This is a genomic window from Amycolatopsis jejuensis (assembly GCF_000717335.1).
Lineage (GTDB): Bacteria > Actinomycetota > Actinomycetes > Mycobacteriales > Pseudonocardiaceae > Amycolatopsis > Amycolatopsis jejuensis.
Genome location: NZ_JNYZ01000028.1, coordinates 57,503 through 112,671 on the forward strand (window position 1 = coordinate 57,503; position 55,169 = coordinate 112,671).

The 55,169-nt window shown below is 69.3% G+C and carries 49 protein-coding genes (1 of these 49 cut by a window edge); 19 read left to right on the forward strand and 30 right to left on the reverse strand.

The window, feature by feature from the left end:
• From OO71_RS33535 to OO71_RS33555, 5 genes are all read left to right on the forward strand, one after another.
• Positions 1–726 carry the 3' portion of an NDMA-dependent alcohol dehydrogenase gene (locus OO71_RS33535; RefSeq protein WP_033293994.1) on the forward strand. It extends 387 nt beyond the left edge of the window, so only the last 726 of its 1,113 coding nucleotides appear in the window; its start codon lies off the left edge, out of view; its stop codon occupies positions 724–726.
• A 52-nt stretch (positions 727–778) separates the two neighbouring features.
• Positions 779–2,140, forward strand: coding sequence for a phenylacetate--CoA ligase family protein (locus OO71_RS33540; protein ID WP_033293995.1), 1,362 nt, complete (start codon positions 779–781; stop codon positions 2,138–2,140).
• A 141-nt stretch (positions 2,141–2,281) separates the two neighbouring features.
• Entirely contained in the window at positions 2,282–2,641 is a 360-nt protein-coding gene (locus tag OO71_RS33545; RefSeq protein WP_033293996.1) for a YidH family protein, read from the forward strand.
• Entirely contained in the window at positions 2,638–2,928 is a 291-nt protein-coding gene (locus OO71_RS33550; protein ID WP_033293997.1) for a DUF202 domain-containing protein, read from the forward strand. Before OO71_RS33545 ends, OO71_RS33550 begins: the two co-directional genes overlap by 4 nt.
• Before the next feature lie 30 nt (positions 2,929–2,958).
• Positions 2,959–3,606: a DJ-1/PfpI family protein gene (locus OO71_RS33555; protein ID WP_033293998.1), complete on the forward strand. Its 648-nt coding sequence runs from the start codon at positions 2,959–2,961 to the stop codon at positions 3,604–3,606.
• Positions 3,607–3,610: 4 nt separating this feature from the next.
• Here the strand turns inward: OO71_RS33555 and OO71_RS33560 are convergent, their stop codons facing one another.
• A complete protein-coding gene (locus tag OO71_RS33560; protein ID WP_033293999.1) occupies positions 3,611–4,057 on the reverse strand; it encodes a MarR family winged helix-turn-helix transcriptional regulator in 447 nt (148 codons plus the stop codon).
• Between the two features lie 85 nt (positions 4,058–4,142).
• Between OO71_RS33560 and OO71_RS33565 the strand changes: the two genes are divergently transcribed.
• Both OO71_RS33565 and OO71_RS33570 read left to right on the forward strand, forming a co-directional pair.
• Entirely contained in the window at positions 4,143–5,396 is a 1,254-nt protein-coding gene (locus tag OO71_RS33565; RefSeq protein WP_033294000.1) for an alpha/beta hydrolase, read from the forward strand.
• Positions 5,380–6,120 carry an SDR family NAD(P)-dependent oxidoreductase gene (locus tag OO71_RS33570; protein WP_033294001.1) on the forward strand — a complete coding sequence of 247 codons (741 nt, stop codon included), beginning with the start codon at positions 5,380–5,382 and terminating at the stop codon, positions 6,118–6,120. The genes OO71_RS33565 and OO71_RS33570 overlap by 17 nt, the downstream gene beginning before the upstream one ends.
• A gap of 9 nt (positions 6,121–6,129) precedes the next feature.
• Here OO71_RS33570 and OO71_RS33575 read toward each other — a convergent pair whose 3' ends face one another.
• The 3 genes from OO71_RS33575 to OO71_RS33585 all read right to left on the reverse strand — a co-directional run bounded on the left by OO71_RS33575 (position 6,130) and on the right by OO71_RS33585 (position 8,879).
• Complete coding sequence (locus OO71_RS33575; RefSeq protein WP_033294002.1) at positions 6,130–6,759, reverse strand: hypothetical protein; 630 nt, start codon at positions 6,757–6,759, stop codon at positions 6,130–6,132.
• Between the two features lie 136 nt (positions 6,760–6,895).
• Entirely contained in the window at positions 6,896–8,182 is a 1,287-nt protein-coding gene (locus OO71_RS33580) for an MFS transporter (RefSeq protein WP_033294003.1), read from the reverse strand.
• A gap of 55 nt (positions 8,183–8,237) precedes the next feature.
• Positions 8,238–8,879: a GNAT family N-acetyltransferase gene (locus OO71_RS33585; RefSeq protein ID WP_033294004.1), complete on the reverse strand. Its 642-nt coding sequence runs from the start codon at positions 8,877–8,879 to the stop codon at positions 8,238–8,240.
• Between the two features lie 246 nt (positions 8,880–9,125).
• Here OO71_RS33585 and OO71_RS33590 point away from each other — a divergent pair, with 246 nt between their 5' ends.
• Positions 9,126–10,076 (forward strand): alpha/beta hydrolase, encoded by a 951-nt coding sequence (locus OO71_RS33590; RefSeq protein ID WP_033294005.1) that lies wholly within the window; start codon positions 9,126–9,128, stop codon positions 10,074–10,076.
• 61 nt (positions 10,077–10,137) lie between these two features.
• On the opposite strand, the gene OO71_RS33595 is transcribed toward OO71_RS33590, so the two are convergent.
• Positions 10,138–12,711: a glycoside hydrolase family 2 protein gene (locus OO71_RS33595; RefSeq protein WP_051792547.1), complete on the reverse strand. Its 2,574-nt coding sequence runs from the start codon at positions 12,709–12,711 to the stop codon at positions 10,138–10,140.
• 72 nt (positions 12,712–12,783) lie between these two features.
• Here OO71_RS33595 and OO71_RS33600 point away from each other — a divergent pair, with 72 nt between their 5' ends.
• On the forward strand, positions 12,784–13,398 hold the full coding sequence (locus OO71_RS33600; protein ID WP_051792548.1) for a TetR/AcrR family transcriptional regulator: 615 nt from the start codon (positions 12,784–12,786) through the stop codon (positions 13,396–13,398).
• A gap of 89 nt (positions 13,399–13,487) precedes the next feature.
• Here OO71_RS33600 and OO71_RS47825 read toward each other — a convergent pair whose 3' ends face one another.
• From OO71_RS47825 to OO71_RS33635, 7 genes are all read right to left on the reverse strand, one after another.
• The gene (locus OO71_RS47825) at positions 13,488–14,156 is read right to left on the reverse strand and encodes a cysteine hydrolase family protein (RefSeq protein ID WP_051792549.1); all 669 of its coding nucleotides are present in this window, start codon (positions 14,154–14,156) and stop codon (positions 13,488–13,490) included.
• On the reverse strand, positions 14,144–15,577 hold the full coding sequence (locus OO71_RS33610) for an MFS transporter (protein WP_033294006.1): 1,434 nt from the start codon (positions 15,575–15,577) through the stop codon (positions 14,144–14,146). Before OO71_RS33610 ends, OO71_RS47825 begins: the two co-directional genes overlap by 13 nt.
• 110 nt (positions 15,578–15,687) lie before the next feature.
• Entirely contained in the window at positions 15,688–17,082 is a 1,395-nt protein-coding gene (locus OO71_RS33615; RefSeq protein WP_033294007.1) for a hypothetical protein, read from the reverse strand.
• Positions 17,079–17,894 carry an alpha/beta fold hydrolase gene (locus tag OO71_RS33620; protein WP_033294008.1) on the reverse strand — a complete coding sequence of 272 codons (816 nt, stop codon included), beginning with the start codon at positions 17,892–17,894 and terminating at the stop codon, positions 17,079–17,081. Before OO71_RS33620 ends, OO71_RS33615 begins: the two co-directional genes overlap by 4 nt.
• 22 nt (positions 17,895–17,916) lie before the next feature.
• Positions 17,917–18,261 carry a GYD domain-containing protein gene (locus OO71_RS33625; RefSeq protein ID WP_033294009.1) on the reverse strand — a complete coding sequence of 115 codons (345 nt, stop codon included), beginning with the start codon at positions 18,259–18,261 and terminating at the stop codon, positions 17,917–17,919.
• A gap of 31 nt (positions 18,262–18,292) precedes the next feature.
• Positions 18,293–19,978 carry an amidohydrolase gene (locus tag OO71_RS33630; RefSeq protein ID WP_033294010.1) on the reverse strand — a complete coding sequence of 562 codons (1,686 nt, stop codon included), beginning with the start codon at positions 19,976–19,978 and terminating at the stop codon, positions 18,293–18,295.
• Positions 19,975–21,402 carry a carboxylesterase/lipase family protein gene (locus tag OO71_RS33635; protein ID WP_051792550.1) on the reverse strand — a complete coding sequence of 476 codons (1,428 nt, stop codon included), beginning with the start codon at positions 21,400–21,402 and terminating at the stop codon, positions 19,975–19,977. Before OO71_RS33635 ends, OO71_RS33630 begins: the two co-directional genes overlap by 4 nt.
• Before the next feature lie 148 nt (positions 21,403–21,550).
• Between OO71_RS33635 and OO71_RS33640 the strand changes: the two genes are divergently transcribed.
• On the forward strand, positions 21,551–22,177 hold the full coding sequence (locus tag OO71_RS33640) for a TetR/AcrR family transcriptional regulator (protein ID WP_084145459.1): 627 nt from the start codon (positions 21,551–21,553) through the stop codon (positions 22,175–22,177).
• Between the two features lie 5 nt (positions 22,178–22,182).
• Here OO71_RS33640 and OO71_RS33645 read toward each other — a convergent pair whose 3' ends face one another.
• The 4 genes from OO71_RS33645 to OO71_RS33660 form a co-directional block, all read right to left on the reverse strand.
• A complete protein-coding gene (locus OO71_RS33645) occupies positions 22,183–23,589 on the reverse strand; it encodes an MFS transporter (RefSeq protein ID WP_084145460.1) in 1,407 nt (468 codons plus the stop codon).
• 41 nt (positions 23,590–23,630) lie between these two features.
• Positions 23,631–24,782, reverse strand: coding sequence for an amidohydrolase (locus OO71_RS33650; protein WP_084145461.1), 1,152 nt, complete (start codon positions 24,780–24,782; stop codon positions 23,631–23,633).
• A gap of 489 nt (positions 24,783–25,271) precedes the next feature.
• Positions 25,272–25,934: a DUF1028 domain-containing protein gene (locus OO71_RS33655; protein WP_051792552.1), complete on the reverse strand. Its 663-nt coding sequence runs from the start codon at positions 25,932–25,934 to the stop codon at positions 25,272–25,274.
• The gene (locus OO71_RS33660) at positions 25,931–26,455 is read right to left on the reverse strand and encodes a nuclear transport factor 2 family protein (RefSeq protein ID WP_033294012.1); all 525 of its coding nucleotides are present in this window, start codon (positions 26,453–26,455) and stop codon (positions 25,931–25,933) included. Before OO71_RS33660 ends, OO71_RS33655 begins: the two co-directional genes overlap by 4 nt.
• 171 nt (positions 26,456–26,626) lie before the next feature.
• On the opposite strand from OO71_RS33660, the gene OO71_RS33665 reads away from it, so the two are divergent.
• On the forward strand, positions 26,627–27,958 hold the full coding sequence (locus OO71_RS33665; RefSeq protein WP_051792553.1) for a M20/M25/M40 family metallo-hydrolase: 1,332 nt from the start codon (positions 26,627–26,629) through the stop codon (positions 27,956–27,958).
• Positions 27,959–28,047: 89 nt separating this feature from the next.
• On the opposite strand, the gene OO71_RS33670 is transcribed toward OO71_RS33665, so the two are convergent.
• A complete protein-coding gene (locus OO71_RS33670) occupies positions 28,048–28,965 on the reverse strand; it encodes an LLM class flavin-dependent oxidoreductase (protein WP_033294013.1) in 918 nt (305 codons plus the stop codon).
• Positions 28,966–29,077: 112 nt separating this feature from the next.
• On the opposite strand from OO71_RS33670, the gene OO71_RS33675 reads away from it, so the two are divergent.
• Entirely contained in the window at positions 29,078–30,346 is a 1,269-nt protein-coding gene (locus OO71_RS33675; protein WP_033294014.1) for a YlbE family protein, read from the forward strand.
• Positions 30,339–31,802, forward strand: a complete 1,464-nt coding sequence (locus OO71_RS33680) for an aminotransferase-like domain-containing protein (RefSeq protein WP_162186148.1) — start codon at positions 30,339–30,341, stop codon at positions 31,800–31,802. The genes OO71_RS33675 and OO71_RS33680 overlap by 8 nt, the downstream gene beginning before the upstream one ends.
• 359 nt (positions 31,803–32,161) lie before the next feature.
• On the opposite strand, the gene OO71_RS33685 is transcribed toward OO71_RS33680, so the two are convergent.
• The 5 genes from OO71_RS33685 to OO71_RS33705 form a co-directional block, all read right to left on the reverse strand.
• The gene (locus tag OO71_RS33685; protein ID WP_051792554.1) at positions 32,162–33,688 is read right to left on the reverse strand and encodes an ATP-binding cassette domain-containing protein; all 1,527 of its coding nucleotides are present in this window, start codon (positions 33,686–33,688) and stop codon (positions 32,162–32,164) included.
• Positions 33,685–34,662 carry an ABC transporter permease gene (locus tag OO71_RS33690; RefSeq protein WP_033294016.1) on the reverse strand — a complete coding sequence of 326 codons (978 nt, stop codon included), beginning with the start codon at positions 34,660–34,662 and terminating at the stop codon, positions 33,685–33,687. The genes OO71_RS33685 and OO71_RS33690 overlap by 4 nt, the downstream gene beginning before the upstream one ends.
• Positions 34,663–34,698: 36 nt before the next feature.
• Positions 34,699–35,814, reverse strand: coding sequence for a sugar ABC transporter substrate-binding protein (locus OO71_RS33695; RefSeq protein WP_033294017.1), 1,116 nt, complete (start codon positions 35,812–35,814; stop codon positions 34,699–34,701).
• A 100-nt stretch (positions 35,815–35,914) separates the two neighbouring features.
• Positions 35,915–36,805: a PDR/VanB family oxidoreductase gene (locus OO71_RS33700; protein WP_033294018.1), complete on the reverse strand. Its 891-nt coding sequence runs from the start codon at positions 36,803–36,805 to the stop codon at positions 35,915–35,917.
• A 16-nt stretch (positions 36,806–36,821) separates the two neighbouring features.
• Positions 36,822–37,457: an MSMEG_1061 family FMN-dependent PPOX-type flavoprotein gene (locus OO71_RS33705; protein ID WP_033294019.1), complete on the reverse strand. Its 636-nt coding sequence runs from the start codon at positions 37,455–37,457 to the stop codon at positions 36,822–36,824.
• Positions 37,458–37,524: 67 nt separating this feature from the next.
• Here OO71_RS33705 and OO71_RS33710 point away from each other — a divergent pair, with 67 nt between their 5' ends.
• The 4 genes from OO71_RS33710 to OO71_RS33725 all read left to right on the forward strand — a co-directional run bounded on the left by OO71_RS33710 (position 37,525) and on the right by OO71_RS33725 (position 43,250).
• The gene (locus OO71_RS33710; RefSeq protein ID WP_063740148.1) at positions 37,525–38,208 is read left to right on the forward strand and encodes a TetR/AcrR family transcriptional regulator; all 684 of its coding nucleotides are present in this window, start codon (positions 37,525–37,527) and stop codon (positions 38,206–38,208) included.
• A 93-nt stretch (positions 38,209–38,301) separates the two neighbouring features.
• Positions 38,302–39,054 carry an SDR family oxidoreductase gene (locus tag OO71_RS33715; protein ID WP_156096687.1) on the forward strand — a complete coding sequence of 251 codons (753 nt, stop codon included), beginning with the start codon at positions 38,302–38,304 and terminating at the stop codon, positions 39,052–39,054.
• Complete coding sequence (locus OO71_RS33720) at positions 39,051–39,824, forward strand: SDR family oxidoreductase (RefSeq protein WP_033294021.1); 774 nt, start codon at positions 39,051–39,053, stop codon at positions 39,822–39,824. The genes OO71_RS33715 and OO71_RS33720 overlap by 4 nt, the downstream gene beginning before the upstream one ends.
• A gap of 1,089 nt (positions 39,825–40,913) precedes the next feature.
• Positions 40,914–43,250, forward strand: coding sequence for a GDSL-type esterase/lipase family protein (locus OO71_RS33725; protein WP_084145464.1), 2,337 nt, complete (start codon positions 40,914–40,916; stop codon positions 43,248–43,250).
• Positions 43,251–43,790: 540 nt separating this feature from the next.
• Here the strand turns inward: OO71_RS33725 and OO71_RS33730 are convergent.
• The 8 genes from OO71_RS33730 to OO71_RS33765 all read right to left on the reverse strand — a co-directional run bounded on the left by OO71_RS33730 (position 43,791) and on the right by OO71_RS33765 (position 51,470).
• The gene (locus OO71_RS33730) at positions 43,791–44,885 is read right to left on the reverse strand and encodes an acyl-CoA dehydrogenase family protein (protein WP_033294022.1); all 1,095 of its coding nucleotides are present in this window, start codon (positions 44,883–44,885) and stop codon (positions 43,791–43,793) included.
• The gene (locus OO71_RS33735) at positions 44,882–46,060 is read right to left on the reverse strand and encodes an acyl-CoA dehydrogenase family protein (RefSeq protein ID WP_033294023.1); all 1,179 of its coding nucleotides are present in this window, start codon (positions 46,058–46,060) and stop codon (positions 44,882–44,884) included. The genes OO71_RS33730 and OO71_RS33735 overlap by 4 nt, the downstream gene beginning before the upstream one ends.
• Complete coding sequence (locus OO71_RS33740) at positions 46,057–47,280, reverse strand: acyl-CoA dehydrogenase family protein (protein WP_033294024.1); 1,224 nt, start codon at positions 47,278–47,280, stop codon at positions 46,057–46,059. Before OO71_RS33740 ends, OO71_RS33735 begins: the two co-directional genes overlap by 4 nt.
• The gene (locus OO71_RS33745) at positions 47,280–48,305 is read right to left on the reverse strand and encodes a phosphotransferase family protein (protein ID WP_033294025.1); all 1,026 of its coding nucleotides are present in this window, start codon (positions 48,303–48,305) and stop codon (positions 47,280–47,282) included. Before OO71_RS33745 ends, OO71_RS33740 begins: the two co-directional genes overlap by 1 nt.
• Positions 48,306–48,362: 57 nt before the next feature.
• Positions 48,363–48,815 (reverse strand): MaoC family dehydratase, encoded by a 453-nt coding sequence (locus OO71_RS33750; RefSeq protein WP_033294026.1) that lies wholly within the window; start codon positions 48,813–48,815, stop codon positions 48,363–48,365.
• 5 nt (positions 48,816–48,820) lie between these two features.
• Positions 48,821–49,576, reverse strand: a complete 756-nt coding sequence (fabG, locus tag OO71_RS33755; RefSeq protein ID WP_033294027.1) for a 3-oxoacyl-ACP reductase FabG — start codon at positions 49,574–49,576, stop codon at positions 48,821–48,823.
• A gap of 130 nt (positions 49,577–49,706) precedes the next feature.
• Entirely contained in the window at positions 49,707–50,351 is a 645-nt protein-coding gene (locus OO71_RS33760; protein ID WP_033294028.1) for a DUF998 domain-containing protein, read from the reverse strand.
• A 39-nt stretch (positions 50,352–50,390) separates the two neighbouring features.
• Positions 50,391–51,470: a J domain-containing protein gene (locus tag OO71_RS33765; protein ID WP_033294029.1), complete on the reverse strand. Its 1,080-nt coding sequence runs from the start codon at positions 51,468–51,470 to the stop codon at positions 50,391–50,393.
• Between the two features lie 306 nt (positions 51,471–51,776).
• Here OO71_RS33765 and OO71_RS33770 point away from each other — a divergent pair, with 306 nt between their 5' ends.
• A complete protein-coding gene (locus OO71_RS33770) occupies positions 51,777–53,201 on the forward strand; it encodes an APC family permease (protein WP_033294030.1) in 1,425 nt (474 codons plus the stop codon).
• 31 nt (positions 53,202–53,232) lie between these two features.
• Positions 53,233–54,120, forward strand: a complete 888-nt coding sequence (locus OO71_RS33775; protein ID WP_033294056.1) for an ROK family protein — start codon at positions 53,233–53,235, stop codon at positions 54,118–54,120.
• The last annotated feature ends 1,049 nt before the right edge of the window (positions 54,121–55,169 follow it).

The following is a 55,169-nucleotide window of genomic DNA, read 5'->3' on the forward strand; positions in this document are numbered from 1 at the left end:
TTCGGCAGCCTGTGCCTGCTCGGCAGTTTCGCCGAGCGCACCACGGTTTCGCAGCACTCGGTGGTCAAGGTCGACGACTGGCTGCCGCTCGAAACCGCCGTGCTCGTCGGCTGCGGCGTGCCCGCGGGCTGGGGCGGGCCGGTGTACAACAACGGGCTCCGGGCCGGGGACACCGCGGTGATCTTCGGAGTCGGCGGGCTCGGGATCAACGCAGTGCAGGGCGCGGTGATGGCCGGTGCACGGCACGTCGTCGCGATCGACCCGATTCCGTTCAAGCGCGACACCGCGCTCAAGTTCGGTGCCACGCATGCGTTTGCGACCGCCGAGGAAGCGCACGAGGCGGTCAAGGAGATGACTTGGGGCCAGATGGCCGACGGGGCGCTGATCTTCGTCGGGACACCGGACGAGAAGATCGTGAGCGACGCGTTCCACATCATCGGCAAGGGCGGCACGGTCAGTCTCGCCAGCCTGGCCGACCCGGCCAAGCTCACCGTGCACATCTCCGGCATGGAGCTCACCCTGATGGAGAAGACCATCAAGGGCTGCCTGTTCGGCTCGTCCAATCCGCAGTACGACATCGTGCGCCTGCTGCGGCTCTACGACGAGGGCAAGCTGAAGCTCGACGAGCTCGTCACCCAGCGGTACCGGCTGGAGGACGTCAACCAGGGGTACGACGATCTGCGCGCGGGCAAGAACATCCGCGGCGTGATCATCCACGATTCCTGACCCGCGCCCGGGCGGGCTTCCGCTCGCCCGGGCTCTCCTTCGAAAGGCACCGATGTACGTCCAGCCAGCCGCGCCGTTCTCCGCCTCGCACTGGAGCGAGATCGAGACGCTGCCCGCCGCCGACACCCGCCGGATCCAGGACGAACGCCTGCGCGAGCAGCTCGCGTACCTGGCCGCGCACAGTGCGTTCTATCAAGCCAAATTCGCCGAGCACGGGGTCGACCCCGCGGCCGTCCGGGGCGTCGACGACCTCGCCGGGCTTCCGTTCACCGAGAAACACGAGCTGCGCGACAGCCTGGCCGCCGCGCCGCCACTGGGTCTGCACGCCGCCGCCGGCCGCGGGTCGATCGTGCAGGTGCAGGCGTCGTCCGGGACCACCGGCAGCCCGTCCTACGTCGGGCTGACCGCGTCGGACGTCGGGACTTGGTGCGAACTCGGCGCCCGCGCGCTGTACGCCAACGGTTTCCGCCCGGGAGACCGCGCGCTGCACGCGTTCGGCATGAGCAAGGGGTTCGTCGGCGGGCTGCCGATCGTGCAGATCCTGCAGTACATGGGGATCGTCGACATCCCCGTCGGCGCGGAGGCCGGGGCCGAGCGGCTGCTGCGCGTGCAGGCCGACCAGCGGCCCGAACTCGTGATCGGCACCCCGCATTTCCTGGCGCACCTGGCCGAGCAGGCGCCGTCGATCGTCGGACGGCTCGCCAGGGAGCTGGGGGTACGCGCGATCAGTGTCGGCGGGGAGCCCGGCGCGGGGCTGCCGAGCGTGCGGGAGAACCTGGAACACCTTTGGGACGCCACCGTGCGCGAAATGCTGGGTGGCACCGACATCGCCTGTACGTATTGGGGCGAATGCGAAGCACAGGACGGAATGCACTTCCTGTCCCCGGACCTGATGGTCGCCGAGCTGATCGATCCCTCGACCGGGGACCGGGTCGACCCGGTCGCGGGCGCGGAGGGGGAGCTCGTGTACACCGCATTGCGCCGCCAGGCGTCGCCGCTGCTGCGGTTCCGGACGCGTGACCACGTGGTCGTCACCGGCACCGACTGCGCCTGCGGGCGGACCGGGTACCGGGTGCGGTGCGTCGGGCGCACGGACGACATGCTGATCGTCCGCGGCATCAACGTCTTCCCGTCCGCCATCAAGGACCTGGTGCTCAGCCTGGCCCCGGCGACGACGGGGGAGATGCGCATCCGGGTCGCCTTCGCCGGGCATTCGACGCAGCAGCCGCTGCCCCTGGTCGTCGAGCACGCCGCCGACCTGGAGGCCCACCGGCACGACGAGCTGCGGCACGCGATCGAGGACCGGGTCCGCTCGGCGCTGAATGTGAAAAGCCGCGTCCAGCTGGTTCCGGAGGGCACGTTGAAGCGTCCGGACCACGTGAAAGTCGCGCTCGTCGAGCGGGTGGGAGCTTGAGCCCGCGCGGGTGATGTTTGCGACATCGGCGCAGCAGGTCCCGGTCGCCGCGGGTTCGTCACCTATCCTCCGGGCATCGGCACGGCGAGGAAGGCGGCGGTTGTTCATGGTCGGGCGTGCAGTTCTCGTGGGGTCCTGACCGTGCGTCATCCTCGGTGGTACGAAGAGGGCAAGGAGCCGGACTACCGCTTCACGCTGGCCAACGAACGCACCTTCCTCGCCTGGGTACGCACCGCGCTCGCGCTGGTCGCCGGAGCGGTCGCGCTGACCCAGCTGGTCCCGTCGTTCTCGGTGGCCGGGCTGCGCACCGCGCTCGCGGTGCTGCTGGCGGTTGCCGGGACCCTGCTGGCCGGTTTCGCCTACCGGCGATGGGCCCAGGTACAGCGCGCGATGCGGCGGGAAGGCCCGTTGCCGATGGACTGGCTGCCCGCGGCGATCGGGGCAGTCGCGGCAGTGGTCGGAGCCGTGGTCGTGTTCGTCGTGCTCAACGACCCGCGGTGACCGCCCGCGACCCAGGACTGCAGCCCGAGCGGACGTCACTGGCCTGGCAGCGAACGGGCCTGTCCGCGGCCGTTGTCGCGGTTCTGCTGCTGCGCAACGGCCTGACCCACGGCTCGATCCTCGACTCGGCCGCCGGGCTGTGCGCCGTCGCGGCAATGCTGGTGTCCTGGCTGGCGAGCCGCAACCGCGGTGCGCGCGGAGTTCCCGTCATGGCGATGATCACGATGACGGGAACGGTGTGCGCGACGGGGGTACTGGTCACCCTGCGGCTGCTTTTCGGAGGGTGAGTTTCCGTTATCGCAGAAGGGGGTTCACCGGTGCAGGTCGCTTTTGTCCTTTTCCCGGGTCTGACCGTGCTGGACATGATGGGCCCGTTCGAGGTGCTGGCTTTCGTCCCCGGGGTGGAAACCGTGCTGGTGGCGGAGAAACCGGGCCCGGTGGTCAGCGAGAAGGACAGTCTGGTGTTGCAGGCAGGCGCCGGTTTCGCCGAGGTGACGCGGCCGGATGTCGTCGTCGTACCGGGCGGCCCGGGTCAAGCGGACCAGATGGCGGACGGTCCCCTGCATCAGTGGCTGCGGTCCGTCGACCGGACGGCCACGTGGACCACGTCGGTATGCACCGGTTCACTGATCCTCGCGGCAGCCGGTCTGCTGCAGGGCCGCCGCGCGACGACGCATTGGCTGGCCAAGGACCAGCTCCCGCAGTTCGGCGTGACCCCGGCAACGGAGCGAGTGGTGTTCGACGGTCATTACGTCACGGCGGCAGGGGTGTCGTCCGGGATCGACATGGCGCTGACCTTGGTGGGCCGGATCGCGGGGGATCGAGCGGCGCAGTCACGTCAGTTGTCGATCGAGTATGCGCCGGAGCCGCCGTACGACGCGGGTTCGCCGGAGACTGCTCCGGTTGAGGTGGTCGCGGATCTGGTCCGTCGCCGTGACGAGATCCTCAAGCCCCGGGCGACATAGCCGCTCACAGCTTGTCGTAAAAGGCCGTCATTGCGGTCATCACCTCGATCGCCGCGGCGATCTGGTCGGGCTGGAAATCGTTCAGCGTCTCGGCGAAGGCCGTTGCCAATCTGCGCTCGCGGTCTTCGTGCCGTCGCCGTCCGGATTCGGTGATTCGCACGAGTACTGTCCGGCGGTCGTCCGCTACGCGTTCTCGCGTCACGTATCCCGCTTTGACCAGGCCGTTCACCAGCTGGGTCACGGCCGCGCCGGTGGTTTCGGTGTACCCGGCGAGACGGCTGATCGACAGCGGGCCCTGCTCGGTGAGGGTGCGCAAGGCGCGCGCATGCGGAAAAGACAGCGCGTTCTGATCCCGGCTCACCCGGCCGCGCAGCCGGGCGTCGGCGGCGCTCAGGGTGTACGCCGCCCGCGCCAGGCGGTCCCGTGCCTCGGCTTCGGCGCTGTCCGGCATCCGCCCTCCCTCTCTTGACGGGACCTTAGCACAGGGCTTAACTAATAAGAGCTTAGTAGTTAAGGTCTTAAGTATTGGAGGGATCATGAGTGCACGGGCCATCGGCCAGAGCTGGGTGCTGGACGCGGCGATCGCCCAGGGCGGGTTCGACGCGCTGCACCCCGAAGCACGCGGCGGCCTCGAACTGCTCGGCGTCGGCCACACGGACTTCGACAAGGTGTTCAGCCAGGTCAAGGCCGGGGCGATGATGCCGAAGGCGTGGGCGGCGGTCGCCGGGCAGACCGAAACGCGGGCCGCGCACTACCGCCGGGAGGGCTTCCTGGCGACGGCGGCCGACTTCTACCAGCGGGCTGCCGTGCTGTGGTGTGGCGCGCTGTCGGCGGCGGGTCCGCGCAAAGCGGTGTTCCGTGCGCGGCTCAACCGGTGCGTCGACCAGTACGGCGAGCTGAGCGGCGGACGGGTCCGGCGGGTCGTGCTGGATTTCGAGGGCGGGCACCTCCACGGGTTGCTGCATCTGCCGGAAGGGGAGGTGCGCGGGGCTCCCGCAGTGCTGCTCGGGCCGGGCATGGACATGGTCAAGGAGCATTTCCTGGTCCCGGCCGAGCGGTACTACACCTCGCGCGGGATGGTCGCGTTGTCGATCGACGGCCCGGGCCAGGGCGAGACGCGGGAAGGCGGCGTCGTGGTCGGGGTGACCAATCCCGAACGGGCGCTCGCGCGGTGCCTCGACTACCTGGCCGGTCTGCCGGAGGTGGCCGCGGACCGGATCGGCATGTTCGGCATCAGCATGGGCGGGTACTGGGGGCACCGGCTCGCCGCGGCCGACCACCGGCTGGCCGCGCTCGCCAGTTTCCAGGGCGTCACCGGTGAGTTCACCACGATTTTCGAACGGGCCCAGCCCAGTTTCAAACGGAACTTCCTGCAGATGTCCGGCTACGCCGACGAGGCGGCGTTCGACCGGGACCTGGTGCCCCGGTTGCCGCTGGGCGACCTGGTCCGCGACATCACCTGCCCGGTGCTCGTCGGCGTCGGGGAGTTCGACGAGCTCAGCAGCCTGGAGGAGGTCATCGCGTCGTTCGGGCGGATCACCGCGCCGAAGGAGATCCGGGTGTACGAGAACGAGTTCCACCCCCTGGGCGGCGTGGCCGCGGAAATGCTGCGGTTCGGCGCGGACTGGCTCGAACGCGCACTGTCCGGCGAACTGGCGGAGCCCGGCCGCGACGCGCGCTACTACGTCCGCCGTGACGGTGAAGTCACCACCGGTACCGCGGAACCGGATTGGTGGCGGGGCACGGCGAATGACGAGCAGGAAAGGGAAAACGATGGAATTGCGCGTTGACGGACGGGTCGCGCTGGTGACCGGGGCAAGCTCCGGCCTCGGCGCTGCCATCACCCGGCAGCTGGCCGCGTCCGGTGCGCGGATCGCCGCGGTGGGCCGCAACCGGGACCGGCTCGCCGAGGTCACCGGCGAGCTCGGCGACGCGGCAGTCGCGCTGACGGCCGACCTGCGCGAGGTGGGCGCACCGGAATGGATCGTCGACGAATGCGTTGCGGCCCACGGAACTGTGGACATCCTGGTCCACGCGGCAGGTCTCGGCGAAGCCCAGCCATTCGACCGGAGTCTCGACGCACTCGACCGCATGTGGCTGACCAACCTGCGCGCGCCGTATGTGCTCACGCAGGCCGCGCTCCCACATCTACGCGGCGGCGGAAGCGTCGTGTTCCTCAGCTCGATCGCCGGCTTGGTCGCGTGCCCGCAAGCGACGGCGTACGGCACGGTCAAAGGTGCGGTGGAAAGCTTGACGCGCTGTCTTGCCGTCGAGGAGGCCCCGCACGGGGTCCGCGTCAATGCCGTTGCGCCAGGCACCGTCCGCACCCCGCTGAGCGAAGCCGGACCACTCGCCGACCCGGCAGGCGAGCAGTTCGTGACCGACGGCACCCCACTCGGCCGGATCGGGGACGCCGGGGACGTCTCGTCAGCCGTGCTGTACCTGGCTTCCGATGCGGCCGCTTATGTCACCGGCCACAGTCTGGTGGTGGACGGCGGGTGGACCGCTCAGTAGTTGCCGTGGTCAGCCGAATTCCGTCGCCAGGAGCGGGATTCGCCGCAGGTCGGCCATGGTGAAGGTGAACCCGGCCAAGGCGCACACCACCCGCATGCCGATGGCGTAGTCGGCCTCCTCGGCCCCGAAAACACCGGCCGCGTCGAAGGCGGCGCGCAGTTCGGCGGGCAGGCCGGGGAGATCGGCTTCGAGATCCAGGTCGTCGACATTGATCTCGACGAGTCGTTTCCCGTCGACCGCGTAGGTGACGCTGGCGTCCGCGTTGATGGAGAACGTGCTCGTCGCCGCTGATCGGCCGCCGGCGGACAGCGGGCCGGTGTCGTCGCTTGAGGTGACCATGGCGTCGTCGTAGACGAACGTCCAGGCACCGATGCGCCCGGCCAGCAAGGCGGCAGACGTCCCCGGTTCGATGCCGAGGGCAGCACCGGGCAGGGAGGTCCATTCGTCCGGCTTGCGGTCCGGCAGCACACAAGCCCGGAACGACCCCGGCGCGGCGCCCAGCCTCTTCAGCGCTTCGGCCGGTTCGATGCCCTTGACGACGTGCACCGCGTGGTTCGGCTCGGCGCCGGCCAGCCCGCTGATCCAGATCGGATCTCCTGCGTCGTCAAGGGTATTCGGGGGAAATGCGGGAGTCGGCATTCAGTGACCTCGGTATCAACGGAGGGGGGATTGCGCCCACGGTAGCCATCCCGTCGCGTCGTTTCCCTTACCCGCAGCGAAAACTGCCCGGGCGGACCAAGATCGGCTGTCGGATCGGGTACCGGGACCGTCCACGTCACTTGGCGCCGCGGACGAAGGCGAACAGGAGTGCGCCGACGACGGTGACGGCGATCGAGATCGGGAACAGGGCGACGTAACTGCCGAAGATCGAGATGACCGCGCCGCCGATGGCTGCGCCGAGGGTCTGCGGAAGCGTGGTCGTGATGTTGATGATCCCGAGGTCCTTGCCGGTGTCCTCGGCCGAAGGCAGCACGAGGGTCACCAGAACGAGGTCGACGATGATGTACGCCCCGGCCCCGAGGCTCATCAGCACGTTGAAGACGATCAGCCCGGGCAGAGTCGGCCACAGCAGCGGAATGACGAGCGAAAGCGCGCTCACCGCGGCGGAGGCGTAGACCACCGGTTTCGTCCGTCCCAGACGCTGGGCCAGCGGGCCGCTGATCACGGCACCGACCACCATGCCGGCCAGTCCGGCGATGTTGGTCACCGGGATGGCGTCGATCGCGTTCGCGCCCAGCCCGATGTAGTCCTGCATGAGGTACAGGGAAAAGGTCTGGAGCGGATAGAAGCCGGTGAAGATCAGGAACCGGCCGAGGAAGACCCACCCGAAGTCGGGGTTGGCCACCGGGTTGACCCAGAAGGTCGAGAGCAGCTTCCGGAGGGTGAACGGCGGGCGGGGTTCGTGCCGGTTCGACCGGGCATTGAGCAGGGCGAAGAGAATGGTCAGCACCGCGAGCAGGCCTGCGGTGACGAGGTACCCGGCTGGCAGCACCGAGGCGAAGCCGGTGCCGACCGAAGCGCCGACGACACTGCCGACGAGCTGTGCCAGGCCGTATACCGTGGAGAACACCCCGCGTTTGGCCACCGGTACCCGATCGGGGAGGTACGCGGTGGCGGGGGTGAGGATGAAGTTCGTGGTGAACTGGATCGCGATCACCAGCACGATCAGCAGCGGGATCGACGTGACGGAGCCCATCGCGGCCGCCAGCGCGAGGGTCGACACCGCACCGGCGATCATCCACGGCTCGCGGCCGCCGATCCGGGAGCGCGTGCGGTCGGTGACCGCGCCCGCGATCGGGGCACCCACGATCGCGGCGATCGCCCCCACCCCGACCACCAGCGCGAGCGAACCCGCCTGCCCTGCCGGGTCGATCGCCTGCACCTGGATCGGGATGAACACCGAGGACACCGCTCCCCAGAACACCGAGAAGCTCGCGATGACGAGCGGCAACGTCGCGAGCAGCTTCCGGAGCCCGAGCGATTTCAAGGTCTGCCCGGGCGGGTCCGGACGAGGGACGCCGGGGCTGGTTGCCTCGGCCGGTTCTTCCGGGCGCACCGACATGGACACTCCCTTGTGTCGTGGGTGGATCAGCGGAGTCCGAAGTGGAGGGCCGGGGTCAGGGAGCCGTTGCGATGCCGAACAACGGATGTTCCGGGCTGCTCGACGGAAGTTCGTGGAACCCGAGGCGGGCGTAGAACGCCAGCGCACCCTTGTTGGTGGCGTCTACGGCGAGGTACAGCGCGGGTACGCCGCGTTTGGCGAGCTCCGCGCGGAAGGTGTCGACGAGCTTCCGGCCGAAGCCGAGGCCTTGCAGTTCGGGGAGCAGGTTGATGTGCAGCTGCGCCGGATAGTCATCGGCTTCGGGAATCCGGGTCGCCTCGGGATTGAGACCCACCCAGATCAGGAGTTCCTCGGGAATCGCGGGCGCACGTCCGGTCGGCGGACCCGGTTCCGGATGCCGCTCCGCGAATACGGGCGCCCAGACTCGCTTCGACCATTCGATGAAGGCGTCGTTGTCGGCGACGCCGACGAGGTAGCCGAGGACCCGCTTCCCGTCGTCGACGACGAAGGCCAGATCGGGCGCGAACTCCACGTACGGCAACGCGGTCACGTCGGGGACCAGCGTGTCGTCGGAATACATCCCGGTCGCGTCGGCACCGGCCGCCCCGGTGCGGAGGCAGATGTCGGCCACCTCGTCGCGGTCCTCCGGGCGGTATGGGCGGATCGTGAGCCCGTCGGTTCCGTCATGCTTGACCATGGGCGGCCTTTCGGTGGGATGAGCAGCGTTGATGTGTTCAGCGTCGGGGATGCGGGGTTTCCCGGCAACGCCATGGTTCGCCGAAGCCGGTACGATTTTTGCCCTCGGGGGGAGGAATCCCCCTGGCAGTCGGACGTTGACCACCGGATCGTTTCTGACGTACAGTCGGTTTGATCTTCCCGGCTTTCTGCCCATTCCGATTCACTTGGCGTGCACGGAATTCACCTTCACTCTGAGGAGGAACAGTTGGCCTACGCGCTCGACGGCGAACTCACTTCGCTGTTCTCGATGATCCCGGAGGGGACCACGCTCGATTACCGGACCGCGCGCCAGGGTGCCGCGGAGATGGTCTCGTTGCTGCCTCAGTACGATCCGCCGCATCCGCTCGATATCCGCGACGTGATGGTGCCCGGCCCGGACGGAGCGCCCGAGGTGCCCGTTCGGCTCTACGTGCCGTCGGCGGCGGATTCGCCGCTGCCTGCCCTGGTGTACATCCATGGCGGGGGATTCTTCATGGGCAGCCGCGACATGGACGACGGTCACGCGTCCCGGATCGCCGCCGAGGTCGGTGCCGTGGTCGTCTCGGTGGAGTACCGGCTTGCGCCTGAGCACCCGTTCCCCGCGGGGCTGGAAGACTGTTACGCCGCGCTGGCCTGGGTGGCGAAGTCCGCGAGCGAGCTCGGCATCGACCCGGACCGGCTGGCGGTCGGCGGGGAAAGCGCGGGCGGTGGCCTCGCCGCGGCGTGCGCTCTTCTCGCCCGCGACCGCGGTGGCCCCGCGCTGTGCTTCCAGTACCTCGAATACCCGGAGATCGACGACCGTTTGGCGACCGCCTCGATGCTCGCGTACGAGGACACTCCATTGTGGAACAAACCCGCGGCCGAGATCAGCTGGGATTACTACCTCGGTGCGGGAAAACGCGGTACGGCCGACGTTTCGCCGTACGCCGCTCCCGCCCGCGCCGAGGATCTGTCCGGGCTGCCGCCGGCGTTCGTCTCGGCCTGCCAGTTCGATCCGCTGCGGGACGAGGACATCGCCTACGCCCAGCGCCTCGCGCAGGCGAACGTGCCCACCGAGCTGGTGCTGTACCCGGGCACCGTGCACGGCTCGAAGCTGGTCCGCGAAGCGGCCATCAGCCGGCGGATGAACGCCGACGTCATCGCGGCACTCCGGCGTGGCCTCCACAGCCGAGGGTGAAGGTGCCGACTTCCCCATCGGGTGGTGAAGGCGCTGGGCCACCTCCTCTCCGGTATCAGCCCTACGCCCGCTGCCCGGCGACGTCGGCGAAGGAGCGGACGTCGAAGGTCGCCGGGTCGAATCCGGGCGGCAACCCGGTGACGTCGATGGTCGCGTGCTGCCCCGGGCGCAGGTCGAGGTAGTTGTCGCTGAACCGGGTTCCGGGAGCGGGGGAGAGCGCGTGGGCGAAGTAGGTGAAGCCGGAGGCAGCGAGGGTGAGCCGGGCAGTGGTGGGGCCGGTGGTTTCGGCGGTGACGGTGAATGTCTTCGGATCGAGCGGGAGGTCTTTGATTTCGGCGAAGAAGAGGCGGTTGGCAGGGAAGAGACCGTCGGGGCTTTCGACCCAGGCGTAACGGTCAGCGGTAAGCGGGAGGCCCGCTCGCTGCCACCCGACGCGTGATTCGCCCGGGTCGACGGTGATGGTGATGTCCTCGGTGAAGTCGTCGGGGCCGTCGAACCTGCTGAGCGTGATGCGGGCGCGCGTGGTGACCGGATCGCGGCTGTTGTTGGTGATCCAGAGTTCGAGCTGATCGCCGTTGCGCCGGTAGCTCGCCAGCACGGGCGCGTAGGCGCGCGCGAGGTAGTGGTAGGCGGCTTTGGGCGCCAGTTCGTGGTCGAGGACCGACCAGCTGAATCCCGGCCAGACGTCGTTGAACTGCCAGACGAGAGTCCCGCTGCAGTGGGGCTGGCGGCGGCGGTAGTGCTCGACGCCGAATTTCAGTCCTTCTGCCTGGGACACCATGGTGTAGGCGATGTATTGCTCGATGGTGTCCGGAAGCCCGGTGACGATGTCGAGGATCGCCTCGTGCTTGTCCTTCGGCTGGTCTTTGTTGTGGTGGTCGAACGCGGTGCTGTGCACGGTCAATGCGTCGGCGGGCAGCCAGCGGCGCAGGGTCGAAAGCTCTGGTGCGGCATGGATCCCGAACTCGCTCACGAACTTGGCGTTGTCGTCGGCGTAGCGGCGGTAGTGCCGGGATTCGCCGAGGGACGCGAACCGGCTTTCGCCAGGGGCGAAAAGATTGCCGTGCCAGACTTCCCAGGCGTGGCGGTCGCCGTCGCCGTCCCCGTTGACCGCCGCGGGGCCTTCTCCCCAGGGGCTGCCCGGCCAGTAGGGGGTGGCCGGGTCGTGCGTGGCGACCGCGGCAGGCAGGGTTTCGTGGAAGAAGCGGTGACCCCACGGGCCGGGTTCGTTGTGCTGATAGGCGGCGGTGTAGAGGAGCTCCACTTCGTTGTTGCCGCACCACAGCGCCATGCTGGGGTGGTTGCGCAGCCGCTTGACTTGGTACTCGGCTTCCTTGGCCACCTCGTCGAGGAGGACGGGATCGTCGCTGGGATAGACGATGCAGGCGAACATGAAGTCGTGCCAGATCAGTATCCCGAGCTCGTCGCAGGCCTGGTAGAAGCTGTCGTGCTCGTAGACGCCGCCGCCCCAGACGCGGAGCATGGTCATTCCGGCGGCGCGGGCGAGCCCGACGAGATCGTGGTGCCGTTCGGCTGTGACGGAGCCGACGAGCATGTCGGCAGGCAGCCAGTTCGCGCCGCGGGCGAAGATCGGCACCCCGTTGAGGATGAACCGGAACAGCCGCCCGCCCTCGGGATCGGGGCTGCGATCGAGCGTGATGATGCGCAGGCCGACCCGGTCGGTGATCCGGTCGAGGACGGTGTCTCCGGCATGGAGGCCGACCGCGAGGTCGTAGCGGGCTGGTTCGCCGAGATCGTGTGTCCACCACAGTTCGGCATCGGGGATCGTGACCGGGCCTGCGGCGACACCGGCTTCGACGGGCAGTTCGACGATCGTGGTGCGACCCGCCGGTGAGGTCAGCTTGGCCCGGGCGGTCAGCGGTTCGCCGGCGGCGAACGCGTCGACCTCCACCCGCAGGGTGAGCTCGGCCGAGCCATCGGGGCCGAGCCGGTCGGTACGCACGTGGTGCCCGGTGATCACTGCGGCGCGCTGCACCGACAGTTCGACGGGCCGCCAGAGACCGATCGACGGTACCCGCGGCCCGAAGTCCCAGCCCCAGGAGAAGGCGGCCTTGCGGATCCGGGATGCGCGCGGGAGAACCGAAAACATCGCCGGTGTCTCACCATCGGAGAGATCGCCGGCGGATCCTTCGAACGCTGCCGTCAGCCGCTCGGCCATGCGCGTGAATACCTCGGGCGTGGTGCGCCCGGCCAGCGGCGGCGCGAACCGCACCAGAAGGTCGTTGTGCTCGCGCAGCAGCGTGGTCACCTCGAAGATCGCGGGCCGGAACATGTTCTCGTGGTGGCCCAGGTGCTTTCCGTTCAGCCAGACGTCGGCGACGGTGTCGAGGCCATGGAAGATGAGGCGGGCTCGATCGGACGCATCCGTTGTGGGCGCGGCGAAGGAGGTGCGAAACCACCAGTCGCGCTCCTCGATCCACCGGATGTCGTCCTCATTGCGGTTCCAGTAGGGGTGTTCGATCTGCCCGGCAGCGAGCAGCGACTCGTGCACCCCACCCGGCACGACCGCGGGAATCCAGCCTTCGGCGGGCAGATTCGCCGGACTGGACGCGGATTCCGTCCCGATCAGCTCGAAGCCGTCGAGGTGCAGCGAACACTCTCGGGTGAGAAGCATAATGGAAGGTTAACCCAATGTGGGAACATTTGCCACTTTGGAAGAAGGTGCCAGTTCTGGTAGGTTGTCGCGGTGGGATTGCGGGAGAAGAAGGCGCGGCTGGTTCGTGAAGCGATCTTCGAGGCGATGCTCGAGCTCGCTGAGGAGCAGGGTTATGCCGCCGCGACGATCGAGCAGGTGGCCGAGCGGGCCGAGGTCGGCGTGTCGACGGTGTATCGCTACTTCGCCAACAAGGACGCGATCCTGCTCGCCCCGATGGCCGACCACACGTCCCGGCTCGCCGATGCCTTCAGTGCGCGTCCCGAGGAGGAGGACGTCGCCGTGTCGCTCGCCCAAGCGGTATCGGCCGTCCTCGACCTGTCGCCAGGGCAGCGTGCCGACCTGCGCCGCCTGCGGGCCCAGCTCGATGTCGCCACCGGTCCTCGCGCCCGGCTCTGGGACGTGGTCAACCAGCAGCAAGTCCTGCTGGAGGAAGCCATCCGCGCGCGCACTGGGCCCGATGCCGACCCGCTGTGGATCACCACCGCGGCCCACACCACGACGATGGTCCTGCACATCGCACTGGATCACGACCGCGGCACCGTGGAGCCGGGCAACCCCGCCGACTACGCCCGCCGGATCATCGACCTTCTCCACGGCCCGGCGGCGCCCTTGCCGAAGATGCCGCCCCCGGCCCAGCCGAGGTGAACCGGCGCCCCCGGATCGCACGGCATTTCCCTGATGTGCGTCGGGTGATCCCGGTCCACGCCTTCCGCGGACCGGGATCACCCCGGCCATCAACGCCGAGTTCCCCCGACCGAGGCTTGCTCGTGCGGAGCGACCAGCCAGCCGGAGAATTCGTCCGCCGTCACGACTGCCGTGGCCACGTGGTTGGCCCACTCCACGAACGCCTCGTATTCGTATTTGCCCATGCTCGGCTCACCCGGGCAGCAGTCGGGCAGGACGATGGTCCGGTAGCCGAGGTCGAGTGCTTCGCGGGCGGTCGACTCCGGGCAGCCGCGGCTGCTGATCCCGATGACGAACAGGTTCATCACCCCGTTCATGACCAGGATCCGGCCGAGGGGAGTGCCGCTGAAAGCGCTCAGGCCGGTCATCCGGATGGTGATCTCGTCCTCGTGCGGCGCAACGGCTTCGTAGAACTCGGCGTCCCAGCTGCCCACCAGATTCCGCCCTACCTGAGGGATTTCCCCGAGGCCGCCGCTCTTGGTGTTGAGCTCCGGATAGCCGTCGGACCACGCGCCTTGCGCGAACACCACCAGCAGGCCCGCTTGCCGTGCCGCGGCGAGTGCGGTCTGGACCTGCGGGATCGCTTCGGCGATCATCGCGGGCCACGGCGGCGAGTTCCGCATGAAGTGCCCCTCCGGATGGACCGCGTGGTTCGTGTAGTGCATCACGACGAGTGCGGACCGTGCCGGGTCGAGCTCCGCCAGCGTCATCTGTCCCATTTCCGGTTTCCTTTCTGCAGTGGACGAGCGAGACCAGGGGAGGGCACGGTCTGCGAACGGGCCGGGAGTGCCACCCCGAGCACGACGGCGACGGCCACGACGGCCAGCGTCAGCCAGAACACCGTGGTGAAGGCGTTCCAGGACGGGACCGGGGCGCCGGGGATCAGGTCGCTCGCGAGCACGCTGCCGCTGATCTGGCTGCCGAGGGTGCCACCGACGCTCCGCAGCACGAACGGGAGCCCGGCGACGCTGCTGGCCCGTTCGGCCGGGACCGAAGCCGTTACCACGTTGATCAGCTCGGTGAACACGAGCCCGATCCCGATGCCGAGCAACCCGGCGGCGATCGCGATCCGCGCGCCGCTGGACGCCGCAGCGAGCAAAGTCGCGCAGCTGCCGAGGATCAGCACGTTGCCGAGGATGATCACCGGCCGCGGTCCGAACAGCCGGTCCAGCCGCCCGGTCACCGCCGCGGCGACCGCCCCGGCGACGCCGAACGGCACGAGGACCAGCCCGGCGGTGGTGGCCGTGCCGCCGAGGCCGTAGCCGGTGGATCCCGGTGCGGCAACGAGGTTCGGGATGCAGACGTAAGCGAGAGTCGTCGCGAAGCCGACCACGAACGAGAGCAGCGCCGAGAGGGCCAGCACGCGGCGCCCCAGCCGGAGGTCGACCAGCGGCTGTTCGACCCGCAACTCCACGAGGACGAACGCCGTGAGCAGGACCAGCGAGCCCGCGACCGAACCGAGCAAGCCCGGGGAAAGCCATCCCCAGACCGGTGCTTCCGTCACGCCGATCAGCAGGACCAGCAAGCCACCTGCCAGCAGCGCGGCGCCGGGCCAGTCGACCGCACCGCGGCGGGCCGGTCGCATCGGCGGCACGATCCGGGCGGTGGCCAGGCCGATCACGACCAGCAGCACGAGCGCACCCCAGAACAGCCACCGGTAACCCACCGCCGTGATGATCGGGCCGGCGAGCGCCGGACCCAGCCCGGTGGTGAGCGTGACGCTCGCGATGATGATCCCGTTGCCCCGGCGTACCCGCTCCGCCGGCTGCGTATCGCGGACGATGCCGGTCGCCAGTGGTGCCAGGCACAACCCGGCGCCCTGCAGGATCTGGCCGATCGCCAGCGGCAGCACCGAGGTGGCCGACGCGGAGAAGATCACGCCTGCCGCGACGACCGCCAGCACGCCGAGCAGCACTTTCCGCTTGTCGCCGACGTCCGCGAGCCGGCCGACGAGTGGGGTCGTCACCGCCGAGGACAGGAGCAGGCCGGTGAACACCCACGCCACCGAGGCGGGGGTGCCGCCGACCCCGGCCTGGATGTCGGGCAGAGCCGGCGCCAGCATCGATTCGAGCAGGAAATAGACGACGACCGCGCTGGTGATGACGAGGAGCACGCGGGAAGGTCGTGGTGAAGCAGACATGGCTCTACCTCCGTCTGCACCGCAAGGGGTTCCGGGCAACCGGGTCAATCCGGTTGCCGCACTGGGGAATTCACCGCCGCTCGCCGGAGCCGGCGGTCGCTAGGAGCGATTCACGCGTCCGGGATCCACGTTCGGTTGTATCGGCCGACCGCGAGACCGCGTTCGGCTGCATCGGCGAATCGCGCCGGAGTCGCCGGGTCCAATTTCCCGGCATTGTGGTTGAGTGCGGCAGGCGTTGTGTCGCCCCAATTCCCGGTGTCGAGCCGATGGGTCATCACCTCGAGCAAAGTGGCGCTTTCAACGGTATTGGCGGCGAGGTGCCCGTCGGCGTCCACGAAGGCGAAACGCACCAGATCTTCCCTGCCCAAGGCGTGTACGCGCTCGCGATACCCCTCGGCCAGGCTGAACGGCACCGCAGTGTCGCCCAGCCCGTGCACCCGCAATACCGGTACCCGAGGTTTGCCGGAGACAGTACGTCCGGGCGCTTTCCAGAATTCGAGCGCGAATTCGGAAGCTTCGACCCGCGGTGCCGCATTCACCCGGGCCAGATCGTCTTCCACCTTCCATCCGGCTTTCCGGTAGAGGTGCGAGACCGCATTCCGGTAGTGCTCGTTTCCGTTCGCGAAAAAGGCGGCGTAATCGACTTCGGTGTTCCAGGACAGTTGCTGCCCGCGGCCCGCATTCTCGAAGATGATGCGACCTGCGCCGCCCGCGTTCAGCGCGTCCCGGTGCACGAGGTGGTACATGCTGTGCTGCAGGGCTTCCGGGTCGTCCAGCCGTGGCGCCGGATGCAATCCGCTTCCCCACGCGGGCCACTGCCCGAGGGTGATTGCCAGTGCGATCCGGGCCCGGCCGAGGGGAGTGCGTTGCGCCGCATCGATTGCCGCCCGCCAGGACTGCTCGATCGCGGCGTCCGGGAGGTAGGCGATGGTGTCCTTGATCCGGCGCATGCCCGCGTTCGGCAGGTCGGTGACGAGCAGGTCGGCGAGCCTTGCGGCACCCGCGGCCTCGGCGTCCGGCCCGATGAGTGCCTTCAGAGAGAACCACATGTCCAGATGCGTGTTCATGATCCACACCGGCGTGTGGGCGTCGAAGGCGATTGCGCCGTCGATGCGGTCCGCGAAATCCTCCGCGACCGCCAGTGACACGTGGCCTCCGCCGGAACCGCCGTGGTGAATCACGCGTGCGGGCCGCTCGAACTCGGCGTCGAATCGCTCCAGTACCTCGTCGAGCATCGCGATTTCGTGTACCGGGTCGTACTGGAAGAAGTCCAGCGGGTGCCGCGCGGTACCGGCGACCGCGAATCCCCGCCTCAGCATGTCGGCATAACGGTCCGCGCTGCCTCCGGTCGCTCCGGTCGAAGCGAGCAGCACCTCGTCGCCGGGCATTTCCGCGACGGCGGCGAAATCCATGTCGCGGACCAGGACCCCGTTCCAGGTTTCGGGCACCCGCATGAGGAACGGGGTACCGTCGGGCAGCAACCCGCGCCGCTGCGAGAGCTTCATCGCCGATCACCGGCAGGCAGCCCGTCGAGCCAGCCGATCATCACCTGGGCCAGTTCGCGATGCCGTTCGATCTGGATGGTGTGGCCGGAGCCTTCCCATTCGAGTGCCTTGGAATACGGATTCCCGAAGGTTTCCTTTTCCCAGGCCGCCTTTCCGGGCAGGGAATGCACGGAAAGTACCGGGGCCTGCCTTCGCTTCAGATATTCCGTGGCCGGATCGCGATGGAACACCCCGGACGGAGCGTCGGCGAGGCCCTCGTACGGCTTCCAGACCATCTCGGCGGGCATGCTCTGGATGCGGCGGCTGTTGAAGGTCGGCAGGAAGCCCGGCGTCGCCAAGGTCGTGCCCGCGGCCGTCATCTGATCGAGCAGGAGCCGCTGCCCTTCGCCGGGGGACTGCCGCCACTTCGCCCGCCCGGCTTCCAGCACCGCAACGTACTCCGGGGCGTGCCCGTATGCCGGGTCCACCGCGACCATGGCGTCCACGAGCCCGGGATGCTCGACCGCCATCGACGCGGCCAGCGCACCGCCGAGCGAATGCCCCACCGGTACGACGGGCCCGCCGCCGAGATGCCGGATGAGGTCCACCATGTCGGCCACCATGCATTCCCAGCCGTAGTGGTCGGGCACACTCGAATGCCCGTGCCCGCGCAGATCGCAGGCGACGACCCGGTACTTCCCGGCGAGCAGCGGGATGAGCCAGACCCAGTCGTTGGAGTCGACGCCCCAACCGTGCATCAGCAGCAGTGTCCGCGGGCCCTGGCCTTCGTCGGTGTAGAAGAGCTCGGCTCCCTCGGTGTCCACATAGGGCATTGCTGCCACTCCTTCCTGCGGTTCACGATGACGCGGCCGGATGCGCCCCGGGCCGCCGGTAGGGGAAACTTTTCGCCCGCCTCAGCGCGGTGAGCATTTCCTCGACCGACAGCAGCGGCACGATCTCGACTTTCGAGTACGCACCTCCGGCGCTGATCGCCGCTTTCAGCATTGCGGCCGACGTGGTGTCGGGAGCTTCGAAAAGCCCGTACACGTCGTACTCGCCGAACGCGTACCAGTAGCCGTGGACCTTGCCGCCGTACAGCGACTCGGCTTCCACCGAGGGTTGTCGCCGATCTTCCGGGTTCTCGATGAGATCGGCCCAGGTCTGCGGAGTGGCTTTCGAGCGGATCAGGTAGAACGCCATTGTCCTTCCTTTCTCGGTCCTTTCTTTCTCGTCATCCCCGTTCGTGGACCAGTTCCCCCTCGAAATAGGTCTCGAGGACCTTCAGTTCGGCGATTTCCCCGTCCGGGCAGGTGAGAATGTCCCGGTCCAGTACCGCGAGATCGGCGTACTTCCCGGGTTCGAGCGAGCCGATGCGGTCCTCCCGCATGAGTGCGTAGGCCGCGTTGCTGGTGTACATCCGGACCATCTGCTCCCGGGTGATCGCCTGGTCCGGCAGGAGCACCCCGGCGAGCGTGCCGTTCGTCAGCGCCGAGTACTGCCCGAGGAACGGCCGTTCGGGATCGTAGGTCGCGGCCGGGATGTTGGAGCCACCGCTCACCACGAGACCCGCTTCGAACCAGTCCCGCGTGCGCGGTGCCCACATCCGGACTGCCTGGTCCCACGCGTCCGGAGCGATCCCCTGGTGGAAGCCGGTCGCTTCGATCTGCTGGTGCATCCGCAGGGACCGCTCGGCCGCGTAGTAGCTGAGCAGCGGGTTGGGGTTCACCATCAGCCCGAGCTTCTTCGCGCGCTCGATGTCTTGCGGCAGCCGCAGCCCGTGCGGATGCGTCAACGTGTGCCTGCGTGCCACGAACTCCGCCGGATCGGCTTCCGCGGCCGTTTCGAGGATCGACAGCACCTCGCTGACGGATTCGCTCACCCCGATGCTCGGGGGGATCGCGACCGTCCAGCCACGGGCTACCGATTCCAGGACCATTTCCCGGAGCCGGGGCTCGTCGATCTGCATCCAGCCTTCGAGGTTGTAGCCGATGGAGACACCCGCGACCCACAGGAGATCGCCGCCCATCTCCCACGGCTCGAAATAGGAGCCGAACAACCGGTCCCGATCCTCCTTGGCCCACAGATGCCGCTCGGGGACCGCGACCAGCACGCCCAGCCGGTTCCGCAGCAGACCGCGCCGCCGGGCCTCCACCCAGGCCCGGATTTCGACCGGGTACGTCGCGTCGTCGCGCACCGTCGTGATGCCGCACGCGAGGTTGACCCGTTGCTGCGCAAGGGCCGCGTCCACCAGCGCTTCGCGGTCGAAGTGCAGGAAGTCCCACTCCCAGGCCGGTCCGCCGACGAGCTCGGACCACCGTTCGCGGGCCAGGTCCGCCGCTCCTCCGATGAGCTGGCCGGTGGGTTCCCCGTCGGCGTCGCGGCCGATGATGCCGTCCGGCCCGGTGGGGTCAGGGCTGTCCCGTCCGATCCCGGCCAGCCGCAGCGCATAGCTGTTGGCGATGATCGGCCGCCCGCCCTGCCGGATGTACACCGGATGGTCCGGGGCGATTTTGTCCAGGTCCCACCGGTTCGGCCACCGGCCGCCCTCGAGCGCCCCGCGGTACATGCATCCGGCCTCGACCCACTGCCCCTTCGGGGTCGCGTCGACCCGGCTCTTGATGGCGGCGAGGATGTCGTCGATCGAGGTCTTGGTGATGAGGTCGACCGCGCCGCGCTCGCCGATCATGTCGATGCCTGCGGTGATGAAGTGCTGGTAGCTGTCGATCTGCCCGGGCACGACGCATTTTCCGTGCAGGTCGACGGTTTTCGTCCGGGCCCCCGACAGGGCTTCGACCTCGGCCCGGCTGCCGGCTGCGACGATGACACCGCGGGAAACGGCCAGTGCCTCCGCGATGCTGAATTCCGGGTCGGCAGTGACGATCTTGGCGTTGGTCAGGATGAGATCGGGCGCGGTCATCGGCTGAGGTCTCCTGCCTCTCGAAGAGCGGTGTCCGTATCGAAGATCATCACGGTGCTGCCATCGGCTGCCGGCCAGGGCTTTTCGCGGTGCACGAAGGAGATCCACGAGTGGTGCATCCGGGTACCGAGGGAGCGCACCAGTTCGGGGTCGAGCCCGGCGAGGAACGGGGCCGCGGCCCATTTTTCGGGATTGGCGAAGGTGAAGGGCAGTTCCAGGCAATGGGTGGCGCCGAGCGCTCCGGAGAATGCGGCGGCGTCGAGGGCGAATTCGTATGCGTAGGTGGTTCCGTTGCCGCTGCGGCGAGTGAGGACTTCGCGTGCGGGAGTTTTGAAGAGGTAATCGCTGCATTCGGCCGACAGCACGGCGCGGGGGTCGTCCCCGAGCCGGTCCGCATAACGCTGGTAGACGTGTCCGGGATTCTCGTGTCGTTCCCGGAAAAATGCGGTGACGTCGTCGGCGGTCGCGGTGTCGTATTGCGGGTCGGCGGCGAAGGGGAATGTGCCCTCGTCTTCGGTCCAGCCGATCAGAAGGTCGAGGCGAGGGTCGGCAAGCGCGTCGCGGGGGTGCGCGGGCATGAGGTCGTCGAGGACGGGGGTGAAGGCGAGGTTCCAGGCACCGAACGCGGCGGACCGGCGGAGCATCGCGATGGTTCCCTCGACGAGGCGGGTGGCGGATTCTCCGGCGAGCCCACGGCGATCGGCATGACCGAGCAGATGCGCCATGGTGTCGGTTCGTTCGGTTGCTTCCTCGGAGGTCGGAAGGTCGAGCCCGAGCGGGGCACTTTGCACGATCGCGCGATGGAAGAGCGGGGCGGCGGTGGGGTGCTGGGCGAGCGCGCCGATGGAGAATCCGCCGCCGGACTGGCCCATGAGGGTGATCGCGTCGGGATCGCCGCCGAATGCGGCCGCGTTCTCGTGAATCCAGGTCAGTGCCGCGGCCTGGTCGCTGAGCCAAACGTTGGAGTGGCCCGGCACCATGCCGTGCAGGAAGCCGAATGCGTTGAGCCGGTAGTTGATGGTGACGACGACGAGATTTCCGTTGCGGGCGAACGTGTCTCCGGCGTAGTACGGGATGTTTCCCGAACCGCTGGTGAAGCCGCCGCCGTGGATCCAGACCAGCACCGGCCGCTTGGCTCCGTCGAGCCCCGGGGTCCAGACGTTGACGGTGAGGCAGTCCTCGGCGAACGGCGGGGCGCCGTGCTCGCCCATGATCGGGCTTCCGCCGGGCAGGTACGGCTGGTGTGCGCTCGGCCCGTACTGCGCCCCGTCGCGGACGCCGGTCCACCCCGGATGGGGTTGTGCGCGCCGCCACCGCAGGTCGCCGACCGGTGGGGCGGCGTAAGGGATTCCGCGGAAGACGGCGAGGCCGTCCTCGAGGATTCCCCGGACTGTGCCGCCGGAGGTCACCGCAACCGGGTTCATCGCACCTCGTTTCTTCGGTCCGGTCCCTGACTGTCCGGTGCGGAGCGCCGTGCCGGTCGGCTCGAAAGCCCCGGGAGTACGTCAGGCCGGTGAATGCTCGTGAACTGAACTGATCCGTTTAGTTCAGCTACTGGTAGAGTAACGCTCCATGGAGCGACGTCAAGAGGCATCCGGGGCCCGCGACAAGAAACGGGCAGCGATCGTGGCAGCGGCGGAGGAGGTGTTCGTCGAACGCGGATTCGCCAATGCCACCATGGATCTCGTCGCCACCACGGCCAACGTCTCGAAAGCCACCGTGTACGCCAAGTTCAGCAGCAAGGACGAGCTGCTCGCGGAGATCGTCGCCTCGATGGCGGGCCGGATCAGCCAGGAAATCGACCGGCACACCGATCCGGAGGAAGATCCGCGCACCAGGCTGACCGCGCTCGCCTGCCGTTATGCCCTGGTGCTGTTCGAACCGCACACGGTCGCCCTGCTGCGGCTGGTCGTCGCGGAGTCGCACCATCGGCCCGAGATCGGCAAGCGGTATCTCGAAGCCGGGCCGTTGCCCGCGATCGCGCATCTTGCTTCGGCGCTCCAGGAACTGGTCGACCGCGGTGATCTCGCCATCAAGGACGTCGACCACGCGGCCCTGCAGCTGGTCGGGATGGTTCAGGCTCGGCGCCTGTATTCGTTGCTGGACCCGAGCCTGCTCCCGTCACCCGAGGACATCACGGCGAGCGCGACCGCCGATGTCGAGGTTTTCCTTGCGGCATATGGGACCGGAATCCGGTAGCCCCGTCACTTCGTCAGGACCATCGTGGCGCGCGCGGCGGCCAGCTTGGCCGGAAAACCGATGCACAGCAGCACGGCGACCGCGCCGGCGACGGCGAACACCACGAAGGCGAGCCGGAAATCACCCCACGTCGGCTGTGGCTGCCCGCTGGCGGCCAGCAGCGCTGCCGCGATCTGCCCGCCGAGCGAGCCGCCGACGGCCTTCATCACGAACGTGATGCTGCTGACGCTCGCCAGCCGCTCCGCGGGGACGGCGGCGACGACGATGTTCATCGCCTGGGTGAGTCCCAGCCCGATGCTGACGCCGACGAGACCGGTGGCCAGGAAGATCAGCCAGAGGTGCGCGGCCCCGAACAGCAAGGCACTCGACACGGCGAGCGCGCCGGTGGCGGTCAGCATGACCGCGCGGGCCCCGATCGCGTTCTCCAGCCGCCCCGTCACCGGTGCCGTCACGGCACCGATGATGCCCATCGGGAACAGGATGAGGCCGGTGAGCGCGGCCGAGGCGCCCATTCCGATCCCGGTTTCCGCCGGCAGCTGCACCAGAATCGGCACCAGCACGTACACCGCGATGCTGACGAACCCGATCACGAACCAGACCAGGCACACCAGCAGCACCGGCCGGTCGGCCAGCAGCCGCAGGTCGATCAACGGTCTCGCGATGCGCAGCTCCACGACCACGAACGCGGCCAGCAGCACGACGGCGCCGGCGAACAGCCCGAGCGTTCCGGCGGACAGCCATCCCCACTGCGCGGAGAGGGTGATCGCGAGCAGCAGCCCGACGATGCCCAGCCCGAGCAGGGCAGCCCCCGTCCAGTCCACCGATCCCGACTTCGCGGGCGGGCAGGACGGCACCGCGAACCAGGCCACCGCAAACGCGAATGCCAGCAGCATCAACGGAAACCAGAACAGCCACGAGTAGGGCAGGACGCTGACGATCGGCCCGGCCACCAGCAGTCCGACCCCCAGCGACAGCGTCGCGGACCCGATGATCAGGCCATTGGCCGATTTGATCGCACCCGGCGGCTGCGTGTCGCGGACGATGCCCGCGGAGAGCGGCAGCAAGCCGAGGCCCGCGCCTTGCAGCAGCTGCCCGATCGTGAGGACGACGATCGACGTCGAGAGTGCGGCAACTGCGGTGCCGAGCATGACGATGGCGAGCACGCACAGCAGTACGGTGCGTTTGTCCCGGGTGTCGCCGAGCCGCCCGACTACCGGAGCCGCGACCGCGCCTGCCATCAGCACCCCGGTAAAGACCCAGGCGATGGCCGGCGTCGTCGCGCCGACTGCTTCCTGTACGAGGGGCAGCGCGGGCGCGAGCATGGTCTCGAGTCCGTTGTAGGCGAACAAAGTGAGGACGAGGACGGACAGCACGACCCGCGCTCGTCCGGAAGAGATGCTGAGGGCAGTCACGGGACCTCCATTGGTCGAGAACGTGCGCGGTGCCTGCTGGGTCAGAGCGGAATGTCGGAGGTCGCGAGGTCGGCCGCGGTCAATGCCATCGCGAGGCTGCCGGTGTGCATGGCCTCGAACGCTCCGGGCTTGCCGGAGTGCTCTTGGGCGGCCGGGGTGTGGAACGGGACGTCCTCCGGCCAGGTGGCGACGGAGAACAGAATTCCGGGAACGAGCTCGCTCACGTCGCCGAAGTCGGTGAACGCCAGCGCGGGCCAGTCCACCACCTCTTCGCCGAGCTCAAGCAGGTTCGCCCGGACCGCTTCGCCCAGCGGCCGCGCGTAGTGGATCGGCTCGCTTCTGGTGCCTTCCACGATCTCCAGCGTGGTGCCGCTCGTGTCGGCGGCGCGCCGCGCGCAGTCCAGCACTGCGCTCGCCAGGCTTTCGAGCTCCGGCCTGCTGTCCGCCCGCACCGCGACGTGACACGCCGCTCGCTCCGGGACGCCGCCAAAGGCATCGCCCCCGTGCGTTTCCAGCCGATGGACCCGGACACCGGGTTGCAGCGCGGTGATCTCGCGATAGGCCATGGCCGCGCCGTCGAGGGAATTGGTTCCGGCCCAGGGATCGGCAGTGGTATCGCGTTGTCCCCGGAAAATCAGTTCGAAAGTGCGGAGGCCCATGCAGCCGGTCATCACGCTGGTCGAATGGTAGGCGTGAAAAGTGAGAGCGGCGTCGATACCGTCGAATGCCCCGGTGCCGATCAGCCGCGCTTTTCCGGTCAGCAATTCCTCGGCGGGGCAGCCGAACACCTTGACAGATCCGGGAAATGCATCCCCGAGCCGGGCGAGGGTGAGACCCGCCCCGACGGCGGAACCCGCGATCAGATGATGGCCACAGCCATGGCCGATACCCGGTAACGCGTCGTATTCGGCAAGCAGTCCGATCGTCGGCCCTTTTGTGTTAGTGGTGAATTCCGCGACGAATGCGGTCGGCAGATCCGCGACATTCCTGACGGTGAATCCGGCACTGCCGAGAACCTCACGGCACCAGTCCGCGGCGCGGTATTCGTGGTCGCTGAGTTCCGGATGCTCGTAGATCCTCCTCGCGAGGACTTCCGCCGTGTCCCGGGTGGCCGTATGCGCCGCGCGGACCGCCTCGTGCATCGGCGTCGACGGCCGCGCAGCGGGTTCCCTTTCCGCGGATCTTCGATTCATCGGGCTGGTCCCTTCTGCCGGGCACGACACTGCACCGTGCGATGACCGGCTTGGCCGATCACCGCACGGGGGAACCCGTTGTGTCTGCCTGTCGGACGAGCTTGGTGCCGACTGTCCCGGCGGTCCCCGGCGGCGAGCTGAACTGATCCGTTTAGTTTAGTTCGCCGAGCGATGGTTGTCCAGAGGGCTGCGGGTGCTGGGAGGCGCCGACGGCGCAGGCAAGTGCGGAGGGCCCGGCCGACGGCGCTCGATCGCCGCCGTGGCCTGGGTGAACCCGATGCGGGCACGGTCGCGTGGCTCGTCCGGGCCGAATCTCTGATGCTGACCCGTCGCCACCCCGACGACGGCAGGGTGGAGGCGGGGTTCCAGGCAGTCGCCGGATTCGACGGCGCGGTGATCGCCGGTCGGGACCGTGCGGTCGGCGACGTAGCGGCGATCACCGGCCAGGTGGGTTCAAGATCGGCACCAGCAGCCGGAGTACCGGGTCAGTCACCGTCCGGGCCGCACCCAAGCGGGACGGGCAGGCGGGAACTCGCCGGTCTCCGCGAATACTCCCCAGGTGCCGCGCCACAGGTCCCACAACCGGGTGAGCTCGGTCAGCGGCTCCGGATGGTCGTCGACGCGGAGGTCGACCACCGGCCACGAATCCTGCTGCCAGACGACCAGTGCGGCCGACTGACGGCCCCGGGCGTCGCCGCCTGCGGACTCGGCGGCGTGGCCCGCCGCGAGGAGGGTTTCGACCACCTCGCCACCAGAGCGGCAGATCTCGTCCATGGCACCGACGACGTCGCCGGACGACAGCAGGTTCCCGGCGCACGCGTGGTCGGTGCCGGTGGCCGTGGCGGCTGCGGACGGAACCCGGTCACCGGTCGTCGCGAAGGGCGGGCCGTCCAGGGCGATTGCGAGCAACTGCCGCAAATGTGGTTCGCGATCGGCGGCGAATGCGCCGGTGACCGCGTCTTCGAGGCTCGACCCGGAACGCCGGCGCCGCTGGACGTCGTCCGCCAGGCTGGTGCTCGCCTTCGCCTGGGTGACGACCAGCAGGTCGGGCGCCCCGAGTACGGTCCGCGCCCCGACGGCGGGCCGGGCGCTGGCGATGAGCGCGCCCAGCGCACCGGTCGCCGGGTCGCGGAGGATGGCCGAGAAGGTCACGCCTCGTCCATCAGGTCCGGACGGGTGCCGGTGGCTTCCTCGGAGAAGTGCGCGTGCACGACGCGCCAGCCGGCGTCGGTCTGCTCGAACACCTGGGTCGCGCGCCAGTAGGAGATCACGCCTGCCGCCAGCTGCCGGTCGTCCAGGTCGCGGCCGCTCTGCGGGACCCAGCGCTTGTGCCGTCGCCCCTTCTCGGTCACTGCCACCGCGATCGTGCCGCGGATCCTGACCTGGGTCTGGCCGGGGTCGAACGGCTCGATCACCTCGAACTGCGGCCGGTAGAAGTCCCAGATCCGGCACCAGTCGTCGAGGCCCCGGTAGGTGAAACCGTTGGCATTGAAGAACAAACAGCCGGGATCGGCCGACCAGATGGTGCGGAGCACGTCCGTGTCGATCGTGTCGTTCGCCTCCAGGAACCTCAGCAGCAGGTCCCACAGCTCGGTGTGGTCGCTTTCGCTGCCGCCGTCGAAGGTGACGCGGTCGGCGTAAAGCCGTTCGTAGTCCCGGTTCGCGATGGTCATCTTCCGTCCACCCATCCCTCATGTGTGCTTCCAGTGCGACCATGCCATCACATCGCTTTGCGCCGCCGACATATCCAATGCGCACAAGTTGGTCTCTCGCGGTGCCCGGGCCGTTGTCGGCCTGCGGACTGCTGCCCGAAGGTGGGATCGCCCCAGACCGAGGGAGACTCGATGATTTCACCCGCGCCCGGCGACGAGCTGAGCTCCGCAGCACTCGACACGATGCTCGAGGAAACCCGCGCCCTCGTCCGGATTCCCACGGTGAGCGCCGACGCCGGCCCGGCAATGCGCACGGGAGCCGATGCCGTGGCCGGGCTGCTGGGCGCCCGCGGTTTCGACGTGTCGCTGCTCGGTACCCCGACGCATCCACTCGTCGCCGGACGCCGTCTCGTCGATCCGTCGTTGCCGACGATCCTGGTCTACGGGCACTACGACGTGCAGCCTGTGGGTCGCCTCGAGGACTGGCACAGCGCCCCCTTCGACCCGGTCGTCCGGGACGGCCGTCTCCACGGAAGGGGAACGGCGGACAGCAAGGGCCAGCTCGTCGCGGCGGTCGCCGGGATCGACCTCGCGCATCGGCTGGGCGCACCACCGTGCAACGTGGTCCTGATCGCCGACGGCGAGGAGGAGATCGGCAGCCCGAACCTCGCCGCCACCTGCACCCAGCACCGGGACCTGCTGGCCGCCGACCTGGTGATGGCCGTGGACGGGTCCATCCACCCCAGCGGCCGCCCGGTGCTGGCGCTGGGCGCGCGGGGCCTGCTGTGCCTGGAGCTGGTGGCCACGGATCAGCGGGTCCCGCTGCACTCGGGCAACTTCGGTGGCGCCGTCCCCAGCCCGGCCGACCGGATCGCCCGTGCGCTGGTCGCACTGGGTTCCCCCGACGGCGCACTGGCCCCACCGCTCGCGGCCGACGCCGTCACCCCCACGGGCGACGTACTCGCCCTCGTCGACGCACTGCCCGCCCCCGAGCTCCCCGACGGCGTACCGGCGCGCCCGGCCGCCGAGCACTACCGCCGGATCCTCCTCCACCCGACCTTCAACGTGTCGAGCATGGAGGCGGGATACACCGGACCCGGTTTCGCCACGACGATCCCCACGAGCGCCCGCGCCCGGGTCGACGCACGGCTGGTCCCCGACCAGGACCCGGAACGGCTGGCACAGCAGGTCCGCGACCGTTTGCAGGAGCTGGGAATCGACGTCGAGGTCCGGATGCTGGCCCGGATGCCACCGACGAGCACCACCCCGCTCGATTCGGCCTCGGCCGCCGTGACGGCCGCACTGGAACAGGCGTACGGCCGCCCACCGGTCGTCCTGCCCCGCCTGGCGGGCACCGTGCCGGTCAGCATCCTGTCCGACCTGCTGGGAGTACCGGCGATGGTCGTCCCGCACGGCAACCCGGACCAGAACAACCACGCCCCGAACGAGAACCTGGTGATCGGCCAGCTCCGGCGCGCCGCGGAGGCAATGGCGCGGACGGTTCGCTGCCCCGGTCTGGGGTGAGCGGGGCGGCTCGGGTCTGGCGTACCGCAGAGGCGATGGCAGCGAACCATCCACCGCCCCGGCCTCCACTGGCCGGGGCAGCCGAAACGTCAAATACTCCCGGCAAGGCCCCCAAGCACGCCCGCATCAGCCCCCGGCACAAGCAGAACGACCTCGTCCGCGTCGGCGTAAGCCTGCCGTGCCCGGGCGACCAGATCCTCAGCCGTACCAACGCAAGCAAGCTCCCGCACCAGACCCGACGAGAGCGGATCAACGCCACCCGCACGGGCCGCTTCCCGTAGCTCGTCGCCAAGGGGGGACGGGAGGTCGCCCGCGAAGGTGTCGAACACCGGGTTTCCCGCGAGCCGACCCAGCGTCGTGCCCAGCTGGGCCCGCGCGACCTCCAACGCAGCCTCGTGGGAATCCGCCACCACTGCATGCACGTAAACCACCACCCACGGCCGAGCGCGACCGGCGGCACGAGCGGCCTCACGGGCCACCGTCGCAGCGCGGCGCACGAAGGCAGGCGGGGCGTTCAGCGACAGGACCAAGCCATCGGCGTACGCGCCCGCCGTGGCGATCATCTTGGGTCCCGTCGCTCCGATCAGGATCGGCGGTTCGGGGATCGGCTCGGCCGGGGGAGCCGCGGACTCGAACGACCGCACCGCGTCGATCTGCGCCCGGACCGTGCCGAGCGGGGAGCGTTGTTCCACGCCCAGCCGGGCGGCCTCGGTGGCGCTGCCTGCCCCGAGCCCGAGCACGAAGCGGCCGGGGCCGATGCATCCGGCCTGCAGCGTCTCCATGGCGAGTACCTCGGGATGCCGGACGTAGGTGGTGACGACCCCGACCCCGACGGTGAGGCGGCTCGTCGCCCCGAGGACGGCGCCGGCGACGGCGAACGCACCGCGCTCGCGCGGGTTCTCGTACACCCACAGCCCGTGCGCCCCGCTTTCGTCCAAAGTGGAGAGCAGCGGCCGGACTTCGGGCCATGGCAGGCGATACGGGTACACGAACGAGATCTCTGGCATCGGCCAAAACTACAAAGCTCCACCCCGCCCGGGTAGGGCCAATTCCGGGGCATTGGTCGCGACGTTCGCCGGAAGCCTGGCGACCGCGCGGCCACCCGGAAACGATCGGGCCATGAGTACGACGTTTCCTGCCGCGAGCCCGCAGATCCGCCCGGCGAGCGCGGCCAGCATGCAGCGGATGCTCGAGGCCCAGCCGGTCCTGGTCGACGTGCTCCCCGCGGGCGAGGCCCTGGACGGGATGACGCCGGACACGGTGCTGGTCGCCGGTCCGGTCATGGCGCCGGGGGAGTACCACGGTCCGCAGCGCGACGCGATCCGGTACGCGGCGGTCCACGAAGGACTCGCGCCGGACCCGGACCAGGCCTGGGAACGCCTGGTCGCCGGGAAGATCAAGCTCGGGCACACGCTCGACTACGGCTGCGTCGGCTCCACCGCGGGCGTGCACACGTTCTCGACCCCGGTGTACCGCGTCGAGGACCCGGCGACCGGCGTCCGGGCGCACTGCGGGATGTACGAGTTCGGGACGCGCCGGGGGCTCAGCCTCGGGGTGTACGACGACGAGGTCCGCGACCGGCTCCACCGGCTGGAGGAGGAGGTCGCACCCGCGATCGGCGCCGCCGTCCGCGCCGCAGGCGGGATCCCGCTGCTGCCGATGATGAGCCGGGCCCTGCGGATGGGCGACGAACTGCACAGCCGCACGCTCGCCGCCGCGCACGTGCTGGCCCGCACTCTGATGGCCCCGCTCGCCGACCTTGGTCACCCGCATCGCCGCACCGCGATCGAATACCTGACGACGATCGACCCGCTCTTCCTCCGCCTCTCGATGGCGGCCGCGACCGTGATCGTGACCAGCGGGCACGGGGTCCCCGGCTCGACGGTCGTCACCGGAATGGTCATGAACTGCCGCCGCTTCCACGTGCGGCTCGCCGGAAGCGACCGCTGGTTCGCCGCCCCGCTGCCGGAGCCGCGCGGCCGGTTCTTCCCCGGCTTCAGCGTCGACGACGTCGTGTGGACCGGCGGCGAGAGCTGCATGACGGAGTGCGCCGGGCTGGGCGGGATGGCGCAGGCCGCCGCGCCCGCGCTGCTGGACTACCACGACGGCGATTTCGCCGGGCTGATCAGGCACAACCTGGGCTTATACTCGATCGTCCGCACGGAGCACCCGGACCTGGTCATCCCGGCGCTGGGGTTCCGTGGGGTGCCGTTCGGCATCGACGCCGAGCTGGTCGCCGACACAGGGCTGACTCCGCTCATCGACGTGGGGTACGCCGGGATCGGGGTGGGGCAAGTTGGCGCAGGGTCGGTCCGCGCACCACTGGCGTGCTTCACCGAGGCGCTCGCCGCCGGTGCCGCAACCGGTGCCGATGCCACCGGTGCCTGACGTCCGCCCGCGGGAGATGATCCCCGCGGAGCAGCTGGTGGCCATTCTCGGGCACTGGTCGGAAGGCAGCGCGCCGCTGTACGAGCAGCTCGCCGAGGCGATGCGGGCCGCGGTCCGCCGGGGTGAACTCGCGCCCGGCGTGCTGCTGCCCCCGCAGCGGGCTCTCGCCGGTCTGCTCGCGGTCAGCCGCACGACGGTGATCGCGACCGTCGACCTCTTGCGCAGCGAGGGCTGGCTGCACAGCGTCCAGGGAAGCGGGACCTGGGTGACCAGACCGCAGGGCGCGCCGCACGGTCCGTCGGCCGGTCCACCGTCGTCGCACCGCGTGCGGCGCCTCATCCACGAGAGCGGGTCGCGCTTCCGGCGGACGGCGCTCGACCTCGGTTCGGCCATCTTCGACGAGCCGTGCTGGCCGTCCGGCGTGTCGATCGACGGGCTGCGTGACGACCTGGACTCGCTGGCCCGGCTCAGCGGCGAGATGGCGTGCGGGGTCCGGGAGCTGCGGGAGGAGATCGCGGAGTTCCTGACCCGGCGCGGCCTGCCGACCACCTTCGACCAGATCTGCATCACCACCGGCGCGCAGCAGGCGGTGTGGCTCGCCGCGACGTACTTCAGCGAGCCGATGCGGCCGGTCGTCGTCGAGGACCCGACCTGGGTGGCCGCGCTCGACGTCGTCCGCTCACTGCAGTGCCCGATCCTTTCGGTGCCGGTCGACCGGCAGGGGCTGAGCGTGCTCACCCTGGAACGGCTCCTCCAGCGGACGCGGCCCGCGATGGTCCTGACCGTCCCGGAGTTCCACAACCCCACCGGCGCCCGGATGCCCGAGCCACGGCGGGACCGGCTGGCGACCTTGAGCGCGGAGTACCAGGTGCCGGTCGTCGAGGACCTGTCGCTGTGGGGGCTGTCGCTGCGCCCCGGCGGCGATCGGCTGAACTCGATCGCCGCCTGCCGGCCGGACGCTCCCGTGGTCACGATCGGCTCGTTCACGAAACTGCTGTGGCACGGCATCCGCGTCGGCTGGATCCGCGCGCGGGAGGACGTGATCAGCCGGATCGCCCAGCTGAAGGTGACCGTCGACGCCGGCACGCCCGAGCTGTGCCAGCTGCTGGCCGCGCGCTCGCTACCGGTGATCGACGAGGTCTGCGCGCGCCGGACCGCGCACCTCGAAGCGTCGCTCGCGGTGATCGACGACTGGCTCGGTTCACTCGATCCGGCATGGAGCTACGAGGTCCCCGACGGCGGGATGTCGATCTGGACGCGGCTGCCGGTGGGGAATGCCATGGAGTTCAGCCAGGTAGCGTTGCGGCATTCGGTGGATTTCTGGCCGGGCAACGTCTTCTCGGCGACACATGCACACGGCGACCGGGTCCGGCTCCCGCTGGGCCGTCGGCTCGACTACCTCGGGGAGGCACTGGGGCGGCTCGAGGTTGCGTGGAACGAGTATTTGGGCCGCTGAACGCGGAGTTCCGCCATGTCCGGCAACAGGTGGCTCGGGTATTCGTGAACCCGCCATGGAAACCAGCCGACGACGAGGCTCAGCGTGAGCAGGTCCGCGTGGGTGTGCCCAGGGCCCGAAAACCGCGTCGAACCCGGCTGCCGTTCCGCATCACCACGAGGATCCCGCCGGGCATCATCGTCTCCGAGGGCGTGCCACCTCCCAGCCGCCGGTCCACAGCAGGAAATGCCGTCCCGGATCTTCGGTTGTGGTCCGGTCCGGCGCCTCGGCGATTGGTGTCGTTCGCGCCCGGATCGGTTGCGGACCCGCCGAGCACCTCGACGGTGCCGAGTCCCCAGCGGGCCGCGAAACACCCGAGTTCAGCCACCACGCACCTCACGGACAAGCTCAGCCGCCGACCCCTGCGCGAGCCGGGCAATGTCGCGCTCGGTGACCTCACCGCCATCCAGCGTGCCGACCACATCACCTTCGCGGATGACGTGCACCCGGTCGCAGATCTGCGCGAGCTGGCTGAAGTCCCCCGAAACGATCAGCACCACCGCGCCGCTGTCGGCGACGGCGCGCAGCCGCAGCAGGATGGCCTGGCTCGCGGCGGCGTCGACGCCCTGGGTCGGTTCGTGCAGGATCCACGTGCTCGGGTCGGTTTGCAGCCATTTGCCGAGCAGCATCTTCTGCTGGTTGCCGCCGCTGAATGCCCACACCGGCCGGTCCGCGTCGAGCGGGGTCACGCCGACGTCGGCCATCACCTGCCGTGCGCCCGCGCGCTCGCGCGAGTGGCTCAGACCGAGGCGGCCGTGGAAGCGGGACAGGACAGTGATGCTGACGTTGTCCCGTGCCGAACCCTCCCGCCAGAGCCCGGCGCGCAGCCGATCCGCGGGTACGAGCGCAACCCCGCGCTGCCGGGCGACGCGGTACCCGTGCCGCGCAGGCAGGACAGACCCGTCGACGGACACGGTGCCGCGCAACGGTTTTCGCAATCCGGCCAGTACCTCCGGCAGGTCCTCACAGCCCATACCCGCCAGCCCGGTCACTCCGGTGACGATGCCGCGGGGTGCGTCGAGATCGACGGCGCGGAGCCGCTCCGTGGACAGGCCGCGGACCTCGAGCCCGGGCCGCGGGTCGAGGGGGTGCTCCGACCGCAGGGGTACCGCGTCGAGCGAAGCGCCGAGCATCGCCTCGATCAGCTGGTCCCGGCTGACGTCGCGAGTGTCGGCCGACAGCGCGACCCGGCCGTCGCGCAGGATGCTCAGCCGATGCGTCACCTCGTCGATCTCGGCCATCCGGTGGCTGACGTAGATCACCGCATTGCCCGCCTCCGCGACCCGGCGCACCGTGTCGATCAAGTGCTGGACCTCGCCGGTCGGCAGGTTCGCGGTGGGCTCGTCGAGGATGAACAGCATCGGCTGGGCGCCCGACGTCCGGCGCAGGCGGAACATCGCCCTGGCAAAGGCGACCTGGGCCCGCGCGGCCGCCGGGAGGTCCGCGACCAGCTGCCGGGGATGGATCCGCGCCTGCAGTTCCTCCAGCAGAAGCCCGACCTCGGCAGCCAGCGCACGCCGCCGGACCGGCGCCAGCGCCCGGGTGGCGTAGCGGCTTGCGACGACCACGTTGTCCAGCACCGGAAGGGACGGTTCGAGACCGAGATCCTGGTGCAGCACAACGACCCGGCCGGTGCCGTCGCCGAGCGGTTCGCCGCCGAACGTCGCCAGACCGGCGTCGGCCCGGTGGTACCCGGAGAGGACCTTGACGAGCGTCGACTTCCCGCTGCCGTTGAGCCCGAGCAGCCCGTGGATCTCGCCGAGCCCGACCTGCAGGTCGACGCCGTCCAGGACCCGGTTGGGGCCGAACGACTTCACCACGCCGGACACAGTGAGCCCGCCGGTCATCTGTTCGCCTTTCCCGACGCGAGCTTGGCGACCGTGATCGCCAGGATGAGCGCCAGCCCGTTGAAGACGTTGTTGACCCACGCCTGTGCCCCCGCGAGCTGCATGCCCGTGATGCCGATGGTGAGCAGGTACAGCGCGATCATCGTGCCCCAGGCGTTGACCTGCCCGGCTTTGACGGCCGTCGCGCCGAGGAAGATCGCGGCGAACGGCTGGAGCAGGTAGCTCGGGCCGCTGCCGGGGTCCGCCGCGCCCATCTGGCCGAGCAGCACTATGCCGGCGAACGCGGCGATCAGTGCGCACGCGATGAGCGCGCCGGCCCGCAGCCGCGCGACCGGCAGGCCGGACAGCCGCGCGGCCTCCGGGTTGCCACCGGTGAACAGCAGGTACCGCCCCAATGGCGTGCGCTCGTAGACGTACCAGACCACGACGACCAGGATCCAGGCGTACCAGGTCGCGGCGGGCAACCCGAACACCTCGTGCCTGCTGAACTCCACCAGCGAATGCGGGACTCCGGTCAGGATCTGGCTGCCGGTCGCCGCGTAGGCCATGCCGCCCAGCGCGATCAGGGAGCCCAGGGTCAGCACGAGCGAGTCGACACCGACCGACACGATGAAGAACGCGTTGACCGCGCCGACCACGAGTCCGAAAACCAGTGCGGCGAGAACCGCGATCAGCACGGGCACGCCCGCGATCGTCAGCGCGGCAAGCAAGGCCGCGGCGCCGGTCATCACCGCCGAAACCGAGAAGTCGATGTCGCCCACCAGGATCGGGATGGACGCGCCCAGTGCGAGCAGGAGAACGACGGACTGGGTGTTGACCATCGCCTTGAGGTTGCCGGTCGTCGCGAACGTGTCCGGGTAGAGCACCGAGAAGCCGATGAACAGCACGACCGCCACGATCACGACCGCGTACCTGCTCACCCAGCCTCGCCACGCGATACCCGGCCGTCCGGCCACGGCTTCCGTTAGCGCCATTGCTTGCGGTTCCTTCCTGCTGCGGAGATCGGGGGATCAGCTGACGCCCCACGCCTTCCCGAACACCGCGGGCGTGTTCTCGTAACCGGGGAAGAGATCGGTCACGGTCTTGGCGTTGCCGATGTTCGTCTTGTCGACGAGTCGGCGCGGCACGGAGACATCCCACGGCTTCGCCCCGACGATCACGCGCGCCAGCTGGTCGACGACGGCGTAACCGACCCAAGCAGGCGGCGGCAGGACCACGTCCACTGCTTCGGTGCCCTCGCGGACCATCTTCAGGTTGGCCTCGACGCCGTCGCCGCTGACGATCTTGACGTCGGGCCGCAGGGAGGCGACCGCGGGAGCACTGAGCGTGGCGAGACTGTCGAAGAGGGTGACGAGGTACTTGACGTCGGGGTTCGCCCGTAGCACGGCCTGCGTTGCCGAGGGCACGCTGGTGCCGAGCTGGGCCAGGTCGATCGGGGCTTCGGTGACCTTGCAGTCCGGGCAGGTGCCGAAGACCTGGTGGATGGCGTCCTCGTGGCGGTTCGCGGCCGGGAACGCCGGAAGGTGCAGGACCGCGGCCTTGGCGGAGCAGCCGGAGTCGGCCAGTATCCAGTTGGCCATGTCGGCGCCGCGGCTGCGGAAGTCGGACGGCACGCTGGCCTGTATCCCGTCGGGCAGCTTCTCGCCCGGCGGCACCTGGAAGAGCGTGATCACCGAGATCCCCGCCTTGCGGGCGTCCGCGATCTGCTGGGTGACCAGCTCGAGGTGCACGTTGACGACGATCCCTGCCGGATGCTGGGCGACGGCCTGCGCCATGCCCTCGGTGGCGGACTTGGACGTCCCGTCGGAGTAGAACACCTTCCCGGTCGCCCCGGCGGCCTTGGCGGCCGCCACGAAGCCGTCCCCGATGTCGTGCTGGATCTTCACCTGTGCCGGCTGGATGAGCCAGAGTTCCTTGCCCGCCAAGCCCTTGACGTCGAGCTGCGGCGGCGTCGCCAGCTGGGGTACCGCGCGGGCGGCGTCGGTCGCGGTCTTGGCGGCTTGGACGCAGGCAGCCGCACCCGCGGAGGTGCCGTTCCCGCTTCCCGCGTCCTGTTTCGATCCGCAGGCTGTCATCGCGGCCAGCAGCGTCAGCACGACGGCTCCGACCATCATTTTGCGTTCCACGGGCGTTCACCTTCCGGCTGGATCGGGCAGGCACCCAGTGTCGAAGCCGCCGGATGCCGCGGCCAGATCCAATACCGCGGGTTTGGTATCGCGGTGGCGCTCAGAGGTCGACGACGAGCTCGGCGGACAGCGCGCGGGAAACGCAGGCGTACATGCGGCCGGGCGCCGCGCCGATGTCGTCGCGGTGCTCCGGTTCGCCGGACAGCACGGTGAGCTCGCAGCTGCCGCACACGCCTTCGCGGCAGCCGGAAAGGACCGGGTACCCGGCGTGGTTCAGCACGTCGAGCAGCGATTCCCCGGGCGGGACCTCGATCGTCCGGCCGGAGCGGGCGCAGCCGACCCGGAACGCGGTGTCGGGCCGGAACTCGCGGACCGTCGGCCGGAATCGCTCCACGTGCAGGCGCTCGGCGGGGAACACCGCTTCGGCGGCCGCGAGCATCGAGGCGGGACCGCAGCAGTAGACCAGCGTGCGGGGGTCCAGTTCCGCGGCCAGCGCAGTGAGGTCGGGCCGTCCGTCGCGTTCGGTGGCGATGATGCGTACTCGGTCATCGGTGGTGAGTTCATCGGCAAAGGGCATGGTGGCGAGTGATTTTCCGAGATACACGAGGGTCGCGGTGGGGGCGGCCCGGAACATCGGCAGGATGGGCGTGATGCCGATACCACCGGCGAGGAACAGGTAGGCCGGTGCGGGCCGGAGCGGGAAGTTGTTGCGTGGCAGGGAAACGTTCATGGGCCGGTGGGGGCGCAGGAACCGGTGGATGTATTCGGAACCGCCGCGGCTGAGCCGCTCGTGGCGCACCGCGATGCGATAACGCTCGCGGTCGGCCGGATCGCCGCACAAGGAGTACTGGCGGGTCAGCCAGTTCGGCAGCGCCACGTCGATGTGGGCGCCCGGTTCCCAGGGCGCCAAGGCGGTTCCGGTGGCTCGGAATTCGAGGACGGCGACGTCTTCGGCGATCTGGTCGACGCGTTCGAGAATCGTTTGCTGCATCAGGAGTTTCCCCGGTTCAGTACAGGTGCCGGTACGCGGCTTCGAGGCGTTCGTCGACCACTTCCGGGGCGATGTCGAGCCCCAGCTGAGCGGTGACGGCTTCGCCCGGCGAAGGAATCTCCTCCGCGAGCGCCTGGCTGGCCGGATTCCAGAGCCGGGACCGGCTCAAGGCGCGGCCGCAGTGGAAATACGCCTGCGTCACCTCGACGATGATCGCCAGGTCCGGCCGCTTGGCCTCGGTGGCCATCCTGGTCAGCACGTCGGGCTCGTCGGTCGGATAACCGCGGCCGTTGACCCGCAGCACCTCGCGGACCCCGGGAATCAGGAACAGCAACCCGATGCCGTCGGATTCCGCGAGATTGCCGAAGGTGTCGGCGACCTTGTTTCCCGGCCGGTCGGGGATCGCGAGCGTGTGTTCGTCGAGCACCTTCACGAAGCCCGGGTAGTCGCCCCGCGGCGAACAGTCGGGTAATCCCGTCGCATCCGCCGTGGCCACCGCCACGAACGGCGAATGCGCGATGAAACGACGGAAATAGGAATCGATGTGGGTACCCCGGATTCTCGCCTCGGCCGACAGCGCACTCGGCGGCCCGAGCCGCGCGCGGACGTCGTCCGGTGACACTCGGCGGTAACGCGTGCGAACAGTGTTCATGGCACCATTATTCGAAGCCGCGGACGCGGTGCGCTACTCGCTTTTAGGCCGGTCGGAAGGAGGTGGCATGCCGTCGGAAAAGCGCCGGATCCAGCCACGTAAACGGCCCCGCCAGGTGCGGGCCGAGCTCACCCGGGAACGGATCCTCGACGCGGCTGCTCGCGTTTTCGCCGAACACGGCTACGGCGCGGGCACCACCAACCGCATTGCCGAAGAGGCTTGGCTCTCCATCGGTTCGCTGTATCAGTACTATCCGAACAAGGACGCGATCCTCGCCGAGCTGTTCGCGCGGCATCTGTCCGCGGGTGTGGTCGCGGTGGGCCGCTATCAAGAGGCGCCGCTACCCACCTCGCTGGAAGCCACCGTCCGCCTTTTCGTCCACACGACCATCGAAACCCACCGCGACGACCCGCGGCTGCTGCGCGTGATGACCGAACAGGCCCGCCGGTCGCCCGAGCTGCGCGAGAAAATGGCCCGGCATCAGCAGGAACTCGTCCGCCATACGCAGCAGATGCTGGACACGCACCCGGAGGCGGGTGTCGCAGACACCGAGGCAGCGGCGCGGCTCGTGGTGTCCACTGTGGAACTCGTGGTGCACCAGCTGATCGCGGAACCCGGGTCGGTCGAGGTGGGTCGCTTCGAGGACGAACTGGTGGCCATGCTGACCCGCTACCTGAGGGGAATGACCCGCTGCCGGATGCCTCCCCGGGGCGACGCTGAGTGGGGCGGACCGTTGCACAGGGTGATGTGACGGGGTGCAGGGTTGCGCAGGCCCGCGGCGCGGATATCCTCGACCTAAGCGCTCGCTTAGCAGTGGCTGGCCGGCGGACAAGGAGACGGTGTGGTGGAGTCGTTCAAGGATCGCGTTGCCCTGGTCACCGGGGCCAGCAGGGGGATCGGGCTGGCGATCGCGAAAGGGCTGGTCGAGCGGGGGGCGCGGGTGTGCATCACGGCGCGCAAGCCGGAGCCGCTCGCGGAGGCGGTCGAGGAGCTCGGCGGCCCGGACGTCGCGATGGCGGTCGCGGGCAAGGCCGACGACGCCGCGCATCAAGAGGAGGCCGTCGGTGCGGCGGTCGAGCGGTTCGGCAGCCTCGACATGCTCGTCAACAACACCGGCATCAACCCGGTCTACGGCCCCACGCTGGACATCGACCCGGCCGCGGCGAGCAAGATCTTCGCGGTGAACGTGCTCGCGCCGCTGTCGTGGATCCGCGTCGCGCGGGACGCCTGGATGGGTGAGCACGGCGGGTCGGTCGTCAACGTCGCGTCGATCGCCGGCTTGCGGACGTCGCCCGGGATCGGCATGTACGGCGTCAGCAAGGCCGCGCTGATCCGGCTCACCCAGGAGCTCGGTGGCGAGCTCGGCCCGGACATCCGGGTCAACGCGGTCGCCCCGGCGGTGGTCAAGACGAAGTTCGCGACGGCGCTGTACGAGGGTCGCGAGGAAGAAGTCGCGTCGACGTACCCGATGAAGCGGCTCGGCGTCCCGGAGGACATCGCAGGCGCGGTGGCGTTCCTGCTGTCCGCCGAAGCAGGCTGGATGACCGGGCAGACAATCGTCCTCGACGGCGGCGTCTCCCTCGGCGGCGGCCTGTGAGTGCCGGTGTCGTAGTCACCGGCGGCGGGGGAGGCATCGGCGCGGCCCTGGCGCGCCGGTTCGCCGCAGACGGCGCCCGGGTCGTCGTCGCGGACCTGGACGGCGACCGCGCAGCGGAGATCGCTGCCGAGGTGGGCGGTACGGCATTCGCGGGTGACGTCGCGAGCGAATCCGGAGTCACGGACCTGATCACCGCCGCCCGTAGAACCCTCGGCGAGATCGACATCTACTGCGCCAACGCAGGCGTCGCCCCCTTCGGCGGCGCCAACGCCGACGACGATTCCTGGGCGCTGGCCTGGGACGTGAACGTGATGGCACACGTCCGCGCCGCCCGCGCGTTGCTGCCGCCATGGCTGGAACGCGGAAAGGGCCACTTCATCGCGACGGTGTCCGCGGCGGGCCTGCTGACCAGCCTGGGCTCAGCACCGTATTCGGTGACGAAACACGGCGCATTGGCTTTCGCGGAATGGCTGTCGGCGACGTACCGGCACCGCGGAATCACCGTGCAGGCAATCTGCCCCCAAGGCGTACGCACGGCAATGCTGGAAGAAACCGGCGAACGCGGGAAACTGCTGATGGGCGCCAGCGCCATCGAGCCGGACCAGGTGGTGGACGCGCTGTTCACGGCCATCGCGGAGAACCGCTTCCTGGTCCTGCCGCACGAGGAAGTCGCCGGGTATTACGCCCTGCGAGCCACGGAAACGGACCGCTGGCTCGGCGGGATGAACAAACTGCAGCGGAAAATGGAGCAACTACCCGACGATTCTTGAGCTCCTTTGAGTGCAGGCAGCCACTCCCGAGAGCTCAGGCCGGGCAGCGTTTTCGGGTACCCGATCGGCCTCGGCTCCGGTGGTCCACCCGCGGCTGCGGGCCGTTGCCCTGCCGGTCGCTCCTTCCTGCCGTGACGCGAAATCGTGCTGCCGGGAAACCTCGAGCCCACCTCGGCAGGTGAGCTCACGCCTGGAATCAGACCTCAATCACCGAGCCGGTGCCTCAGCAAGACGTTGTCATCGATGAGGGCCGGTGATCGCGAGGCTGGCGGTGAAGCCATGGCTCATCGGCCGAAGTGTTCGGTGCAGACCCGGCCCGCGGGGGAGATCGGGGGAAGTGATCGACGCGTTCGACGATTCCAGGTTCGCCCGGCCAAGTCCGGGTAGGCGGCGAAGGCCAGGAAAGCTGGCAGGGACTCGCATTTCGCGACCGGCATCCTCGACCTCCGCGACCAGCCTCCTGCCGACGGCTGTGTCGAGAAGTCCGGGCCGCTGAACAGGTCACCCCCGCTCCGGCCGAGGCTGTTCCCACGGCGGCCCGGTTGCGCGACCTGCCCACGCACCACCGGCATCCAGCACCTGTTCGCCGCGCTCGAGCCCGCGACGGACAGATGTTCCATCCGTTCCGTGACCGCAAGCGCCGACCGGTAGTTCCCGGACTTCGGAAACTGGCTGCGCCGCCGTTCCCGGCCGGCACGCTCTCCCCGGTCTGCGACAACCACAGGCCGCACGGCAAGGCCGAGGTCGCCACGTGGGGTGCGGCCCCGGACGTGCTTCGCGGTCAATTCCGAAATCCGCCGCCCCGATTGTCCGCCCGGCATTGCTTGATACGGCATTGTTTTGGATTGCCCCAAGAAAACGACGAGTCGGGCATCGATGACGGGTCTCTGGGCAGAACGGGATCTTCGACCTTGTCCGAGGAGAACGCGGCAGCCGACGATGGTCCGGCTGCGCAGGTGATCGTTCGCTGCACCGGTCACCTGTGATAAACCGCATTCGGGTCCACTGCCAGGGGAGATTTCAGAAGACGATGACAAATGTGTCTGCACTGTCCGTTATTCGCACTGCGCCGGGGAGAAGGGGACTACGGTGACCACAAAGTCGATCGGCAGGCGGCTGAGGACTTTTCTTTCTTCGGTCGTGGCCGGAATCTTGGCTGTCGGATACTTCTCGGTGGTCACGGTGCCTCCGGCGAAGGCAATCGAGGGTGGCTACGACGGAGTTGTCGTAAACAGCACCGTGCAACTGTGGTTCAAACAGGCGCAAGGCTTTCCGGACCAGTTCCTGTGTGGTGGCGCGGCCACCGGCGCTTCCTGGGTCCTCACGGCAAAGCACTGCTTCAAGTATTCCAATAATCTCGACGACTATTACGTACTGGTCGGAGATTCCGACCTGGGCAAGGGGGCGAAGCACGGCATCCGATCGGTGCAGACTCCTGCCGCGAACTCGGACCTCATGGTCCTCACCGTGGACGGTCCCATGGACACCCGCGGGGCGGCATACTTCATGCTGGGCCCCAACAAGAGGGTTCCGTTGAAGAAGCAGCTCGATTCCTACGGGTGGGGCAGAACGTGTGAGACGTGCGACCCTTCCCCCAGCCTCAAATGGGCGCCGGGCATGGTCAACGACAGCGAGGACGGAATAACCGATACGTTCGGCGGTGGTGCATACCGGATCCGGCCGTTTTCCGGTGCCATCATTCACAAGGGGGATTCGGGCGGGCCTTCCAGTTACCACACCGGGCGCAGCGCTTCGTCACCTCGCGTTCTCGTCGGGGTGATGTCGCAGTCGAACATTTCCACCCACAATGCCTACGCGGCCGCAACCTATGACATGCCCGGATGTGGCCGGGCCGGTGCCGTGCCCTGTGTTTACGACTGGCTGCGCCGGGAGGCGCACATGCAGGTGTACAACCCTGACGAGCACAAGAGTGAGCTCCGCAAACGAGATGTCAGCGTCATGGTGGAGGGCGATTCGATCGGCGAGGGCGTCGGAAGCGACTCGGCTTTGGGATATGCCGGCTATCGCAAGCCGATGTATTACGGGCTCGCGGCGGACGCGCGTGGCGTGGACTTCGTGGGTACCCAGCACTCCGGCCAGATCGCGGATCCGGACCACGAATCCTACAGCGGCAAGACGATCGACTACCTGGCGGAACGCTCGGCCGTCGCCATCCCGGTGTTCAAGCCCTCGGTCGTCACCCTCCACATCGGCACCAACGACATGAACGGCAATGTCGATCCGCCGTCCGCCCCGGCGAGGCTGGGCAGGCTCGTCGACCAGATCGCGAAGGACTCCCCGGAGACCACCGTGCTGGTGGCGACTTTGGTGCCGTCGAGGATCGCCGGCACGCAGGAACGGATCGACGCGTACAACGAGGGGATCACCGAACAGGTACGACAGCGCGCGGAAGCGGGCAAACGTATCGCGCTCGTCGACATGAGCGAGGTGACGGTGGACGACCTCGCGGACAATCTGCACCCCAACGACCGCGGCTACGAGAAGATGGCCGAGGCGTTCACCCGCGGCATCGCGGCGGCCGCCGAAACCGGTTGGATCAAAGACCGGACAGGCGGCGGGAGCCAGTGCAACGACGCCCCGAACCGCTGGCTCGACCGCGGCCAATACGCCTCCGGCGTGGGCGCGAGCGGCTACGAGGTCCGGTTCGCCGATATCAATGGTGACGGCAAGGACGACTATCTCTGGGTGCACGGCGACAGTTCGGTCGATGCGTGGATCAACGTGAACGGGGATGCGCCCGGTGGTCCGGCTTGGCGGCCGATCGGCCGGATCGCCGCCGGGGTGGGCGCGCCGGGGCCGGCCATCCGGTTTGCCGATATCAACGGTGACGGCAAAGACGACTATCTCTGGGTGCACGACGACAGTTCGGTCGATGCGTGGATCAACATGAACGGGGATGCGCCCGGTGGTCCGGCTTGGCGGCCGATCGGCCAGATCGCCCAGGGCGTGGGTGCCAAGGGCGTGGAGATCGTTTTCGCCGACATCAACGGTGACGGCAAGGACGACTACATCTGGAAGCACCCCGACAGTTCGGCCGACGGATGGGCCAACGTCAACGGTGACGGTCCCGGCGGCCCCGGCTGGCGCCCCTTGGGGCAGATCGCGGCCGGCGTGGGCGGTGGCGCCATCGCCTTCGCCAGGATGAACTGCGACGCACTCGCCGACTACCTGAGGCTGGACCCGAACACCGGCACGGTGGACGCGTGGATCAACGCCCACGGAGACGCCCCAGGCGGCCCCGGCTGGGTACCGCGCGGCCGGGTAGCGTCAGGCGTGGAGAAACACGGAGACGAACTCCACTTCTTCGCCGACATCAGCGGCGACGGCCGCGCCGACTACCTACTGGTGAACCAGGAAAACGGCAGCATGCGAGCGTGGATCAACAACGGCGGCGACCCCGCCTGAGTACACTGAGCCCGCTCCGGGACGAGCGCCACCACCCGCATGCCCGCGTGTGGTGGCGCTCGTGCGCGGTCCGCCGGTGTGCCGGGGGTGGTGGCGCTCGTGTGCGGCCACCGGCCACCCACGCCCGATAATCCTTGCCTGGTAACCCGGCCTGGCAACCCGCGCCCGGCACTCCGGGCGCCGCAGCGGTCCCCGGCCTGGGCTTGGTGGGGTGGGTGTCCGCCCATCCTGCCGCTTCTGTCGCATGGGTGCCCGAACGGGCTGTCGTCCGGTGAGGAAGCGGTCCGTCGGGACCGTGCCGAGGTGCGCAGCACCAACCCGCGACACCGCACCACGCCACGGCAGCGCACCGCACCATAGCACCGCCGCACGGCACCACAGCTCCGCTGCGCCGCGCCGCACCACCGCGCCGCGCCGCACCACACCGCAGCACCGCGGCGCCGGTTCGGATCGGCGAAACCCGCGGCCACCGCGCCGGTCCGGATCGGTGCCGTGGCTGCGGCGCAACCCGCGGCCACGGTGCAGGCGGCCGCAACGGCGTCAAGCAGGCAGGTCCACCAGATCAGCCAACCGAGCCCGATGCCGTCCAGGAGTACCGAAGGCGATCGAGTCGCTCTTTGCTCGCTTCAGGTACAGGTGTGCCGGATGTTCCCAAGTCATCCCGATCCCGCCGTGCAGCTGGATTGCTTCCTCGGTTGCGTGCACCGCGATCGGCGCGACGCGGGCCTGTGCGACGGCAACGGCGATCGGCACGTCGTACCCGCCGGACAGTGCGTCTGCGGCATAGCGCGCCGTCGCGCGGGCGTTGACCAGTTCCGTGTACAGGTTCGCCAGCCGGTGCTTCAGCGACTGGAACCCGCCCACCGGACGGCCGAACTGGTACCGGCCCTTCAGGTACGTCACCGTCTCGTGCAACGCCCACTCGGTGACCCCGGTCTGCTCCGAAGCCAGCAATCCGGCGGCGGTGGTCAATGCGCTGTCCACGGCATCCACCGCAGCGGAACCCGTGCAGATGAGCCGCGCGGGTGCGGAATCCAGGGTGACGTCGGCGATTCGCCGGGTCAGGTCCAGCGACACGGCTTCCACGATCGAAGCCGCACTGGCCTCGACCTCGTACAGTCCCGGTCCGTCCGGGCCTACCGCCGGGACCACCAGCACCTCAGCCACCGAGGCATCGACCACTGTGGACACTCGGCCGGTGAGCGTTCCGTTGGCCTGCACCGTTTCCGGGAACGGCGAACCCGGTGCGGTGGACAATGGCACCGCCAAGGCGCCGGTCAGCGAGCCCGAAGCGAGCCGGGGGAGCAGCTCCGTATCACCGGCCGCGAGGAGCGCTGCCGTTGCCAGCACTGCACTGCCCAGGTACGGCACCGGCGCGACGCTCCGGCCCAGTTCCTCCATGACGACAGCCACCTCGCGCGCCGAAGCACCGTGTCCGCCAAGGGATTCCGGCACCATCAGACCCGCGGTGCCGAGGTCGGCGGCCAGCGTGTGCCACAGCTTGAGGTCATACGGCTCGTCCGTCTCCACCCGCGCCAGCAATGCGGACGGCCCGGCCTGATCGGTGAGCAACGCCCGCACCGACGCACGCAGGTCCTCTTCCACTTCCGAGTACAGCAGGTCCGGCGAGTTCATCGCGGCAGGTCCTTCCAGGCGACGTCCTTGTCCACCCGCGGCTCGGACGGCAGCCCCAGCACACGTTCGGAGATGATGTTCCGCAGCACCTCGGTGGTACCGCCCTCGATCGAGTTCCCCTTGGCCCGCAAGTACCGGTACCCGGCCTCGCGGCCGAAGAAGTCGACCTTCTCCGGACGGCGCATCGTCCAGTCGTCGTAACGCAGGCCCTCCTCGCCGAGCAGTTCCAGCTCCAGGCCGGACAGCTGCTGGTTCAGCTCGGCGAACGCCACCTTCATCGCGGACCCCTCCGGCCCCGGCGCACCCGCCGTGAGCTGCTGCCGCAGCCGCGTTCCGGCCAGCCGCAACGATTCCGCTTCGACCCAGTGCTGCACCAGCCGGTCCCGCAGCTCCGGCGTGCGCAGCTCCGGACGGTCCCGCCACGTCTTCGCGATCAGCCCGATCATGCCGCCTTCCCGCGGCATTGCGGTGCCACCGATCGCGACTCGCTCGTTCATCAGCGTGGTCTGCGCGACCTTCCAGCCCTCGCCGACCGCACCCAGCCGCTGCGCGTCCGGGATCCGCACCTCGGTGAGGAACACCTCGTTGAACTCCGCCTCACCGGTGATCTGGCGCAGCGGCCGCACCTCGACGCCCGGCGCGGTCATGTCGCACAGGAAGTACGTCATGCCCTGGTGCTTGGGCACGTCCGGGTCGGTGCGGGTGACGAGGATGGCCCACTGCGCGTTGTGTGCGCCGGACGTCCAGACCTTCTGGCCGGTGACCACCCAGTCGTCCCCGTCGCGGACTGCGCGGGTGGCCAGCGCGGCGAGGTCGGACCCGGCACCGGGCTCGCTGAACAGCTGGCACCACACCTCCTCGCCGGTCCACAGTGGACGCAGGTAACGCTTGCGCTGCTCGTCGGTGCCGAACGCGAGGATCGTGGGCGCGGCCATGCCGAGCCCGATCATGATCCGGCGCGGGTTGTTGTCCGGCGCGCCCGCGGCGGCGAACGCGGCATCGACGTCGGCCTGCAGAGCCCGCGGCGCGTCCTGCCCGCCGAGGCCCGCCGGGAAGTGCACCCAGGCGAGCCCGGCGTCGAAACGGGCCCGCAGGAAGTCCAGCGGTGCCGACGACTTCGGGTCGTGCCCGGCGAGAAAGGCGCCGACCTGGGCGCGCAGCTCCTCGTCGGTCACTTGGCCGCCTCCGTCCGGTACTTCTTCAGCTCCCGGCGGGCCAGCGACCGCTTGTGGACCTCGTCCGGACCGTCGGCGAGCCGCAGCGTGCGCACCCCCGACCACAGCTCGGCCAGCGGGAAGTCCTGCGACAGCCCGCCCGCGCCGTGTGCCTGGATCGCTTTGTCGAGAATCCACTCGACCGTGAGCGGCGTGGAGATCTTGATCGCCTGGATCTCGGTGTGCGCGCCCTGGTTGCCGACGGTGTCCATCAGCCACGCGGTCTTCAGCACCAGCAGCCGCTGCTGCTCGATCCGGACGCGCGACTCGGCAATCCAGTCCTGCACCACCCCGGCGTCGGCGATCGGGCGGCCGAAGGTCTCGCGCGACAGCGTGCGCCGGCACATCAGCTCCAGCGCGCGTTCCGCCATGCCGATCGCCCGCATGCAGTGGTGGATGCGGCCCGGCCCGAGCCGGGCCTGCGCGATGGCGAATCCGGAACCCTCGTCCGCGATCAGGTTTTCCGCCGGTACCCGCACGTTGTCGAACAGCACCTCGGCGTGCCCGCCGTGGTCGCCGTCGGTGTAGCCGAACACCTGCATGCCGCGCACCACGGTGAGCCCCGGCGTGTCCCGCGGGACGAGGATCATGCTCTGCTGCTGGTGCGGCGGCGCGTCGGGATCGGTCTTGCCCATCACGATGAAGATCGCGCAGTTCGGGTTCATCGCGCCGGTGATGTACCACTTCCGGCCGTTGATGACGTACTCGTCACCCTCCCGGCGGATGCTGGTGGCGATGTTGCGCGCGTCCGACGAGGCCACGTCGGGCTCGGTCATCGCGAAGGCGGAGCGGATTTCCCCGTCCAGCAACGGTTGCAGCCACTGCTTGCGCTGCGCCTCGCTGCCGAACATGGTGAGTACTTCCATGTTCCCGGTGTCCGGTGCGGCGCAGTTGACCGCGATCGGGGCGAGGTGCGGGCTGCGGCCGGTGATCTCGGCCAGCGGCGCGTATTGGAGGTTGGTGAGCCCCGCCCCATGATCGCCGGGCAGGAAGAAGTTCCACAGACCGCGTTTGCGGGCCTCGGCCTTCAGCTCGGCGACGATCGGCGGCGTCGACCACGGGTCGGCGCGCTCCGCCACCTGCTCGTGGAAGACCGCCTCGGCGGGGTAGATGTGCGAATCCATGAATTCGAGCAGCTGCCCGCGCAGCTCCTCGGTACGGGCGTCGAACGCGAAGTCCATCACTTCTCCTCGGTGAGCGTCTTGGTGCCCTGCGCGATCAAGGGGGCCACGGCGGCGCCGATCTGGTCGAAGCCGGTGCCCACGGTTTGGCCCTGCTGGTAACGGAAGTAGATGCCTTCCAGGATCACCGCGAGCTTGAAGTACGCAAAGCCGATGTACCAGTTCAGCGCCGACAAGTCACGGCCGGACCGCTGCGCGTAGCGCGCGATGACCTCATCGGTGCCCGGATACCCGGCGGCGGCGCTGGCGTTGGACACCATCGGCAGCGACATCTGGTCTCGTTGCGCGTACGTGATCATGAGGCCGAGGTCGGTGAGCGGGTCGCCGAGCGTGGACATCTCCCAGTCCAGCACCGCGGTGATCCGGTCTTCGCCGTCGACGAGCACGTTGTCGAGCCGGTAGTCGCCGTGCACGATCGACGGCGTGCCGGACACCGGGATCGCCGCCGCGAGACCGGCGTGCAGCTCGTCCGCGCCCGGCAGATCGCGGCTCCGTGACCCGTCGAGCTGTTTCTTCCACCGCCGCAGCTGCCGTTCCAGAAACCCTTCCGGGCGGCCGAAATCGCCGAGCCCGACGGCTTCCGGATCGACCGAGTGCAGGTCGACGAGCGTGTCGACGAGCGAATCCGCAAGCGCCCTGGTGCGCTCTGGCCCGAGTTTTTCGAGCTCTTCGGCCATGCGGTACGGCGTGCCCTCGACGTACTCCATCACGTAGAACTGCGCGCCGAGCACGTCCGCGTCCTCGCACAGCAGGACGGTTTCCGGCACCGGCACCGGCGTCCCCGAAAGCCCGCTCATCACCCGGAACTCACGCCGCATGTCGTGCGCGGTGGGCAGAACGTGGCCGAGCGGCGGGCGGCGGACCACCCAGCGGCGCGTGCCGTCGGACACGATGTAGGTGAGGTTGGACCGCCCGCCCTGCACCACGTCCGCGGTGAGGGCGCCGGACACGAGCCCGGGCCGCTCGCGGTCGAGATGAGTACGCAGCCGCCCCAGGTCGAGGCCGGGCGGGTCGGTGGGGGTCATCGTGAGGACTCCATTCTTACCGGTCCGTGCAGTTTGTGCGAGGGTCCAGATCGGGGATCAAGCGATGAGCCGCGCGACCATCTCGGCCACGCACGCGGGTTTCGCCTCGCCTTCGATCTCGATGGTCCAGCGGATCACGGCCTGCTTGCCACCGGCCACGTCGGTGACCTCGGTGAGATCGGCGCTGCCGCGGACCCGCGAGCCCACCTTCACCGGCTGCGGGAACCGCACTTTGTTGAGCCCGTAGTTGATCCCCATCTTCAAGCCCTCGACGCGGTAGATCTGCGGGCCGAACGACGGAATCAGCGACAGCGTGAGGAATCCGTGCGCGATCGTGCTGCCGAACGGGCCGGTGGCAGCCTTTTCGGCATCGAGGTGGATCCACTGGTGGTCGCCGGTGGCGTCGGCGAAGAGCTGGACCTGCTCCTGGGTGACGGTGTGCCACTCGCTCTCGCCAAGGTGCTCGCCGGTCGCGCCGGCCAGCTCGGTCAGGTCGGAGAACACGCGCATCGGGATCAGTCCTTCGGTCCGCCGGCGACGTAGATGACCTGGCCGGACACGAAGCCCGCGCCCTCGCTCACGAGGAACGACGTGACGTTCGCGATGTCATCGGGCGTGCCGACGCGCTGCACCGGGATCTGCGACGCCGCCGCGGCCTTGAAGTCCTCGAAGCTCATCCCGAGCCGTTCGGCGGTGGCGGCGGTCATGTCGGTGGCGATGAACCCGGGCGCGATCGCGTTGGCGGTGACGCCGAACTTGCCGAGCTCGATGGCGAGCGTCTTGGTGAAGCCCTGCATACCCGCCTTGGCCGCGGAGTAGTTGACCTGCCCGCGGTTGCCCAGCGCCGAAGTGCTGGACAGGTTCACGATCCGGCCCCACTTCTCCTGCGTCTGGTACTTCTGCACTTCGCGCGTCATCAGGAACGAGCCGCGCAGGTGCACGTTCAGCACCGAGTCCCAGTCCTGCTCGGTCATCTTGAACAGCAGGTTGTCGCGCGTGATACCGGCGTTGTTGACCAGCACGGTCGGCGCGCCCAGCTCCTCGGCGACCCGCGTTACGGCCGCCTCGACCTGCCCGGCGTCACTCACGTCGAGCGCGACGCCGATCGCGCGGCCACCCGCCGCGGTGATCTCCTCGGCGCCGTTGCGGACTCCGCCCTCGTCGAGGTCGAGCAGCCCGACGGCGAACCCGTCGGAGGCGAGGCGGCGGGCGACGGCAGCACCGATGCCACGGCCGGCACCGGTCACGATGGCCACACGGGAAGCGGTCACGGGGGTCTCCTCTTCTTCGGGGAAGGCGCACGTCTTCGCGCAGGGTGCCACGGCACGACGCCCGGCGCTGGCTGCTAAGCGTACGCTTATTACGGGTAGTTGGCGAGACCCGGCTCCCGATCGGGCCGGTTCAGCGGCGCCCGGCCGGCGCGGCGAGGGCGGCCAGTGCCAGCAGTTCGGTGAGCGCCATCCCGCGTTCGACCAGGCCGAGCGGGATGAGCAGCCACCAGCGTTGATCGGTCAGTGCGGCAACCAGAACTGCGCCCAGGATCACGGCGAACCACGCCAGCGACGCCGCCGCGAGCAGCCGCGCGAGGAACCGGCGGCGCGGCGAATCCGGGAACGCGGCACGGGCGGCGACCAGCACGGCCACCGGCAGGCACACGAACGCCACGACGCTCGCGATCCGGTGCACCGTGCCCCCGGCGCCGGACGCGGTCACGCTCGTCCAGTCCGTCTTCGGGAACGCGACGATCGTCAGCAGCCCGGCCGTCCACAGCGCTCCGAGCACCGCCGCGGCGACCGGCAGCCGCCGTTGCAGCCGCAGTACCGTGAACGCGACCGCCGAACCGGCCGCGACCAGCACCACCGCGAGGTCGAACACCCATTTGTGGTCGGACAGGCCGTACTCGCTGATGGTCCGGCGGGTCACGCTGATCTCGTCGGTGGGCGGCACCAGCTGCAGCAGCAGGACCAGCGCGGCGCCGAGGACGAGCGCGCCGATCCCGGCCAGGGAGAACAACGTGGGGCGGCGATCGGCGGGCACGGTCGTCATGGGACCAGTGTGCCGGGCGCCGGATGTGCCCGCGGTGAGTCAGGCCGCGCGGCCCGATCCGGTGACCTGCGCGCGGACCGTGCGCAGTGCGTGATGGTCCACTGTGGACGGTTCGGCGGACAGCCAGCCGCCGATCTCGTGCAGGAACAGCTCCGGCGTCATCGGCGGACCGGGCTCGCCGTCCGGTTCGGCAGTGGTGACCTCGCCGTTTCGGCTGGGGTACACGATCATCGCGCCGCGCAGCGCGATGCCGGGCAGCAGCTCGCGGTAGTGGCCGAGGCTCTCGGCGAGCCGCGTGCCGCCGCCGCGGAACGGGCGGCCGTTGCGCAGCAGCCGTCCGTCCTCGGCGGTTTCGTAGTGCCCGGGCAGCCACAGCTTCGATTCGATGAGCACCAGGCGTTTTCCGCACAGCACCGCGTGGTCGACGTCCGCGAACACCGACCCCGGCCAGGCGAGACCGTGGAAGATGCGCGCGCCGGGCAACCTGGTCAGGTACCGCTGGAGCAGGTCGGCTGTGAGCCGTTCGGCCAGTTCGTCGGCCTCCGTACCGGGCGCGCCGAACACTGCGGTACCACCGAATTCCTCGGCGAACGCCTGCCGGGCCTGCCGCGCGGCGAGGTACCCGCGCGCAAGCCGGTGTACCAGCAATGCCGTGCCTGCGGTCAGGGTGAGCCACACGATCAGCACCGGCGGCGTGAAGTCCACCCCGGTGACCAGCGGCAACAGCACCAGCACCGCTCCCGCGACCGCGGCGACCACCGGAGCGTGCCCCGGGCCGCGCCGCCGTCCGTGCCGCATCCGCAGGTCTTCCCCGGCGAATGCCCACCATTCGAGGTCCTCGGGCGCGATGTCCGTCGCTTCGGGCGCGAAGCCGGGTTCGTCGCCGAACCGCCGCCGGGGCCGGGGTTTGGGCAATGTGGGTACGCGCGCACCGGCGTCGTAGCGCGCGCGGCGAGTGGGGTTACCGAGAGTGTCGTAGGCCTCGCGCAGAAGCTGGAACGTGCCGACCGTGCCACCCGCATCCGGGTGCAACGTCTTGGCCAACCGGCGATAGGCGGCCTTGATCTCCGTGGGCGACGCAGTCTTCCCCACGCCGAGTACCGCGTAGTAGTCGGGCACGGTCGGGTTCCACCTCCGGATGGCTGCCCGCGCAACGATATGGGGTCGCCGGATCGACGTGCCACCCACCTCCGCGGCGCGCCGGAGTGAACGGCCGGACGGGGTTTCGGGGTGGTGTTTTTCCGTCAGGGGAGCGGAAGTGCCGCCGGATCGCATCGGGTGCCGGGCGGCCGGAAATGCCCGTTCCTGCCGGTCGGTACGCGTGCTCTCCCCCGCTCCGGTTCGGGCACCTTTCCCGGCGCACCCCTTCCGGCCTCGCACATCTTATGTTAAGAAACCTTACTAACTATTGGATGGAGGCACGACGTGAGCTCACCCACCCGTCCGGGGGACTCCGCGACCCTTCCGCGGACCGGTCTCGAACGCCGGATCGGGCCGCTGCAGGCGACCGCGATCAACATGACGCAGATGTGCGGGATCGGCCCGTTCGTCACCATCCCCGCGATGGTCGTGACGATGGGCGGCCCGCAGGCGATGTTCGGCTGGATCATCGGCGCGGTCATCGCCCTCGCCGACGGGCTCGTGTGGGCCGAGCTCGGCGCCGCCCTCCCCGGTGCCGGTGGGACCTACATCTACCTGCGCGAAGCGTTCCAGTACCGCTCCGGCAGGCTGATGCCGTTCCTCTTCGCCTGGAGCGCGGTGCTGTTCATCCCGCTGATCATGTCCACCGGCATCATCGGGCTCGTCCAGTACCTCGGGTACCTGGTCCCCGGCGTGACCGGTGACGGCGGCGTCACCCCGCTGGGCAAGGTCATCGGCATCGGGATCGTCGTGCTGATCGTGCTCGCGCTGTTCCGCCGGATCGGCCAGATCGGCAAGCTGACCACCGCGTTGTTCGTGGTGATGCTGTGCGCGGTGCTGGCCGTGATCGCCGCGGCGTTCAGCCATTTCGACGCGCACCAGGCGTTCGCCTTCACCCCGGGCGCGTTCGGCTCGGGCGGGGCGTTCTGGTCCGGGCTCGGCGCGGGTCTCGTGATCGCCGTGTACGACTACCTCGGCTACAACACCACGGCCTACCTCGGCGGCGAGGTCCGCGCGCCGGGCCGCACCATCCCGCGCTCGATCCTGTTCTCCATCCTCGGCATCATGTCGCTGTATTTCCTGCTGCAGGTCGGGGTTCTGGGCTCGACGCCGCTGGCGGAGATCAAGACGGCGACGTCGGTGGCGTCGTCGGTGCTCGAGCAGGCGTGGGGCTCGGTCGCGGCGAAAATCATCACCGTGCTGATCGTGATCGCCGCGGTCGGTTCGGTGTTCGCGGGTCTGCTCGGCGGGTCGCGGGTGCCGTTCGAAGCCGCGCGCGACAAGGTTTTCCTGCCGGTTTTCGGGAAACTGCACCCGAAGCTCAACCTGCCGACCGCCGGGGTACTCGCCATGGGACTGGTCACCGCGATCGGGTCGCTGTTCACTCTCACCGACGTGATCAACGCCGCCGTCACGGTGCTGGTGCTGATCCAGTCGCTGGCGCAGGTCGCGGCGATCGTCGTGCTGCGGCGTCGTCAACCCGGGTTGAAGCGGCCGTACCGGCAGTGGCTGTATCCGGTGCCGACGATTGTCGCGCTGGCCGGGTGGGTGTACGTGTTCCACTCCGCGACGCAGCTGTCGAAACTGCTGGCCGTCGGCTGGGTCGTCCTCGGTGTTCTCGCCTTCCTTGCTTACGCCGCCAAGGAAAAGGTGTGGCCGTTCGGTCCCAAGGAGATCCGGGAAGCGTTCGCCGCGGGATCGCAGGCATGAGCGGCCTGGTCATCGATGGGACCCGCGCGTGATCTCGGACGATCTGATCCTGGGCATCGACTTCGGCGGCACGAAAGTGGCGCTGGGCCTCGCCGACCGGACCGGCACGCTGCGCGCCACCCGCCGGCTGGACACCGATGCACAGGCCGGCGCCGAACAGGTGGTCACGCGCGCGCTGACGGCAGCAGCCGAGCTGGCCGCCGACGTCCGGGTCGGCGCGGTGGGGGTGGTGAGCCCGGGAATCGTGCTGCCGGACCGGATCCTGCTGGCACCCAACGTGCCCGGCTGGGAGGAACTGCACCTGGCGGAGCTGGTGTCGGCGTCCTTTCCGGAGGTCCCGGTGACAGTCGGCACGGACGCGAAGGCGGCCGCGCTGGCGGAATGGACGTGGGGCACGCTGACCGGCGCCGACCCGGCCGTGTTCCTCTCACTGGGCACCGGCATCGCAGCCGCGGTCCTGGTCGGCGGCCGCCTGCTCACCGGCGCGAACGGCGCAGCCGGGGAGATCGGGTACAACCTGCGGTTCCCCCAGGACACCGACGGTTTCGCGGGCGGAGCTGCGCCACTGGAGGAGGCCGTCGGCGGCCGGGGCCTCGGCGACCGGGCGACCGCGCTGCTCGGCCACCCGGTCACCGCGGGCGAGCTGTTCGCGCTGGCCAGGGAGGATGCGGAGGCGAAGGAACTGGTCACGGCAGCGTTGGACGAGCTGTCCATGCACGTGGCCAACCTGGCGATCGCCTTCGACCCGTCCCGCATCGCGGTGGGCGGCGGGCTGGTCCGGTCGGCAGACATCCTGCTGCCCGCATTGCGGGAACGTCTCGCCGCGGCGGTCCCCTTCCCACCGGACCTGGTCCCGGCGCGCTTCGACCAGGACGCCGCCCTGCTGGGAGCGGTGGCATTGGCGCTGGGCGGTGAGTGACCTCGGTGGCCGGTGGAGTTGCTGTGCCGCTCTGCCGGCTGCGGTTTGTGCTGGGTCCTCTGGTGTCGGCGGTGCGCTGAGCGGCTGGCTGCGGATGGCTTCTTACCCTCGTGCTGGTTTTCCTGGGTGAGGAGTGCGTGCGTCGGCCTTTGCTTCTGCTGGCCGAGCCAGTGGTGCGGTCTCAAGGGCCGCGTCGGCATCGACGCCATGTTTGCCGTGTGGCTCGTTCTGCCTGCCGCTCGTTTGTTCCGACACGCCTGCCTGCCGCCTGTTCCGGCTCGTTCGGCTCTCCCGCCCATTCCTGCTTGCGCGGCTGCTGGCTCGCCCTGCTCGCCTGTCTGTTCTGGTTCGTGTGTCGATTGGGTTGGTCCTGTTTGCTTGTCGATCGTCTGTTCTGGCTCGTGTGTCGATTGGGTTGGTCCTGTTTGCTTGCCGACCGCCGGTTCCGGCTCGTGCGTCGACTGGCTCGTCCTGCACGCCCGCCACCGCCCGTTCCTGCACCCCTGTCGGCGGGCTCCTCCTACTCGCCTGCCGTCTGCTTGTTCCCGGTCGCCTTCCGACCGGATCTTTCTGCTCTCCAGCCAACCGCCCGTTCCGGACCCTCGCCGCTGGCTCGTCCGGCTGGCCCGCCGACTGCGCGTTCCTCCTCGCCGACCTGCTACCTTTTCCGGCCCACGGACTGCCACTTCGCGCTCGCCCGCCGACACCCCCCTCGCTGCCTCCGGGCGACCGCCGGTCGATCAGATCCGTGCACTCCCCGGCAGGCCGCCTTCCCCCACCTGCCGATCTGGCGGCTATCCGGCTATCCCGCCATCCGGCAATCCCGCAATCCCGCAATCCCGCCAGATCTCGTCAAGCGGCCGCCCCACTCCGGCCCCGCGCTCGTACCCGCCGCGAGACCTCCACCCCACTCAGCCCTCTGACCAGCGAATACGCCCGCCAGATTCGATCTAGTGCCGCGTCACGCAACGTTGGGTAGGTAATCTGGGCGGCGGATCTTCGAGCCGGCTGCGAAGTGGCGCTTCGGGTGGCAGTGCCGGTTGCGCCAC

Coding starts and splice junctions, on each gene's coding strand:
- OO71_RS33540 (WP_033293995.1), top strand. CDS start 779: ATGTACGTCCAGCCAGCCGCGCCGTTCTCCGCCTCGCACTGGAGCGAG.
- OO71_RS33560 (WP_033293999.1), bottom strand. CDS start 4,057: ATGCCGGACAGCGCCGAAGCCGAGGCACGGGACCGCCTGGCGCGGGCG.
- OO71_RS33565 (WP_033294000.1), top strand. CDS start 4,143: ATGAGTGCACGGGCCATCGGCCAGAGCTGGGTGCTGGACGCGGCGATC.
- OO71_RS33570 (WP_033294001.1), top strand. CDS start 5,380: ATGGAATTGCGCGTTGACGGACGGGTCGCGCTGGTGACCGGGGCAAGC.
- OO71_RS33575 (WP_033294002.1), bottom strand. CDS start 6,759: ATGCCGACTCCCGCATTTCCCCCGAATACCCTTGACGACGCAGGAGAT.
- OO71_RS33580 (WP_033294003.1), bottom strand. CDS start 8,182: ATGTCGGTGCGCCCGGAAGAACCGGCCGAGGCAACCAGCCCCGGCGTC.
- OO71_RS33585 (WP_033294004.1), bottom strand. CDS start 8,879: ATGGTCAAGCATGACGGAACCGACGGGCTCACGATCCGCCCATACCGC.
- OO71_RS33595 (WP_051792547.1), bottom strand. CDS start 12,711: ATGCTTCTCACCCGAGAGTGTTCGCTGCACCTCGACGGCTTCGAGCTG.
- OO71_RS47825 (WP_051792549.1), bottom strand. CDS start 14,156: ATGGGACAGATGACGCTGGCGGAGCTCGACCCGGCACGGTCCGCACTC.
- OO71_RS33610 (WP_033294006.1), bottom strand. CDS start 15,577: ATGTCTGCTTCACCACGACCTTCCCGCGTGCTCCTCGTCATCACCAGC.
- OO71_RS33615 (WP_033294007.1), bottom strand. CDS start 17,082: ATGAAGCTCTCGCAGCGGCGCGGGTTGCTGCCCGACGGTACCCCGTTC.
- OO71_RS33620 (WP_033294008.1), bottom strand. CDS start 17,894: ATGCCCTATGTGGACACCGAGGGAGCCGAGCTCTTCTACACCGACGAA.
- OO71_RS33625 (WP_033294009.1), bottom strand. CDS start 18,261: ATGGCGTTCTACCTGATCCGCTCGAAAGCCACTCCGCAGACCTGGGCC.
- OO71_RS33630 (WP_033294010.1), bottom strand. CDS start 19,978: ATGACCGCGCCCGATCTCATCCTGACCAACGCCAAGATCGTCACTGCC.
- OO71_RS33635 (WP_051792550.1), bottom strand. CDS start 21,402: ATGAACCCGGTTGCGGTGACCTCCGGCGGCACAGTCCGGGGAATCCTC.
- OO71_RS33640 (WP_084145459.1), top strand. CDS start 21,551: ATGGAGCGACGTCAAGAGGCATCCGGGGCCCGCGACAAGAAACGGGCA.
- OO71_RS33650 (WP_084145461.1), bottom strand. CDS start 24,782: ATGAATCGAAGATCCGCGGAAAGGGAACCCGCTGCGCGGCCGTCGACG.
- OO71_RS33660 (WP_033294012.1), bottom strand. CDS start 26,455: ATGACCATCGCGAACCGGGACTACGAACGGCTTTACGCCGACCGCGTC.
- OO71_RS33665 (WP_051792553.1), top strand. CDS start 26,627: ATGATTTCACCCGCGCCCGGCGACGAGCTGAGCTCCGCAGCACTCGAC.
- OO71_RS33670 (WP_033294013.1), bottom strand. CDS start 28,965: ATGCCAGAGATCTCGTTCGTGTACCCGTATCGCCTGCCATGGCCCGAA.
- OO71_RS33675 (WP_033294014.1), top strand. CDS start 29,078: ATGAGTACGACGTTTCCTGCCGCGAGCCCGCAGATCCGCCCGGCGAGC.
- OO71_RS33685 (WP_051792554.1), bottom strand. CDS start 33,688: ATGACCGGCGGGCTCACTGTGTCCGGCGTGGTGAAGTCGTTCGGCCCC.
- OO71_RS33690 (WP_033294016.1), bottom strand. CDS start 34,662: ATGGCGCTAACGGAAGCCGTGGCCGGACGGCCGGGTATCGCGTGGCGA.
- OO71_RS33700 (WP_033294018.1), bottom strand. CDS start 36,805: ATGCAGCAAACGATTCTCGAACGCGTCGACCAGATCGCCGAAGACGTC.
- OO71_RS33705 (WP_033294019.1), bottom strand. CDS start 37,457: ATGAACACTGTTCGCACGCGTTACCGCCGAGTGTCACCGGACGACGTC.
- OO71_RS33710 (WP_063740148.1), top strand. CDS start 37,525: ATGCCGTCGGAAAAGCGCCGGATCCAGCCACGTAAACGGCCCCGCCAG.
- OO71_RS33730 (WP_033294022.1), bottom strand. CDS start 44,885: ATGAACTCGCCGGACCTGCTGTACTCGGAAGTGGAAGAGGACCTGCGT.
- OO71_RS33740 (WP_033294024.1), bottom strand. CDS start 47,280: ATGGACTTCGCGTTCGACGCCCGTACCGAGGAGCTGCGCGGGCAGCTG.
- OO71_RS33745 (WP_033294025.1), bottom strand. CDS start 48,305: ATGACCCCCACCGACCCGCCCGGCCTCGACCTGGGGCGGCTGCGTACT.
- OO71_RS33750 (WP_033294026.1), bottom strand. CDS start 48,815: ATGCGCGTGTTCTCCGACCTGACCGAGCTGGCCGGCGCGACCGGCGAG.
- OO71_RS33760 (WP_033294028.1), bottom strand. CDS start 50,351: ATGACGACCGTGCCCGCCGATCGCCGCCCCACGTTGTTCTCCCTGGCC.